The organism is Pedobacter sp. B4-66 (genome assembly GCF_018492665.1).
Classification (GTDB): Bacteria; Bacteroidota; Bacteroidia; order Sphingobacteriales; family Sphingobacteriaceae; genus Pedobacter.
The window spans coordinates 749,728-807,398 of sequence record NZ_JAFVME010000003.1 but is presented as its reverse complement, the minus strand read 5'-3'; the positions used below and the strand labels follow the sequence as shown (position 1 = coordinate 807,398).

General features: G+C 37.8%; 54 protein-coding genes (1 of these 54 running past the window's edge). 29 read left to right on the top strand and 25 right to left on the bottom strand.

What is annotated here, in order from left to right:
• Positions 1–372: 372 nt before the first annotated feature.
• From J1905_RS08055 to J1905_RS08045, 3 genes are all read right to left on the bottom strand, one after another.
• Positions 373–825: an RES family NAD+ phosphorylase gene (locus J1905_RS08055; protein WP_214226759.1), complete on the bottom strand. Its 453-nt coding sequence runs from the start codon at positions 823–825 to the stop codon at positions 373–375.
• 2 nt (positions 826–827) lie between these two features.
• Positions 828–1,292 (bottom strand): Xre family toxin-antitoxin system antitoxin, encoded by a 465-nt coding sequence (locus J1905_RS08050; RefSeq protein ID WP_173089427.1) that lies wholly within the window; start codon positions 1,290–1,292, stop codon positions 828–830.
• 185 nt (positions 1,293–1,477) lie between these two features.
• Positions 1,478–1,744 (bottom strand): response regulator, encoded by a 267-nt coding sequence (locus J1905_RS08045; protein ID WP_214226758.1) that lies wholly within the window; start codon positions 1,742–1,744, stop codon positions 1,478–1,480.
• A gap of 160 nt (positions 1,745–1,904) precedes the next feature.
• On the opposite strand from J1905_RS08045, the gene J1905_RS08040 reads away from it, so the two are divergent.
• From J1905_RS08040 to J1905_RS08030, 3 genes are all read left to right on the top strand, one after another.
• Complete coding sequence (locus J1905_RS08040) at positions 1,905–2,081, top strand: BF3379 family histone-like protein (RefSeq protein WP_048905246.1); 177 nt, start codon at positions 1,905–1,907, stop codon at positions 2,079–2,081.
• A gap of 61 nt (positions 2,082–2,142) precedes the next feature.
• Complete coding sequence (mgrA, locus tag J1905_RS08035; protein WP_214226757.1) at positions 2,143–3,138, top strand: L-glyceraldehyde 3-phosphate reductase; 996 nt, start codon at positions 2,143–2,145, stop codon at positions 3,136–3,138.
• Positions 3,139–3,148: 10 nt separating this feature from the next.
• A complete protein-coding gene (locus J1905_RS08030) occupies positions 3,149–3,802 on the top strand; it encodes a YceH family protein (protein WP_214226756.1) in 654 nt (217 codons plus the stop codon).
• 14 nt (positions 3,803–3,816) lie between these two features.
• Here J1905_RS08030 and J1905_RS08025 read toward each other — a convergent pair whose 3' ends face one another.
• Together J1905_RS08025 and J1905_RS08020 are read right to left on the bottom strand one after the other, a co-directional pair.
• On the bottom strand, positions 3,817–3,993 hold the full coding sequence (locus J1905_RS08025; protein ID WP_214226755.1) for a hypothetical protein: 177 nt from the start codon (positions 3,991–3,993) through the stop codon (positions 3,817–3,819).
• An 87-nt stretch (positions 3,994–4,080) separates the two neighbouring features.
• Positions 4,081–6,444, bottom strand: coding sequence for a GAF domain-containing protein (locus J1905_RS08020; protein ID WP_214226754.1), 2,364 nt, complete (start codon positions 6,442–6,444; stop codon positions 4,081–4,083).
• A gap of 180 nt (positions 6,445–6,624) precedes the next feature.
• On the opposite strand from J1905_RS08020, the gene J1905_RS08015 reads away from it, so the two are divergent.
• On the top strand, positions 6,625–7,080 hold the full coding sequence (locus tag J1905_RS08015) for a low affinity iron permease family protein (RefSeq protein ID WP_214226753.1): 456 nt from the start codon (positions 6,625–6,627) through the stop codon (positions 7,078–7,080).
• A gap of 34 nt (positions 7,081–7,114) precedes the next feature.
• Here J1905_RS08015 and J1905_RS08010 read toward each other — a convergent pair whose 3' ends face one another.
• Genes J1905_RS08010 through J1905_RS08000 form a run of 3 tightly spaced genes read right to left on the bottom strand, consistent with a single transcriptional unit; the run spans position 7,115 to position 9,041 of the window.
• Positions 7,115–8,101 carry an aldo/keto reductase gene (locus J1905_RS08010; RefSeq protein ID WP_214226752.1) on the bottom strand — a complete coding sequence of 329 codons (987 nt, stop codon included), beginning with the start codon at positions 8,099–8,101 and terminating at the stop codon, positions 7,115–7,117.
• A gap of 45 nt (positions 8,102–8,146) precedes the next feature.
• Positions 8,147–8,437: a putative quinol monooxygenase gene (locus J1905_RS08005; protein ID WP_214226751.1), complete on the bottom strand. Its 291-nt coding sequence runs from the start codon at positions 8,435–8,437 to the stop codon at positions 8,147–8,149.
• Positions 8,388–9,041, bottom strand: coding sequence for an NAD(P)H-dependent oxidoreductase (locus J1905_RS08000; RefSeq protein ID WP_214226750.1), 654 nt, complete (start codon positions 9,039–9,041; stop codon positions 8,388–8,390). Before J1905_RS08000 ends, J1905_RS08005 begins: the two co-directional genes overlap by 50 nt.
• 111 nt (positions 9,042–9,152) lie before the next feature.
• Here J1905_RS08000 and J1905_RS07995 point away from each other — a divergent pair, with 111 nt between their 5' ends.
• Both J1905_RS07995 and J1905_RS07990 read left to right on the top strand, forming a co-directional pair.
• Positions 9,153–10,082 carry a LysR family transcriptional regulator gene (locus J1905_RS07995; RefSeq protein WP_214226749.1) on the top strand — a complete coding sequence of 310 codons (930 nt, stop codon included), beginning with the start codon at positions 9,153–9,155 and terminating at the stop codon, positions 10,080–10,082.
• Positions 10,083–10,223: 141 nt separating this feature from the next.
• Positions 10,224–10,781, top strand: a complete 558-nt coding sequence (locus J1905_RS07990; RefSeq protein WP_214226748.1) for a phosphatase PAP2 family protein — start codon at positions 10,224–10,226, stop codon at positions 10,779–10,781.
• Here the strand turns inward: J1905_RS07990 and J1905_RS07985 are convergent.
• Both J1905_RS07985 and J1905_RS07980 read right to left on the bottom strand, forming a co-directional pair.
• Positions 10,778–11,347, bottom strand: a complete 570-nt coding sequence (locus J1905_RS07985; RefSeq protein WP_214226747.1) for a DUF417 family protein — start codon at positions 11,345–11,347, stop codon at positions 10,778–10,780. The two genes, J1905_RS07990 and J1905_RS07985, sit on opposite strands and share 4 nt — an antisense overlap.
• Before the next feature lie 60 nt (positions 11,348–11,407).
• A complete protein-coding gene (locus J1905_RS07980) occupies positions 11,408–12,262 on the bottom strand; it encodes a helix-turn-helix domain-containing protein (protein ID WP_214226746.1) in 855 nt (284 codons plus the stop codon).
• Between the two features lie 158 nt (positions 12,263–12,420).
• Between J1905_RS07980 and J1905_RS07975 the strand changes: the two genes are divergently transcribed.
• The 3 genes from J1905_RS07975 (at position 12,421) to folE (ending at position 14,093) form a co-directional block, all read left to right on the top strand.
• Complete coding sequence (locus J1905_RS07975) at positions 12,421–12,960, top strand: DUF4142 domain-containing protein (protein WP_214226745.1); 540 nt, start codon at positions 12,421–12,423, stop codon at positions 12,958–12,960.
• 6 nt (positions 12,961–12,966) lie between these two features.
• A complete protein-coding gene (locus J1905_RS07970; RefSeq protein WP_214226744.1) occupies positions 12,967–13,287 on the top strand; it encodes a plastocyanin/azurin family copper-binding protein in 321 nt (106 codons plus the stop codon).
• A gap of 110 nt (positions 13,288–13,397) precedes the next feature.
• A complete protein-coding gene (folE, locus tag J1905_RS07965) occupies positions 13,398–14,093 on the top strand; it encodes a GTP cyclohydrolase I FolE (RefSeq protein ID WP_214226743.1) in 696 nt (231 codons plus the stop codon).
• Here the strand turns inward: folE and J1905_RS07960 are convergent.
• Positions 14,076–15,887: an ATP-binding protein gene (locus tag J1905_RS07960; RefSeq protein ID WP_214226742.1), complete on the bottom strand. Its 1,812-nt coding sequence runs from the start codon at positions 15,885–15,887 to the stop codon at positions 14,076–14,078. The genes folE and J1905_RS07960 overlap by 18 nt on opposite strands.
• A gap of 258 nt (positions 15,888–16,145) precedes the next feature.
• Here J1905_RS07960 and J1905_RS07955 point away from each other — a divergent pair, with 258 nt between their 5' ends.
• Genes J1905_RS07955 through J1905_RS07935 form a run of 5 tightly spaced genes read left to right on the top strand, consistent with a single transcriptional unit; the run spans position 16,146 to position 20,636 of the window.
• A complete protein-coding gene (locus J1905_RS07955) occupies positions 16,146–17,015 on the top strand; it encodes a ThuA domain-containing protein (protein ID WP_214226741.1) in 870 nt (289 codons plus the stop codon).
• Between the two features lie 55 nt (positions 17,016–17,070).
• Positions 17,071–17,967 carry a sugar phosphate isomerase/epimerase family protein gene (locus J1905_RS07950; protein ID WP_214226740.1) on the top strand — a complete coding sequence of 299 codons (897 nt, stop codon included), beginning with the start codon at positions 17,071–17,073 and terminating at the stop codon, positions 17,965–17,967.
• 18 nt (positions 17,968–17,985) lie between these two features.
• Positions 17,986–19,152, top strand: coding sequence for a mandelate racemase/muconate lactonizing enzyme family protein (locus J1905_RS07945; RefSeq protein ID WP_214226739.1), 1,167 nt, complete (start codon positions 17,986–17,988; stop codon positions 19,150–19,152).
• Positions 19,153–19,187: 35 nt separating this feature from the next.
• Complete coding sequence (locus J1905_RS07940; RefSeq protein ID WP_108204094.1) at positions 19,188–19,673, top strand: VOC family protein; 486 nt, start codon at positions 19,188–19,190, stop codon at positions 19,671–19,673.
• A 3-nt stretch (positions 19,674–19,676) separates the two neighbouring features.
• Entirely contained in the window at positions 19,677–20,636 is a 960-nt protein-coding gene (locus tag J1905_RS07935) for a 2-hydroxyacid dehydrogenase (protein WP_214226738.1), read from the top strand.
• Between the two features lie 160 nt (positions 20,637–20,796).
• On the opposite strand, the gene J1905_RS07930 is transcribed toward J1905_RS07935, so the two are convergent.
• Positions 20,797–23,970, bottom strand: coding sequence for a PVC-type heme-binding CxxCH protein (locus tag J1905_RS07930; RefSeq protein ID WP_214226737.1), 3,174 nt, complete (start codon positions 23,968–23,970; stop codon positions 20,797–20,799).
• A 399-nt stretch (positions 23,971–24,369) separates the two neighbouring features.
• On the opposite strand from J1905_RS07930, the gene J1905_RS07925 reads away from it, so the two are divergent.
• On the top strand, positions 24,370–25,029 hold the full coding sequence (locus J1905_RS07925; RefSeq protein ID WP_214226736.1) for an NAD(P)-dependent oxidoreductase: 660 nt from the start codon (positions 24,370–24,372) through the stop codon (positions 25,027–25,029).
• A 77-nt stretch (positions 25,030–25,106) separates the two neighbouring features.
• On the opposite strand, the gene J1905_RS07920 is transcribed toward J1905_RS07925, so the two are convergent.
• A complete protein-coding gene (locus tag J1905_RS07920; RefSeq protein WP_214226735.1) occupies positions 25,107–26,042 on the bottom strand; it encodes an NAD-dependent epimerase/dehydratase family protein in 936 nt (311 codons plus the stop codon).
• A 90-nt stretch (positions 26,043–26,132) separates the two neighbouring features.
• Positions 26,133–26,747 (bottom strand): Crp/Fnr family transcriptional regulator, encoded by a 615-nt coding sequence (locus tag J1905_RS07915; protein WP_214226734.1) that lies wholly within the window; start codon positions 26,745–26,747, stop codon positions 26,133–26,135.
• 321 nt (positions 26,748–27,068) lie between these two features.
• On the opposite strand from J1905_RS07915, the gene J1905_RS07910 reads away from it, so the two are divergent.
• Entirely contained in the window at positions 27,069–27,590 is a 522-nt protein-coding gene (locus J1905_RS07910; protein ID WP_214226733.1) for a hypothetical protein, read from the top strand.
• On the opposite strand, the gene J1905_RS07905 is transcribed toward J1905_RS07910, so the two are convergent.
• Positions 27,587–28,075 carry a DinB family protein gene (locus J1905_RS07905; protein ID WP_214226732.1) on the bottom strand — a complete coding sequence of 163 codons (489 nt, stop codon included), beginning with the start codon at positions 28,073–28,075 and terminating at the stop codon, positions 27,587–27,589. The two genes, J1905_RS07910 and J1905_RS07905, sit on opposite strands and share 4 nt — an antisense overlap.
• A 237-nt stretch (positions 28,076–28,312) precedes the next feature.
• Between J1905_RS07905 and J1905_RS07900 the strand changes: the two genes are divergently transcribed.
• The gene (locus tag J1905_RS07900; RefSeq protein WP_214226731.1) at positions 28,313–28,687 is read left to right on the top strand and encodes a nuclear transport factor 2 family protein; all 375 of its coding nucleotides are present in this window, start codon (positions 28,313–28,315) and stop codon (positions 28,685–28,687) included.
• Positions 28,688–28,733: 46 nt separating this feature from the next.
• Here J1905_RS07900 and J1905_RS07895 read toward each other — a convergent pair whose 3' ends face one another.
• The 3 genes from J1905_RS07895 to J1905_RS07885 form a co-directional block, all read right to left on the bottom strand.
• A complete protein-coding gene (locus J1905_RS07895; RefSeq protein ID WP_214226730.1) occupies positions 28,734–29,792 on the bottom strand; it encodes an NAD(P)-dependent alcohol dehydrogenase in 1,059 nt (352 codons plus the stop codon).
• A 55-nt stretch (positions 29,793–29,847) separates the two neighbouring features.
• Complete coding sequence (locus J1905_RS07890) at positions 29,848–30,279, bottom strand: (R)-mandelonitrile lyase (RefSeq protein ID WP_214226729.1); 432 nt, start codon at positions 30,277–30,279, stop codon at positions 29,848–29,850.
• A gap of 331 nt (positions 30,280–30,610) precedes the next feature.
• Positions 30,611–31,753 (bottom strand): S1/P1 nuclease, encoded by a 1,143-nt coding sequence (locus J1905_RS07885; RefSeq protein WP_214226728.1) that lies wholly within the window; start codon positions 31,751–31,753, stop codon positions 30,611–30,613.
• 108 nt (positions 31,754–31,861) lie between these two features.
• Between J1905_RS07885 and J1905_RS07880 the strand changes: the two genes are divergently transcribed.
• Positions 31,862–33,058 carry a PQQ-dependent sugar dehydrogenase gene (locus tag J1905_RS07880; RefSeq protein ID WP_214226727.1) on the top strand — a complete coding sequence of 399 codons (1,197 nt, stop codon included), beginning with the start codon at positions 31,862–31,864 and terminating at the stop codon, positions 33,056–33,058.
• On the opposite strand, the gene J1905_RS07875 is transcribed toward J1905_RS07880, so the two are convergent.
• From J1905_RS07875 to J1905_RS07865, 3 genes are read right to left on the bottom strand one after another with little or no spacing between them, the layout of a single operon-like run.
• On the bottom strand, positions 33,042–34,163 hold the full coding sequence (locus tag J1905_RS07875; RefSeq protein WP_214226726.1) for a DEAD/DEAH box helicase: 1,122 nt from the start codon (positions 34,161–34,163) through the stop codon (positions 33,042–33,044). The genes J1905_RS07880 and J1905_RS07875 overlap by 17 nt on opposite strands.
• Positions 34,164–34,214: 51 nt before the next feature.
• Positions 34,215–35,114, bottom strand: coding sequence for a class A beta-lactamase, subclass A2 (gene bla / locus J1905_RS07870; RefSeq protein WP_214226725.1), 900 nt, complete (start codon positions 35,112–35,114; stop codon positions 34,215–34,217).
• On the bottom strand, positions 35,115–35,552 hold the full coding sequence (locus J1905_RS07865) for an immunity 22 family protein (protein ID WP_214226724.1): 438 nt from the start codon (positions 35,550–35,552) through the stop codon (positions 35,115–35,117). It lies immediately after the preceding gene.
• A 393-nt stretch (positions 35,553–35,945) separates the two neighbouring features.
• Here J1905_RS07865 and J1905_RS07860 point away from each other — a divergent pair, with 393 nt between their 5' ends.
• From J1905_RS07860 to J1905_RS07830, 7 genes are all read left to right on the top strand, one after another.
• Positions 35,946–37,220 (top strand): acetyl-CoA hydrolase/transferase family protein, encoded by a 1,275-nt coding sequence (locus tag J1905_RS07860; RefSeq protein ID WP_214226723.1) that lies wholly within the window; start codon positions 35,946–35,948, stop codon positions 37,218–37,220.
• Positions 37,221–37,331: 111 nt separating this feature from the next.
• Complete coding sequence (locus tag J1905_RS07855) at positions 37,332–38,381, top strand: FecR family protein (protein ID WP_214226722.1); 1,050 nt, start codon at positions 37,332–37,334, stop codon at positions 38,379–38,381.
• Positions 38,382–38,411: 30 nt separating this feature from the next.
• Complete coding sequence (locus J1905_RS07850) at positions 38,412–41,879, top strand: SusC/RagA family TonB-linked outer membrane protein (protein WP_214226721.1); 3,468 nt, start codon at positions 38,412–38,414, stop codon at positions 41,877–41,879.
• Positions 41,880–41,902: 23 nt separating this feature from the next.
• Complete coding sequence (locus J1905_RS07845) at positions 41,903–43,492, top strand: SusD/RagB family nutrient-binding outer membrane lipoprotein (RefSeq protein ID WP_214226720.1); 1,590 nt, start codon at positions 41,903–41,905, stop codon at positions 43,490–43,492.
• Positions 43,493–43,511: 19 nt separating this feature from the next.
• Positions 43,512–44,501, top strand: coding sequence for a glycosyl hydrolase family 18 protein (locus J1905_RS07840; RefSeq protein ID WP_214226719.1), 990 nt, complete (start codon positions 43,512–43,514; stop codon positions 44,499–44,501).
• Positions 44,502–44,542: 41 nt separating this feature from the next.
• Entirely contained in the window at positions 44,543–45,880 is a 1,338-nt protein-coding gene (locus tag J1905_RS07835; RefSeq protein ID WP_214226718.1) for a glycosyl hydrolase family 18 protein, read from the top strand.
• Positions 45,877–47,070, top strand: coding sequence for a DUF5009 domain-containing protein (locus J1905_RS07830; RefSeq protein ID WP_214226717.1), 1,194 nt, complete (start codon positions 45,877–45,879; stop codon positions 47,068–47,070). The genes J1905_RS07835 and J1905_RS07830 overlap by 4 nt, the downstream gene beginning before the upstream one ends.
• On the opposite strand, the gene J1905_RS07825 is transcribed toward J1905_RS07830, so the two are convergent.
• From J1905_RS07825 to J1905_RS07815, 3 genes are all read right to left on the bottom strand, one after another.
• Positions 47,067–47,663, bottom strand: coding sequence for an RNA polymerase sigma factor (locus J1905_RS07825; RefSeq protein ID WP_214226716.1), 597 nt, complete (start codon positions 47,661–47,663; stop codon positions 47,067–47,069). The genes J1905_RS07830 and J1905_RS07825 overlap by 4 nt on opposite strands.
• A gap of 99 nt (positions 47,664–47,762) precedes the next feature.
• Complete coding sequence (gene punC / locus J1905_RS07820; protein WP_214226715.1) at positions 47,763–48,959, bottom strand: purine nucleoside transporter PunC; 1,197 nt, start codon at positions 48,957–48,959, stop codon at positions 47,763–47,765.
• A gap of 79 nt (positions 48,960–49,038) precedes the next feature.
• Positions 49,039–51,504, bottom strand: coding sequence for a glutaminase family protein (locus tag J1905_RS07815; protein ID WP_214226714.1), 2,466 nt, complete (start codon positions 51,502–51,504; stop codon positions 49,039–49,041).
• 273 nt (positions 51,505–51,777) lie between these two features.
• On the opposite strand from J1905_RS07815, the gene katG reads away from it, so the two are divergent.
• Complete coding sequence (gene katG, locus J1905_RS07810) at positions 51,778–54,054, top strand: catalase/peroxidase HPI (protein WP_214226713.1); 2,277 nt, start codon at positions 51,778–51,780, stop codon at positions 54,052–54,054.
• Positions 54,055–54,151: 97 nt separating this feature from the next.
• On the opposite strand, the gene J1905_RS07805 is transcribed toward katG, so the two are convergent.
• A complete protein-coding gene (locus J1905_RS07805; protein WP_214226712.1) occupies positions 54,152–54,895 on the bottom strand; it encodes an ankyrin repeat domain-containing protein in 744 nt (247 codons plus the stop codon).
• A gap of 163 nt (positions 54,896–55,058) precedes the next feature.
• Here J1905_RS07805 and J1905_RS07800 point away from each other — a divergent pair, with 163 nt between their 5' ends.
• The 3 genes from J1905_RS07800 to J1905_RS07790 all read left to right on the top strand — a co-directional run.
• The gene (locus tag J1905_RS07800) at positions 55,059–55,628 is read left to right on the top strand and encodes an RNA polymerase sigma factor (RefSeq protein WP_214226711.1); all 570 of its coding nucleotides are present in this window, start codon (positions 55,059–55,061) and stop codon (positions 55,626–55,628) included.
• A gap of 71 nt (positions 55,629–55,699) precedes the next feature.
• Positions 55,700–56,686 carry a FecR family protein gene (locus tag J1905_RS07795; protein ID WP_214226710.1) on the top strand — a complete coding sequence of 329 codons (987 nt, stop codon included), beginning with the start codon at positions 55,700–55,702 and terminating at the stop codon, positions 56,684–56,686.
• Positions 56,687–56,860: 174 nt separating this feature from the next.
• Positions 56,861–57,671, top strand: the 5' portion of a protein-coding gene (locus J1905_RS07790) for an outer membrane beta-barrel family protein (protein ID WP_214226709.1). It continues 1,964 nt past the right edge of the window; 811 of the gene's 2,775 nt are visible here — the first part of the coding sequence; its start codon is at positions 56,861–56,863; its stop codon lies beyond the right edge, outside the window.

Below are 57,671 nucleotides of genomic sequence, written 5' to 3'. Positions count from 1 at the left end.
AAAAGAAAATCGAAATGATACGGGGCTTAGTTAATAAAGTCCTTACTAGTGGTTTGAAAACTAAAACCGAATGGATAGTTTTCTCTAAAAAACCTTTTAAAAAGCGCATACGCATGTAGCTGATGCCTGTTATAGGCTTCAATTATAGCTTTTTGTATGTTCTTTTGGTATTTCATTAAATGCTAATGTCGACACCTTTTTCCTTATTTCAAAAGAAAATCAGCTTTTACATTGAAAAATGATCCGATTTTTACTTTTAGGCAGAGTTTTGCTATGGGGGATTTGCTAGGGGCTTGGTAGGGCCAAAACCTTGGTAAGACACTATAAGTACCGTGTTAACGGTTACATAATTTACTGTTTATGTAAAGTGAATTAAGAGTTTTTAATTCTTCTGTCGAACACAAAGGGCTCGGACTTTATTAATCGGATTGATTTAAAATCCGGATGAAGAGGGTTAATTAGGTAATTGTATTCAGCGATAATGATAGAAGAAGGAACTTTTAAAATCGCAGATTTGCCATCGCTGATCCAGTCTTCACCAATTTTTTGAGTTAAGGGGATGTTGTGGTATTCAATCCAGTCGGAGGGAAGTTTTTTAATGTCTACAGGGATGATTCTAATGTCGTCAGGAATTTCGATGGTCATTACCTGAAACGATTGGTTTAGTCCTATTTGATTTCTATGTACCACGTTTTCAAGGCAAGCTAACGAACGGGAGCCTGCACTATAAATCACTTCTACGTCATTAGGGTTCCAACGTGCAGCCCTGCCCGAAGCAAATAGTTTGGTGGTGTATTTAGCTAAAGCAATACGAAATACCTGCATAGTTAAGCTAAATCACCGTGTTCAATTCTGATTAGCTCTTCTTCAATTAGGGTAATACCGGTAATAGTATCCATAAGATCAAAAGGGGTTTGGTTACCAAGCCCGTAAGAAGGGGTGTTTAACCACTGATGAAAAAGCTTTGCAGAACCAAAGATTTCAATGCCTTTATCAAAAAGAGAAAAAGACTTTAACAGCTTTTCACTTAAGGCGGCATCTAGCTTTGATGAGTTTGAAACGTAGTTTTGTATCGTTTTTACGTTTGTTTTAAAAGTATCCTGAAATTCTTCTTTGGTGAAACCTGAAAGGTTTAAAAAATCAATGGCTGCTTTTGCTGATAACCCATTTTTAGAGTTGGTAAGGACACTTATTGGATTGCCATACAATGATTGATAGGAAGCAATAACAGCACTCTCTGAAACTACTGATACTTTTGATTTTGTTTTATATGGTTTTGGTGTATTTGCCATGATGCTTTTCTCTAATACAAAACAAATATAGGAATTTTTTCTTTAATTACTGGAATTTTTTCTCGTCGTTTTTTGTAGCCGTAATGATGGCTGTCTTTTAATGTTTTTTCTACAGAATTAAGCATGTCATCCAGATCAAAGGGTTTGCTTATAAAACCGTCAGTGCTGGCTTCTGCCAGAATGGCTCATTCGGTGGTATGAGCCGACATGATAACAATGGGAATGTGACTGGTTTTTTGATCTTTTTTTAAGGCTCTGCAAGTATCTATACCGTTGCCATTGGGGAACATTACATCTAAAAGTGTCAATTCTGGGTGCTGAATGCCTATTTTTTCATAAAACTCTTTCCCAGTTGCAGAAGTTATCACCTCATAGTCGGCTTCTAATAGTACGTATTCAATAATAAATCGGATATCTGAGTCATCCTCAATAACATGTATAATTTTACCCATAGCATAATCATTTGTATAGCTCGCTAAAAAAATAACCCCGGAACCAAGAAAAGGTTTTCGAAAAAAAGAGTTCGGGTACAAAAAGTGCAATAGAAGTGAAGTTATGCGCGTTTATTTCTAAAATAATATATATTTGGCTTATAAATTAAAAAATCAAAACATGGAAAAATTTTCAAAAGTTAAAGAATTGTTAGCTTCTGTTGAGGCTGATGCTGAGAAATTTTACAATTCTGGCAACAACGCAGCTGGAACAAGAGTACGTAAAGCTATGCAAGATTTAAAAGTTCTTGCTCAAGAAATTCGTGCTGAAGTTACCGAGAAAAAAAACGCTAAATAATTAGTAATTTATTTGAATATCAGTAGCGGCAAAAACCGCTACTGAATATTTTATCTATTATATGCCGTACACACCCAATCCAAGCCGTTATACTCAAATGCAATACCGCCGTTGCGGTAAAAGCGGGTTAAAACTTCCAGCAATTTCATTAGGCCTATGGCATAATTTTGGCCATGTTGATCAATTAGAAAATTGCAGTAACATATTAAAACTTGCTTTTGATAGTGGGATTACCCACTTTGATCTTGCCAACAACTACGGCCCGCCTCCAGGTTCTGCCGAAGAAAACTTTGGTATGTTGCTAAAACGAGATTTTGCAGGTTACAGAGATGAGATGATCATTTCAAGTAAGGCTGGTTACACGATGTGGGATGGACCTTATGGCGATTGGGGTTCTAAAAAGTACCTGGTATCAAGTCTGGACCAGAGTTTAAAAAGAATGGAACTGGATTATGTTGATATTTTTTATCACCACCGTCCTGATCCGGAAACTCCACTTGAAGAAACCATGGCTGCATTAGATCTGATCGTTCGTCAGGGTAAGGCTTTATATGTAGGTATATCTAATTACCAGGCAGAAGAGGCTGCACGCGCCATTCAAATTTTAAAAGAACTGGGTACCCCATGCCTTATTCATCAGCCAAAATACTCAATGTATGAGCGTTGGATAGAGGGTGGATTATTAGATCTTTTAGGTAATGAAGGTGTTGGTTGTATTCCATTTTCTCCATTAGCACAGGGAATGCTTACAGATAAATATCTGAAAGGTATTCCGGAAGATTCAAGAGCAGCAAAGTCTCATGGATTTTTACAACGTGATCAAATTACCGATGCAAAACTAGCTCAGCTTAATAAACTGAATGAAATAGCTGCAGGAAGAGGACAGAAATTGGCTCACATGGCGCTATCGTGGATTTTACGCGATGAAAGAATTACTTCTGTATTGGTTGGTGCAAGCAAACCGGAGCAGCTTGCTGATTCCTTAAAATGCCTTGAAAACACCAATTTTAGTGAGGATGAATTAAATTCGATCAACCTTATATTATCTAATTCTTAAATACAGCTTAATGGATTCAGCTCAAATCTTGCCTGTTTTAAATGCCGAAGAACTTCGTGTTTTAGGAGTGTTAATGGAGAAATCAAAAACTACTCCTGAGTATTATCCGATGACTATCAATGCGATTACAGCTGCCTGTAATCAGAAAACTTCGCGTAAACCGGTAGTGCAATACGATGACCAAACAGTAATTTTAGCGCTGGATACTTTAAAAAGGAAGAGTTTAATCTCGACCGCAACAGGTGGTTCTAGTAGAAGTATTAAGTATAAACATAATTTTGCTATCGTTTTTCCGGTAACTCCTCAAGAGGTTGCTATCATATGTTTACTAATGCTAAGAGGAGCACAAACACCTGGGGAATTAAATACCAATTCGGGCAGATTGTATGAGTTTGAATCGTTAGAAGAGGTGCAATCTGTACTTGAACGTCTATCAGATCCAGAAATGCCTTATGTTTCGCAATTACCTAAACGCGCAGGACAAAAGGAAGTGCGTTATGTTCATTTACTAAGTGGTATGCCTGATTTAACACAGGAAGATGCATCAGATGATGGTTATAGCAGGCCTGCAAGTGATTTAGAACAGCGACTGGCAAAAGTTGAGGAGGAGCTTGCTTTAATGAAGGCTGACTTTGATAAGCTCATGAAAGAATTGATGGGGTAAAATCTCCCTCAATACTATTTCTTGATAAGAACCTTAGTTGAATCTGTTTTGATGCTGTCTTTAACGATAACAGCAACACTATCTGCTTTTGTTTCAGTAACCTGAGACTGTGGAGCCCTAAGCTGGATCTTGGTGTCATCACAAGCACTTAGCAGCAACAACAGACCAAAAAGGGGTAGAAGAGTTTTCATAAGTTTTGACTAAATAGTTGATTTAGTCAAAAGTATATACTAATATTCATAAGTAAATACTTTTGTAAGTATTTTACATATCTATGGCTAAATGTTATTTGTGTTATCGGCATGTATAACGCCAACCCTCAATGCTTTTAATCCACTTAACCCTTGTAGATCTTCTAAATCAAGTTCTTCAGTATCTTGATGTAAAACTCCGGTTTCTTGTAAGTAAGTAACAAAAGGCAGGTAGTCCTCAATATCTCGCTTGTTAAAATAGATTAAGGCGATTTTATCAGGCTGTGTTAATCTCTCATTGGTGCCTCTGATATGAACTTTATCTATCCGCTTTTTAATCATCTGATACCTGATGTTGTAGGCACCTTCTACATCAAATTTGCGTTCATCGGCTCTAAAACTAATGTCAATTGTATGGTTATGGATAAACAATAGCTGGGTAGTATATAGCTTTGTGGGCATAGCAGGTAGTAAAGCATGGGTCATTCGTACTACATTAGCCATTGATGAAAGCTGCCAAAGCCTTAGGTTTTTGAGGTGAAAATGATTAAAAATTTTATCGGGTGATATAGATTGTCCAATATAAATATCGTACTCAACACCATCGGTTCTAAATTTTTCAAAATAACAAGGATAAGATTCCTGTAATTTCTCTTTTTCCGCTTCGAAATAGTTATTAATAGCAGTATTTATCATCTGCATAGAAACTTCTAGTGCATATCTGTTTTTATGAACATCGCCATCAACAGCTTTGGTGATTAACAAATACTCGTCAATTAGCTTTTTAATTTTAGGGTCCTGCTGAGATAAATGGAACAAATAATCGCTTGATTCTTCCCTTAAAAAACTGTTAATATTGTTCTCTTCCTGAGTATTCAACGTCTCTAGTAACAATACTTGTTGCCATTTTCGAGAATTGAAAAGCATCTCCTCCATTAAAGACGAATAGTGTTGGTTTTTAAGAATATCCAATGTCTCAGAAAGTAAACTTAAATGGTGACTCAAGTCCGCTTTGCTAGCTGTATTTCGTTCAATTGTAGAGTTTCTGATGTCGATAGCCCCATAAAAAGGATACACATCTTTAAAGCTAATATCTTCGTTTCTAACAGGTAAATGCTTCTTTTTATCATGTAAATGGTGCCATGCCACCTCGTTAAATTTCCATTGAACCGAAGGCTGTATGGATGTGAATTTCTCTTTTATAATATTCTCCAGCTCCAGGTTAAACTCATCAATGTAGATCTGCAGTAATTGTGCTATTGGGGCAATAGCAGGCTCCAATAAGGCAAGGGTTTTCTCATCAAATGTTTCTCCTTCCCAGGTATGTACAGCCAAAACGCCCACAATTACATGGTCGTAAAAAACAGGAGTGAGGGCCAGAGATTTAACCCCCAGTTTTACAAAATTATGAAGCCAGTGAAATACCACCGGATCCTCTTCTAAAATATCAGGAGAAAAGAATGAGTTTGGATTGGCAGTATAGCCCTCAGCATATTGTTGGAATGTTTCTGGGTCTAAATTGTCTTCGCCCCATACCGAAAATAAGATTCCAGTACCGCCCTTTACATTACCATAGACAGGTTTGTTGTTTACCCTGACAAACGGAAATAGGTCGAACTCAATTTTGTTGTTTTGTACTATAGTTTTTAAAGATTGGATTACACTTTGATAAGTCTCGTCCTGATCACCGGGAGTGCGCGTAAGTCGTATGTTTTTTATGTTTTCTACAGCCTGTATAGCAGTTACGTCAGAAACTGTTATTACAGAGATACCTCTGAATCGAAAAAGATCAAGCGGCAATACTTTTTCGAGGATCTCATAGCTGGAACTTTCTCCAATATATTGCTGAAGCTCTCTAAAATTGAGAGGAGGTAATTCACCTTTGGGAGTAACCTCTATAAAATCGGTATTAATAGCTACATGGAAATAGCCTGAAAGGCCAGTATCAGTTTTAATACCCGCATGGTATTGATGTGTTTTTACAGGTACATGGAAGTTGTACAGTTCCTTTAAAATAAATGAATAAACAAGCTGTAAGCGTTCTTTATGGTATTCTGCAGGTGTTTTTGAGACCACATAGTCATCATTATCATTTTTCTTGTTTTCTAATAGCTGGTACATCAGTTTTGTACCATAAAAAGTGATGGGTTGTAATGGAAAGCAAAGTCCCCAGGCTAATTTATCTTCAGTTGTAAGCGCAGGGGTAAGGCAGGCATACATGCTTTCGAGTAAGCTTTCGTATTTATGAATGCTGTCAAGCGGTATATCGGCTTCTTCAATATCAAACTTTTTGAATTCTTTAAGCGCGGTTTTATACAGTAAGTTTTTTACTGTTTTCTCACTTTTCACCCTTTCTTTCAGGTATCTGATGAAAGGTTTAAAGGAGATTGCTGAATCAACCTCAAGCTTATGTGCTTTATTTCCGGAAACGTCTAGTATGATTTTTTTCATTTCGGATATTGTTCTTCCTAAGGATGAAGATACTGACTTTAGATGCTGATATAGTCAATATGTAACATCTGGATTTAAATTTATTTAAAAATACTTGCATTCACCAAAAGAGATTGATGAAAACGGCTTTATTTCATTAGATTTAATCAAGGTTTTAAACATCAAAAATCATCATTCATTATGAAAAATACATCAGGAAACTTCTTTGAAAGAGCATCTACAAAAATTACAAACTGGACTGGCAGCCCCATAGCCTTTTGTGTGGCATTTTTAATAGTGATTGTGTGGGTATTATCGGGTCCCATTTTTAATTATTCTGATACCTGGCAACTGGTTATCAATACGGGTACAACAATAATTACATTCCTGATGGTTTTCCTGATTCAGAAATCTCAGAATAAAGATTCTAAAGCCATTCAGCTTAAGCTAAACGAATTGATAGCTGCAAGCCGACATGCCAGTAACAGGATGGTTGATATTGAGGACTTAACAGAATCAGAACTGGATGTTCTTCATAAGTATTATCAAAAACTTTCAGATATAGCTGAAGAAGATAATGATATCCATAAATCCCACTCCATTGATGCAGCAGTAATTTTGCACAGGGTGAAAAAAGAAAAAAGAGCACTGGATTAGTTTCAGTGCTCTTTTTGATGGTTATTAAAGTGAATTAATTAATTTTCTTTAGCTCAGTATTAATTAAAGCAAGTTCATCCTCATTAAGAGAAATGTTGATCGCTTTGGCATTATCAATAGCTTGTGTTGCGTTTCTTGCACCTGCAAGTATTATAGTGATACCTGGTTGCAATGTTGTCCATTTTAACACCAATTGAGATAATGAAGCGCCTTTGCTTATTGCCAAAGGCTCTATAGCATTCAGAAATGATTTTACTTTTTCAGGGTCAAACTGACCAAAGTAACCGTTTCTATGATCATCAGATTTTAGGGTAGCTTCTTTAAAGTATTTACCGGTAAGCAAACCTCTTTCTAAAGGGCTATAGGCAATAATACCGATGTTGTTTGCTATAGCATAAGAGACTATGTCATTTTCAATTGCTTTGTTAAGCATGCTGTAAGGAAGCTGATTTGAAGCTATAGATGTCGTTTTTTCTGCTTCTTTTAGCTGATCAAGACTATAATTACTTACTCCGGCAGCTCTGATTTTTCCTTGTTGGATCAAGTTTTCGAGCGCTTCCATAGTTTCGCTTATTGGCGTAGTAGCGTCTGGCCAGTGTAATTGCAACAGGTCTAAGTAATCTGTTCCCAATCGTTTTAAGCTTTCTTCAACCTCTTTTATAATGTTTGCTTTTGCAGCGTATTTATAAATAGGAACGGTTTTTCCGTTGTCATTAGCGTCAAAAAAGAACTCGCCTTTTCCGTTATTGCTACCGTCCCAAACTAAACCAAATTTACTTAATAGCTGGATTTTACTTCTGTCTTTACCTTTAATTGCTTGGCCAATAAGTTCTTCACTTAAACCAAAACCGTAAAAGGGAGCAGTATCTAAGCTGGTAACTCCATGATCTAAAGATGCATGAACGGCATCGATTGAATCCTGTTTCTCATTTCCTCCCCACATATTTCCACCGATTGCAAAAGCACCGTAAGTAATAGCTGATAAGTTTAAATCTGTTTTTCCTAATTTTCTGTATTCCATTGTTTTTTATTCTTTTGTTGCGCTATCTGAGATAGCTATTTAATGTCAGGCAACTTTTTCTGTGGTATGTATAGTAACATTACCATCAATAATATCGGCAGACTCCTTAATAAAATTTAATATATGAGGCGTTTGGTTATGTAGCTCCAAGCTTTCTTTGCTTGCCCATTCTTCATGAAAGATGAACAAAGCAGGATCTTCTGCTGATTGATGAAGATCGTATTGAATGCAGGCCACTTCTTTTCTGGACTCTACAACCAAATTCAATAAAAGGGCTTTAAACTGATCAACGTGTTGTGCTTTCGCTCTGGAGATTGCTGTTAAGTAAATGCTCATGTTCTTTGTTTATAAAAATGTTGTTTAAGTGTTTAGTGTATCTTTCAAGATCAGCTGCAATATTAGCATTCTTTTCTACATCGTGAAAGTGTAAACCTGGCAGTGGTTTCATTCCGGTAAAGGCATTCATGCGGTGAAAACCGAATAATGCGCCATCATCAACACTGGTTTCATTAAAGAACTCACCAGGTAATGTAAATGCTTCTTTTGGTGCGTTCCACGATGATGTAACCATGTATTTTTTGCCATGTAGCATACCGCCAGTGCCGTAATTGATGGCTGGGTTTTGTGATGAACGCCCGTCGCTATGATAAATTCCACTTTGATGACCTTCCGTGAACACTACATCAATATATTTTTTTAATCCGTGAGGTACCTGAAACCACCAGATAGGGGTATGGTAAATAACGATATCAGCCCACACGTAGTTCTCAACTTCTTGTTTTGGATCGTAATCTTCATTTACATCTGTAGATCTGATTTCAAATCCTTCTTTGTCATTAAAAAACTGACGGGTGGTATCAAAAACTGTTTTATTAAAACGACCTCCAGAGTGTCCAAAGACCTGTCCGCCGTTAATTACAAATATTTTTGTTGTTTCCATTTTAATAGAATTGATTTTACTTCTTAATTGTGATGACAAAATTACGGCAAGATCTATTACTATTAAAATAATATAAATCATACATTTGTATTATAATTATGATAGATTGTTATGGTTAATTTAGAGTGGTTCAGAACCTTTAAGGCTATTTATGAAACCGGAACGCTAACAGGTGCGGCCGAGTCGTTGTATGTTTCGCAACCGGGAGTGAGTTTACATTTAAGTTCTTTGGAGTCGTACGTTGGTTACAAATTATTTGATCGTACCTCACGTAAAATGGTGTCAACAGAGCGCGGAAAGATACTTTACAACTATATACAGGAATCACTTTGTAAGTTAGAAGAAGCAGAGCGACATTTTCATAAAAGTGCTGAAAAGGAAAAGCCGACAATAAGTATAGGTATGTGTTTCGAAACTTTTCAGTTTACATTGGAATCGTATTTACCAAGTTTAGAGTTTAATGTGATCATTAAATTTGGCGACTATCCTCAAATGCTAAGTGATTTGGATAATGGTATTTTGGATTTGATTATTACCCCCCATAAAGGCGATTATAAAGGCTTGGCTTATACCCCGTTTTTTAAAGAAAGAATAGTAGTGATTGGTGGCTCAAGAACATCAACTGAAGAGCTTGATCCTTTACTGAAAAGCAAAGACCTAAATGGCATACAGGATTGGTTAAAACGCCAAACCTGGTATGGTACAACTGGCGATATGGAGCATTTGCGTAGGTTTTGGCATATCAACTTTGGTAAAAGACCCGACTTTAAACCCAATTATATTGTACCTAACATGAGTTCAATTATCCGCTGTTTAAGTGGTGGAAATGGGGTAGCTGTTATTCCTGATTTTTTATCAAAAAAAGAACTTGATTCTGGTAATGTAAAGCACATTTGGGAGGGATACAATGTAATAGAAAATACGCTTTATTTTGGCACCAGAAAGAAAACGATGTATCTGGAAGAGGTGAAACAAATTCAGGAAATCTTTTTAAAAGAAATGGTGAGCGACCAAGATCAGGAAGCAATAATTTTAAATTAAGTGATATGCTTATGATAGTATATTCAGAAACTAACTGTTATTTTGAATTATAATTTGTGCAAGTTTATTAAGTAATATAAGGAGGAACAACCATTGAAAAAACAATACTTTAAATACTTACTGGTAATTCAAATTGGTTTAATGTCTTTGTTACCACTTCGTGGCTTTGCTCAGAATGGATTACAAAGATTAGATGATCAGATACTTATAGGGCTTTCTGAAACACGGACGCCAGAGAAAACTGGCTTTTTCATGTTTCTGTCTAATAACAATGACGTAGTTAATGTTGGTGTTCCGGTGGGTTTATTTGCAGCCGGTGTAATTGGTAAAGACAAGGAAATGAGGCAAAATGCTTTCTACATATTTAGTAGTTCAGCGGTAAATGCCCTTGTTACAATGCTGGTCAAAAAAGCTGTTAAACGCCCGCGACCATTTCTTGCAAATGTTAAGATTAATGCAGTTTATCAGCCATCACATTATTCGTTTCCTTCAGGACATACTTCTACATCGTTTACAACAGCTACGGCTTTGTCGCAAGCTTATCCGAAATGGTATGTAGTAGCTCCGGCATATTTGTGGGCTAGCTCGGTTAGTTTCTCGCGATTATATTTAGGCGTTCATTATCCTACAGATGTAGCTGCCGGTGCCTTATTGGGCACAGGAACAGCGTTATCGTTTAGGTTTATGAGGCCAAATTAGTTATTGTTCTTTCTTTGAAGATAGAGCTTTGCAGACTCACTCATTGTAATGATCGCTCCACCAAGTATCACAATGTCTTTAATAACCAGTCGTCCACGGCCAGAGAGGTAAGGGAATCCCCATTGTTCATCTGTTAAGTGTGGTACCCAGCTTTCGGGTGTAGTAATTAAGAATGACAGGGTGCCTAATGACATCAGGAATATCAAACCACTACCAACCATGCTTGCTAAAGGAACTACTTTATGTAATGCAACTAACAAGCCAAGTGTAATCAGAAATATTCCTAAACCAGCAGAAAATCCGTAAGTGTTGTTGTCAATATGCCATTGATGATTAGCTGGAATCAATTCGCCTTCTTTATTCATGTGGGTTTTGTAATCATCAGGATGATTATAGAAGAAAGACATAAATGGGCTATTGGCTACAAATGGAACAACGCCATCGGCCTCGTAAGCGAAAAATTTTAAGCCTCCAATCCAAAGGAAAACAACAACAATTCCAAAACGGATTGCATTTTTTCCTAATTGATCTAGATTGGCTATGGTATTTATGATAGAATTTTTCATGCTATTGATTTTTAAGCAAATCTATAGCTATGTTGGTTAGGGGAACATGGACAAAAGAGGCTAATCCTTGGACATATCCGCTACAATTGAGATACCTGTTTTGTCTCTAAAGCCTTGCGGAGATACTTTAGTGAATTTTTTAAATACCCGGCTAAAATAGAATTCATCTTGAAACCGCAAGTTATAGGCAATTTCTTTAATGCTTTGACGGGTTAAATGGAGCTGTTTCTTTGCCTCAAGTATCAACCTTTCCTGAATTAACTGAGAAGGAGATTTTCTGAAGTATCGGGTGCAACGTCTGGTAAAGTTATCCCTCGACATGGAAAGTAATTCTGCGTAATCTGCAGGTTTACGTAAACTGAGGTAATGTTCTTCTAGTAGTTGACTAAATCGTTCCATAAGTTCATCTCTTTCGTTATGCTTATTTGAAATCGCATTCATTTTGATGCTGCTCGATTTGGCTAAAAAGAGTTGGAGGTAAGCGCGTGGAACGATATCAGAAAGGGTTTTGTGGTTCAATTCTTCTTTCAAATCACTTATCACCGATTCAAATATTTTTGCCTCCTTTTCTGTTAAAGCTACAATTGGGTCTATGTAAATGTTATTGAATAACAGTCCATTGCAGCGCACTTCTGTGCGGTGTAATTCAATGCAATAAAAATCGCCATGAAACTGTAGTTGAGTGCATTTTACAGACTCAGCTTTTTCAAGATAGATAACTTGGAGAGGTGTAGAAAATAACAAAGCAGGAGCAGTAAAAGGAAAAACACCAAAGTCAGCATGGTATAATCCTTTTCCTTCTTTAATGAACAATACCGTGTACATGATCGACTGAGCAGGTATGCTGAGTTCCTTTTGTGTGGCTTCTTTTACACTTAATAGCTGTTCTCCTGATGGCGAAATAAGCTCTTGCATCTATTGTTTTGTTGAAGAGTTTTGTATGATTTGCTAAGTTATGTTAAATAATCAAAACGATCGAATAGTCAGGGAGACTGAAAGAATAAAATAATGTAACCCTTTTTAATCAGGCTGTCTCTAATAGTTATTAAGTGAAAATAATAAATCTTAGAAACATGAAAATGATTAAAATGTTAGCATCATCCAGTATGATCACACTGGCATTATCAGTGGTGTTTACAGCAACATCACTTGCTCAGAGCCCTAAATTAAATGATGCCGAAGTGGCGTCTGTTGCGGTTACAGCCAACCAAATTGATATCAATTATGCAGCTGTGGCCAAAATTAAATCTAAGAATCCAGATATTCTTAAGTTTGCTGAAACCATGACTAATGATCACAAAGCCGTCATCGCGCAAGCAGTAGCATTGGTTACCAAGTTAAAAGTAACTCCTAAAGACAATGCTGTAAGCAAAAAGCTAATGGCTGATGCAGAAAAAACAAAAAAATCATTACTTTCTAAATCAGGAAAAGCATTTGATAGGGCCTATATCGACAATGAGGTAGCTTATCATAAAGCAGTAATTTCTACGGTAGAAGGCCTATTGATTCCTACAGCTAAAAATGCAGAATTAAAAGCCTTGTTAGAAAAGGTTGTTCCTGCATTAAAAACGCACTTGAGCCATGCAGAAATGGTACAAATGAATTTTAAATAAATTAAGATGAACAAGTACGGTATCTGTTTTGTACTTATAGCTTTTCTATCGGCAAGCTGTTCCTTAACATCAGAGAAACCAAAAGTTTACACTGTTGAGATTAAAGACATGAAGTTTATGCCTGATGATATAACCGTTAAGCAAGGCGATACCGTAGTATGGATAAACCGTGATATGATGGCTCATGATGTAACTGAAGAGGGTGAAAAGCGCTGGACTTCCTCATTAATACCACCAGGAAGCTCATGGAAAAAAGAAATAACCAGTACAGCAAATTACTATTGTAGTATTCATGTAGTAATGAAAGGCAAGATTAGAGTACAATAGTACCAACTTATTTCTTTAGGGTGGAAATAAAAAAGAGGCAATGTCAGTAATTTTAGATAACCTCTTTTTTATATTTGCCAATTCTTATTATCAATTAGTCATAATACCTTATGAAACAGAATGGAACCGCGTTGAACACAACGGACAATAACCTTTCTTTAACCGAGCTTGAAGATTTACTAGGCGAGCAACATATTGGTACCTCTTATGATACTCCCTTAAGAGCCGATGCTTTTGAATTAGGAGATCAGGAAAAAATTAAGATTATTGCTGGGCATTTTAGAGAAATAATGCAAACACTTGGGCTTGATCTTACAGATGATAGTCTTAGTGGAACACCTGGTCGCGTTGCAAAAATGTTCGTGAAGGAGGTGTTTAGTGGCCTTAATCCGGCAAATAAACCACAGATTACTTTGTTTGATAATAAATATCAATATAATCAGATGCTGGTCGAAAAAAATATAACGCTTTATTCTAATTGTGAGCATCACTTTGTACCTATTATTGGTAAAGCACATATTGCCTATGTTTCTTCAGGAAAGGTTATTGGTTTGTCAAAGCTAAACCGAATAGTTCAATATTATGCGCAAAGACCACAGGTGCAAGAACGTTTAACAATTCAAATTGCTAATGAGTTAAAGAATGTTTTGGAAACAGACGATGTAGCGGTGGTGATTGATGCGGTTCATTTATGTGTTTCATCAAGAGGAATAAAAGACATAAACAGTAGTACTGTAACGGCTGAGTATTCAGGTGCATTTTTAGAAAAGGCAACTAAGGATGAATTTTTACAATATCTTCGATAACTTTTCGACTTCAATAGTTAGTTTTTTTAGCTTACTGTAAAGATGTTCCGGATTAAACGGTTTTGGTAAGTAATCATTCATTCCGGCTTCTGTAACTTTTTCCATTACATTGTCGCTCACTGTTGCAGTAAGTGCTATTATCGGTACTTTGGCTTTAATTCTATTATCCATTTTGCGTATTGCCAATGCTGTTTGATATCCATCCATTACTGGCATGTAAAGATCCATTAGGATAATGTCGAAATCTTCTAATTCCATTTTTTGAAGTGCAACGGCTCCATTTTCTGCAATCATTGGTTGGATATTCCAACGTTCTAAAGTTTTTTTAATAACAAGAACATTTACTGGATTATCTTCCGCAACGAGGACTCTGAGCTCGGCTAACTCAAAACTTGGGGTTATTGATTTAATTGAGGTTTGTGTGTTGGTGATTTGGTATTGAAAATCAATATCAAAAAAGAATTTAGTGCCAACCTGAGGAGTACTAATCATGTTAATTTTACTATTAAACATGGTTAAAACCTTTTTAACAATAGGAAGACCAAGACCAGTGCCACCATAATTTCTGTTTATACTGGTAGAGGCTTGCATAAAAGGCTCAAAAATGTATTGTTGCTTTTGAGGATCAATGCCAATACCACTATCTTCAACGATAAAACGGATGATTATTTGACTTTCAGTTAAGTTTACCGTCTCTATATTTAAGCTTATAAAGCCGTTCTCAGTAAATTTTATTGCATTATTTAATAGATTCAATAATACTTGAGTTAATCTTGTTGGATCACTAGTTACAATTTTACCAGCTAGATCTTCTGTAATAGAAAGATTTAAATCAAGCATTTTTTCGCGAGCCTTCAATTTAAGACTTGAATAGTTATTTTTTATAAGTTCAGTTAAGTTGAAAGGGATGTTTTCCAGTTCGGCTTTATCCGAATCGAACTTATTAAAATCGAGAACATCATTGATAAGCAACAATAAGTTTTCGGCAGAAAATTTAAGAACAGCTAAGTTCTCTTCCTGGTCTTCTCGTGGATTTTGGAGTAATAGTGCATTTGATATCCCAATTACCCCATTTAGAGGAGTACGTAATTCATGAGACATTGTTGAGAGAAAATTCATCCTGGCATCAGAAGTATTTTTAAGGTCGGATAATGTGGTGGTAAGTTTTTCATTAAGCCCCTTAAGCTCATTTTTTGCAACGCTTAGCTTAATGAAAATATGATTAAATGCCTTGAAAAAATAATAGTGCAGGTAAATGATCCACAAAAAATTATAAGCTGTAACAAAAAGATGAGTAGCATTTGAAACCTCATATGGACCCGATCCGAAATAGAAATGAGTTTTGTTGTTAACAGCTATATATATAAGTACAGGAACTATATTGATTGTTGAGTAAAACCAGCCCCATTTTAAACCATGCATATAGAAACTGAGTGCGCTTGCAAACCAAATGAATTGTAATGTCTCTACATTTACACTGCGGGCGTAAAATGATATATTACTGAATACGGCCAAAGTGAGGGCACAGATAACAATGTGTGAAGCAAATTTCCATGCTTGGTTATAATAAATAATAGCAATAAGAAATGCGCAAGTAATGAAAACAGAACTTACCCTGATTAAATGCTGCGTCTCTCCACCGATATAATAGGCAATGATTAATATTGTTGTATACGGTAAATATAAAATCAAGATATAAGTTAGCATTTTAACACGAGCCTGATTTATAGAATCAGTTTCGCGCTGCACTAATTTGCTAACGAATAAATTAATAGATTGAAGTAATTGGAGCATAATTATCTTAAAACGTGCAAATTAAAAATTATTATGCATAAAGTGAACAGTGTTTAATGACTGGATAGTAAGATGTAAGCATAGAATGCATGTTTGGGGGTTTTTGATGCATTTCGACACGAACTTGTGACAGACGAATAGTGTTTTTTAACTTGGTTTTTGTTTTAATAATCATATTTTTGATTAACCGTTAAATTAATTGCTTTCCGGGCTGACGCTTATCTAATTAGTCCATCTAACCAAAAAAATAAAACCACAATGAAAAATCTAAAGGGCTTAATATGTTTAATTGCAACAAGCATATTGCTATTCAATTCTTTCTATTCTACTGCACAAAGTAAGAAGCAGAAGTCAAAAAAAACACTTGTAGTATTTGTTACAGGCGACCATGAATACAGTAGTGAAGCTACCATGCCGCTTATTGCCGCCGAATTAGAAAAAAACTACGGAATGCGTACAATCGTTCTAAAATCTTCACCTGATTATACATCTGAAGAAAACATTCCAGGATTGGAAGCTTTAAAAGAAGCAGATTTAGCTGTATTCTATTTGCGCTGGAGACGTTTACCTGAAGATCAGGTAAAATACATTGATGATTATTTAAAGTCTGGCAAGCCGGTAATGGGCTTCAGAACAACTACACATGCCTTTAATTATCCGGCAGGACATCCACTAGAAAAGTGGAATGCTTTTGGTGAATTAGCATTTGGAGCGCCTCCAGGATGGGGAAAAGGGGGGCACACTCATTATGGTCATAATTCTACCACTGATGTTTCTGTTATCCCTGCTAATGCTAAACACCCAATTTTAACTGGTGTACCTAATAATTTCCACGCAGACTCATGGTTGTACCACGTATTGCCTCACTATCCGGTAAAGGGATCTACATGGTTGTTAATGGGCAAATCTGTTAATCCTGATAAGGCGGCAATTGATAATCCTGTTGCATGGACATGGAAAACAGCTGCTGGCGGAAGGTCATTTATGACTACACTTGGTCATCCGAAGGATTTTAACGAAGAGGGCCTTCAAAGGCTTGTCATCAACGCTGTTCATTGGACTTTAAATAAACCTGTTCCAAAAAAATGGGCAGGTAAAATAGAAATGAACGTGCCTTACAGAGACTAAAAGTACAATTCTGAAACACACTTTTTAAACCAAATATTACCTTATTTAATTCTTTATGGAACTTTCAATACATAATTGGATGCGATCCGAAACGATAGAGACCACCATTCGCAGAGCATCCAGTCTTGGCTACACTAAACTTGAAATTGCAGGGAGTCCTGAACATTACGACACCAATCTGGTGCGAAAATTGTTAAAAGAACATGGCTTATCCTGCTGGGGATCTGTTACTTTGATGCTTGAAGACCGTAATTTACTTGCTAAAGATGAAGCCCAAAGGGCAAAATCTGTACAGTACGTAAAAGATGTAGTCCGCATGGTAAAAGAACTTGATGGCCATATGGTTTCCGTGGTGCCTGGTACTGTCGGAAAAATAGTGCCTGATGGAAGGCCAGAAGAAGAATGGCAATGGGCCGTTGATTCTTTAAAAGAGATTTACGAATACACAGAACAATCAGGAATATTAATTGGAATAGAGCCTATTAACAGGTTCGAAACCTATTTTATAAATAGAGGAGAACAAGCTTTGGCTTTGGCTCAGGCTGTTGGACCTAACTGTGGTGTTTGTCTGGATACTTTCCATATGAACATTGAGGAAATCGATATGTTCGAAACCATCAGGAAAACAAAAGGAAAACTGATAGGATTTCATGTTGCTGATAACAACAGAATGGCACCGGGAATGGGTAATCTGAACTGGCGAAAAATAATAGATACACTTCAAGAAATAGGATATAATGAAGTGCTTTCTGTTGAGTTCTGCTCTCCATTAGACCGCACACCTGCTAATCCTTATCCAAATTCTATTGATGAAAACCCAATAGATTTATCTCCAGAGCAAAAGAAATTTTTGGAAGATCATGGCAGTACTTCAGTTTCAGAAGAATTTTATACTATGCTGACCAGGAAATCTTTTGATACCTTATCTCAACTTATTAGTAACACAAATTAAACCACAAAATAAACCTAAATGAAAATAACAAATGTAGAAGCGTTTTGGTTGCGCTGTCCCATTCCGAAGGAAAAGCAACACTTTTCTGACTATGGTCTGCTAACCAATTTTGACATGACTCTTGTTGTGATTACAACAGAAGACGGCCTTCAGGGCTTTGGAGAGGCTAAAGCTGCCGTAGGGTCTTCTGGAGTCTGTGCATCAATTGTAAGTTGCATAGAAAATGAGTTGAAGCCTATTTTAATGGGCAAAGACGCAAAAAATATAAATCGACTTTGGGAAGAAATGTATAATGGCACACGTGATCATTATGCACTTAGCAGAGGCAGAAGATTTCCAATTCTTGGAAGGAGAGGGCTTACTGTATCCGCAATGAGTGGTATAGACACTGCTTTGTGGGATTTAAAAGGTAAGGCTTTGGGTGTTCCGGTAATGGATCTGTTAGGTGGTTCTTGTCGCGATCAGATGCCTGCTTATGCAAGCGGTGGCTGGGCAGATGCCGAAAACATTGGGACACAATTAAATGGTTACGTAGCCAAAGGATTTAATGCAGTAAAAATGCGTGTTGGTATTATGGATCAAACGGTTCAAAACAGTATCAATCGTGTAAAAGCTGCAAGAGAAGCCCTAGGGCCAAATATTAAATTGATGGCTGATGCACACGGAACTTTTAGTGTGCCTGAAGCTAAACAATTTTGCAGAGGGGTAGAAGATTGTAATTTATACTGGTTTGAAGAACCCATTAGTCCTGATAACAGACATGGAACTGCAGAAGTAAGAGCTTCTACAGCTATTCCAATTGCTGCGGGAGAAAGTGAATACACTAGTTTTGATATCCGCGACTTACTTGAGGTAAGAGCTCTTGATGTAATCCAGCCTGATGCAGCCATCATTGGTGGTATTTCAGAAACGATGCGCGTAGGTCATTTGGCGAGTGTTCATCAGCTTGAATTGGCTCCTCATTGCTGGGGTTCTGCCTTTTCTTTTATGGCTGGCCTAAATGTAGCTTTTGCATCTGCAGCTGCAACAATAATTGAGTTCTCTCTAGGTGGAAATCCAATGATGTATGACTTAGTAAAAGAGCAAATAGAGGTTAAGGATGGAGTAATTGGTGCTCCAACAGCACCTGGATTAGGATTAACTCCTAATTGGGATTTCGTAAAGGAATTCAAACAGACAATTTAAAATAGGTAATTAAATAGTATTAAAAATATTTAGATATGGCACGTGCAGTAAAAATTAATCACGTTACACTAATTGTAAACAACCTGGAAAAAGCAGGCGAATTCTATCAAAATGAACTAGGCTTAGAACCACTTGCAGCATTTAGGTTTGACTACCCGGTGATGTTTTTTAAATTTAATGATGAGCAACAATTGCATCTTTCTGAATGGGAAGATACTACTTCCTTCCGTGGACACATCTGTGTCCAGGTTGATGACTTTAACAGCATTTTCTTCCGTATGAAAGAACTTAATGTTATTGATGTAAAACCTTGGGGTAAGGTAAGACAGTTACCTGACGGTGCTATGCAAATGTTTGTGCGTGACCCAGCCGGTAATCTTGTAGAGATTTCTTCCACTCCGGGAAGTGACGTTGATCCATTGATATTTGAAGATGAGTTTTATGAAGAAGGCTTGTACGTTTCGAATAGGAATGATTTTAGAGGGTATAGATCAGATGATGCCACTTTATATCATAAATAGCCAATGAAGAAAAACGTTTTATTACTTGAAACGATTGCCGATGATGCATTAACGATTCTTGAGGAGCATGTAAATGTATTGACGGGATATGATGAAGCTTCTTTAATTGAGGTGCTTAAAAACCCTGAGATACATGCAGTTATTACCCGTGGGAAAGGACAAATAAGTAAAGCATTAATGGAAGCCTGTCCGGCCTTGCTCATAGCTGCAAGGTGTGGCGTTGGTTTAGATAATGTGGATGTTCAGGAAGCTACCAATAGAAATATTATGGTAATAAATGCTCCCGGCTCAAATGCAGCTACCATTGCAGAACATAGTTTGTCATTGATGTTAATGCTGATGCGCAATATGTATGAATCTGTTTCTCAAGTTAAACAGGATAATTGGAACTGGCGTAATCAATATGCTGGTGATGAGTTGAATGGAAAAACGCTTGGGATTTTAGGAATGGGAAATATTGGTAAACGTGTAGCTAAACTTGGCGAGGCTTTTGGAATGAATGTTCTGTATTGGAGTAGGTCTCCTCAGGATCTTCCATATACCTATTTATCAATGAATGAGGTATTACAACAGTCAGATGTAGTTAGTCTCCATTTACCATTTACAAAGGAAACAGGAACAATAATAGGAGAGGAACAGCTTGCTTTAATGAAGCCTAATTCTTTATTGATTAACACTGCCAGAGGTGCTCTTATTGATCATGAAGCTCTTTTAAAGGCGCTTAATGATCAAAAGATTTCTGGGTTTGCAGCGGATGTTTTACCTGAAGAACCTCCGGTTCCAGGTTTTCCAATCTTGCACCACTCAAGAGCATTGGTTACGCCGCATTCTGGTAGCCTTACGGCTTCAACATACAGACAGATGTGTATGCTTACTGTAAAAAATGTAGTGGCAGTACTTAAAGGTGAAACCCCTGATGCCAAAAGCATATTTAATTATAGCGCACTTAAAGAGCGCGTTTAAAAGGGCTAAATTAAGCTCATTTAAAAAGGAATGCTGGCTTTTGCCAGCATTCCTTTTTTTTATTCGTCATTCTGAATTTATTTCAGAATCCGCCACAGCTATTTCTAGACCTTGTTTGTGTGAGGTTCTGAAATAAATTCAGAATGACGATTGATCAACACTACTTCTCTAAAGGATGTTGTTTTAACAATTCAGCCGGAGAATAAAATCCTGTTTTACTTTTCGTTGCATTTCTCACTTGTTTAACCTTGGCAGGAGATACCGCAGATGCCTGATTGCCAAATGAATTTCTTACATAAGTTAATACAGCAGCTACTTCATCATCTTTTAGCATACCTCCAAAAGGAGTCATTGGTACCTGGCCTGCGTATTTTTTTCCTTTAACTTCAATTGGTCCTTGTAAACCTTTTAATACCAGTTTAATTAAACGATCCTGACTTCCGGTAACCCATGCTGATCCTGTAATTGGAGGGAAACCAGATGATGGTAAACCTTTGCCGTCTGCCTGATGGCAGGTAATACAAAAGCCTTCTTTTGCAAATATGGCTTTCCCTTTTACGTAAAGATCTTTTTCTTTGCCAATAAGTGCAGTGGTCAGTTTTTCTTGTTTTTTCTCTCCGGCGGATCTTCCGTTTAAGTGTGCGATAGCAGTTTCATGAGCAGCTCTCATCCATTCATCAACAGGTTTTTTACCCGCTTCCATCTCAATAGGTAATGCTATTTCCTTAGGTAACCATGATGCGGCGGCAATCACTTCAAGGCGAACCCTGCCATGCTCGTCACTGGCAGCCTGCATTAGTAAATTTGCCTGATCTGCTACTTGGTGCCCAGTATATCTTAATACCCTTACTGCAGCTGCTCTTGCATGAAAATCCTTTGCTTTTAACAACTGTTTAAGTAATTGAACATCTACTTTATTAAGCCCCCAGGTTACCCAAAGCGCTTCTAAAACGTTGTGTTCATATCTAGGGTCGTTTTTATCCAATTTAGCTACCCATGATTTGACCTGAGGAAGAACATCTTCAGCTTTACGTCCACGTAACTCAGATCTGGTACGGGAGCGTGCTCTATCTTCAGGTAATTTAAGGTTATCCAATAATTCAGGAATACTTGCATCCGCAATTTTTGGTGCTTTTATCAAAGGACGAGAAGGGTAAGTGATTCTGTAGATGCGACCGTGTACATGATCCCTTAGTGGATCACGGGCGTTGTGCTGCATGTGGCCAATTAAAACATTGTGCCAATCAGCTATATACAATGAACCGTCAGGTGCAAACTCTAAATCTACTGGTCTAAAGTTTTTATCTTCAGCTATCATTAAGTCTTGTCTGTGTCTGCTCTTGAAACCGGTACCATCATCGACCAATGTGTGCTCTTTAGTACCTAAGAAACCAATGGTGTTATTGATTAGAAAATCGCCTTGTAGCTCTTCAGGGAAGTGGCGACTAGATACAAACTCTAAACCAGAGGTTGGGCGCACACGGTGTTCTGGCTGAAGTAAATCTCTCGATCGCTCTGTAAATACACCATATCTTGGTTTTACAGAAACTGGAAGCATCCAGCAAACATCAGGACCTGAGGTTTCAGCATAGAAATTTTGTCCCCATTGATCAAAGGCTATACCCCAAGGATTTGGAACATAAGGTTGTGCTGTGCGCTCTAGGTGGCGACGCTGAGGGCTATAGCGGTAAAAACCGCCATTAGTAGCTCTAACAGGGCCATAAGAGGTTTCTACGTTGGTGTGTAAAAATACGCCTTCGCCCATATATATTGCCCCAGAAGGATCAGTAGTGAAGGCATGAATATTATGGTGGGTATCATGATCGTCGAAACCACTCAAAAGAATTTCTCTTTTGTCTGCTTTACCGTCGCCATCTGTGTCTTTTAACAGCATAAAGTTTGTTCCTTGCGACAGGTAAACTCCTTCAGCAGTAATTTCAAATCCTAGTGGGAGGTGTAAGCCATCTGCAAAAGTGGTTTGCTTATCGGCCTTACCATCGTTATCTGTATCCTCTAAAATAATCAGCTTATCATTAGGTTTCGCATCACCGGGTCTATAATGAGGGTAGCTAGGCATTGTTGCCACCCATAAACGCCCCTTGTTGTCAAAAGTGATTTGGCAAGGGTTAGCCAAATCGGGGAACTCTGTTTCTGACGCAAAAAGGTCTATTTTAAATCCTGGTGCAACTTTAAGCTTACTTAGCGCTTCCTGACCATATAAATATTTCAAACTTCCATTGTTTCCTGGAGTATAATTGGTTTTGACTACAGGGGGAGGAGTAGTGTTTTTATCTGCAGCAACAAGATCCATTTTTTCACCATTTATAGCCTTCCAAATAGCTGTATCTCTTATTGCTGTCATTTCGCGGAGCCTTTTAATCTCTGCAGGATAGTTGTCTGGTCCGAATGGATCATATCTGCGCCCGTAAGCATGCACCCCATTTGGGATTTTAAAGTCATTATGCCAAGTCCAGTTTTTCTCATGAACAGCAGCATTAACAAGAGCTTTGTTTTTTTCTGATTTTATAGAAACTTTACCAAAAATCTGATCGGCTAATAAAGGTGCAAACCGTGCATATCCGTCATCACTTAGCTGTGAACCATCTATTGTAATAAACTTTTCGGCAGAATCGAACCAATTCTTGGTAGGTGAGTATGCATCAACAAAATGTACATTATTCTTTGCTGTAATTTCTTTCATAGCATCTGCATAAAGAGACAGGTTAATGTTTTCCTGTTTTCCATTAGGCAAATCAAATTGCTTAGATAAGTCTTCGAAAGCGATTGGTGAGACTATAGCAAGTTGCGGTGCAGAAATACCATTGTACTGTTGTTTTAGTGTATGTTTTATAAAAGCATCAAGTTCAGCCTTATAGTTTTCCAGACCTTTTGGCCCCTCAAAAGATTCGTTATATCCAAAGAAAGCGATAACTACATCGGCTTTGAGTCTGGTAAGCCATTGATCTTCGGTTTCAAAATGTCCTTGACTATCTGAGTTATTAGCCAATTCAATCTGGAATTTTTCGGCTCCAGGGAAGGCCCATGGAGAATTTCTGCTGGCATGTGGTCTGAATCCAGGAGTATTTCCTCCGTCGCACATATTTCTTATGTAAAGGTTGAAGTCAGGATACCGTAAGTGCATCTCTGTTTCGAAATGTCCATAGTTTAGCATCCTTGAACCCAGGTTGTTTCCTATAAGGACAATGTGTGCTCCCTTTTTTAATTGGAGGGGGGTTGAGTTCGGAGGGGTAAATTGCAGGGTTAAGAGCGCAATTACCACACCCGCCAAAATTGTAAGAGTAACATTAGTTCTCCTTTTTGCGAATCTGATCATTTAAAAATATATTATACCTAACAAATATTAAATATAACTTTTTCTGTTATATAATTTAACAGATACTTAATGAAATCAGAAATTTAACAACTCAAATAGCCATTGTATGAGTTTGCAAACAAAAAATTGAAATTTCCATCCTTCTTCTTAAGGAACATATTTTTCTTATTTTATGGTTTATAATAGATGACTGTGCCCTGTTTTATGGTATTTACCATTAATGGGGTAACCATGGTAAATGGCTTACTCGCTTAAAGAGAGCCCTTTGTAACTTCTTCGTGATGGTGATTTTTATTTGTTCACTAGATGTTTGTTAATTACTTTCAGATCATAAGTTGTACCTGATTTATTCTTAATTTTAAACCAATCCCCTTTTACTTCATATTAAAAATAGTAAAAATGAAGACACTTCCTCAGATTGCAATATTAGATGATTATCAAAATGTAGCTTTTTCATTTGGCGACTGGTCTGCTATCCATAAAAATGCCGATGTTACCGTGTTTAATCACCATATGGCTTCACAAGAAGAGGTTGTGCGTTCCCTACAGCCATTTCAGGTTGTTTGTGTAATGCGAGAAAGAACACCATTGTCAAGAGAGATTTTATCTAGTTTACCCAACCTTAAACTAATTGTTTCTACAGGCAGGCGTAATGCCTCGATAGATACGATAGCAGCTGAAGAATTGGGAATTGCCATATCAATTACCGGTTATCATTCTAGCGGGGCTCCTGAGTTAACTTGGGCCTTGCTTCTTGCAGTGACAAGACATATTGTCGCAGAATCTACTTCTTTACGCAAAGGTAATTGGCAAAGGGGGGTAGGAGTAGACCTTAAAGGGAAAACTATTGGGATTGTCGGCTTGGGAAACATTGGCAGTACAATAACACGTTACGCTAAGGCGTTTGAAATGGAAGTACTTGCATGGAGTGAAAACCTTACTGTAGAGAAAGCAAATGAACATGGTGCAAGGTTGGTAAGTAAGGAGGAATTATTTAAAATGGCAGACTTTGTGACCTTACATTTAGTGTTGAGTCAACGTTCCATATTGGCTATGTAACAGAAGATACATACCAAATATTTTATGAGGATACCATTAGTAGAATCGAAGAATGGCTATTTCCTGATAATTCATAGCTATTTCGAACGGTATAAGGTTTCTGACATGTATTTAATGCCTTCACTATAACTAGTTGGTTTTATTTTAAATTCATGCTCAAATTTTGAAGAGTTGAAATTGTAGTCATGATCATATTGATAATACATTTCTACGGTTCCGGCAACAACTTTTTTAAATAGCCCCACCAATTGAAGCATAAATTTATTGATGGTAGTGTAATTAGGTTTAACTCCATAAATGTTGGCTGCAAGAGTTATAAACTCTTTTCCAGTAATAGGTGCAGCGGTAGGTAAATGCCAGATTTGATTCCCTGAGTTAGGATCTTGACCTAAAAGATACATTGCTTTACCGGTATCAGGTATGTAAGTGAAATTGTGTAACGCTTTTGGATCACCAATCCATTGTGCAGATGTCTTTTTTGCATATTTATCAAGTACCATCATATCCAAAAAACTATTCATTGAGTCAGTTCCGTAAAAGTCGGCTGCCCTGGCAATAGTGGCTTGTATATTTCCTGCTTTAACTTCATCCATCAGTTGTGTGGCTATATTTGCTCTTACTTCTCCTTTTGCACTAACCGGGTTATATGGTGTCGTTTCAACCATAGGGCCTTTAACCAGGCCATACATATACACGTTATCGAAAAATATTAGTTTTGCCTGTGTTTCTTTGGCTGCATTGATCAGATTTTGCATGATTATAGGCCATTGTTGTTGCCATATTGCTTTATCATAGATCAATCCGGCACACATATAAACCACTGCAGAACCCTTTACTGCTGTAAGTACCTCTGGGTAGTTTAATAAGTCGGCCTTTTGCCAGGTAACATTAGTGCCTGTAATTTTTGCAGGTCTGCGACTTACCAACCTTATGGCTTCGTTGGGATTGTGGCTCAGTAGTTCTTGTGCAAGTGCGTTTGCTGTTGGTCCGCCGGCTCCTAATATAGTATGCATGTCTTTTCTGTTTGTATGATACAAATGTAATAGGCGTTTGTAAACCAAAACGTTAACAAAAGATAAGGAATTGTTTAAGTCTGGTACCTGTTAAGCGTATACTAAAGTTCTTTTTCTGATCCGTGAAAGTGATACAGGCGTAATACCCAGAAAATTGGCAATATAGTGCTGAGGTATTCGCTGCATAATTTCTGGTTCTGTTTGTAGCATTATTAGGTAACGTTCTTCAGGTGTTTTAGTAATGAATGAGGTAATCCTTTCTTCATAACAGCAGATATAATACTCGGCAACCAACCTACCAAAACGTTCCATCTTGTAGGCAAGTAATGGGCTGTTTAGCATCATATCCATGCTTTTACGTGAAATAAGGATCAGTGCGGTTTGCTCAAGCGCCTGTATGTAACCAGTGCATGGTTGTTGGGTAAGGTAACTTTTGTACGAGCTGACAAATTCATTCTCGAAGCTAAAATAACCGGTTATCTCAGTGCCATCTTTAATGTGGTAGTAACGTACGGATCCATTTATGATAAAACCGATGTCGTCACAAACTTTGTCTTTAACGGAGAAGTGATCTCTCTTTTTAATCGTTTTATAGTTTAAGTGACTGATGAATTCAGTCCATTCGATTTCATCAAAAGTGATAAATTGAGCTAATCCCTTACGAAAGATACCTAGTGCTTCATTTGAAATGACATAACTGCCCATAAAAAGTAATTAAAGGATGTTGATGATTGTATTAGTAAAAATAAGGTTTTTTTGATTCTCTATTTCATATGTTTTCTTTTGCCTTTTCCGAACAGTACATGTTCAAAAATGAACATGTACTGTTTCTCAGAGTCCTTTTAAGGCGGAATATTCATTGGCATATCTCTTGATCTTATTTGAAAAACAAACGATATGAAAAAATCCAGCTTCCCAATAATGACTTTACTTTTAATTTTTATGATTAATATAAAAGTGTCCGCTCAGAAAAGTAAAATTGTAGATATAACAAAGATTACGAATACAGTAAATCGAACTATCAGTATGAAAAGTGTATCTCAAAAACCCGTTTTGCATGTAAACCCTAGTCCCGGTTCAGGATTGATCAAGATAAAACATCGCGATTTTCAAACAGGCGAGATTGAATTTGAAGTGAAAGGAGAAGATGTTTTTCAGAAAAGCTTTGTAGGATTTGCCTTTCATATAGAAAACGATACTACTTATGAGGCAATCTATTTTAGACCATTTAATTTTAGGGCTGTAGATGAATTACGTAAAAAGCACGCAGTCCAATACATTTCCCTCCCGGGTAATGATTGGCCAGCATTGAGAGAATCTTTTCCGTTAAAATACGAACAGCCAATTGGGCAGAATACTAACCCCGTGGACTGGTTTAAGGTTCGAATTAAGGTAGGCCCAAAAATGATTGCTGTTTATGTAAATGATAGCGCTAAACCTTGTTTGGAAGTCGCTTCTTTGGGTAATCTAAATACAGGGAAAATAGCATTCTGGGTAGGGAACAATTCAGGAGGAGATTTTAGGAATCTAAAAATTTCCCAAGATTAATCGTTTTTTAGGTTTTCATTTGTTTGTAACAGTATTTTCCTAATCAGGGCAATTTGCCCCAGGTGGTAGTGAGTATGTTCAATAATTCCTTGAATGTTTCTGTAGTAAGTTCCGTACTTCTCATCTGTGAAATTTTCCCAAAGTATATGCTCAGGCAATTGTTCAATCAACAAGGTGAAAGTTTCAGCATCTGTAAAGGTCTTATCCAATAAGTTTTCCCAATCTGTTTGGGATAGGATTGGAGGAAGATCAAAGCTATATTTGTCACTAGCCTGAAGTGGCTCTCCTTGAAATACCCCAAGAACTGCACTTATATAGTAATTTATATGATAAACGAGAGTGGCTATAGTATTAAAAGAATGTACTTGTGTGGTGGCTTGACGCCAGTTTATTTCTGCCAAATTATCTTTAAGGTTTGATGTAGTCCAGTTTCCTCCAAAATGAACATCTCTTAAATGCTTTGCTAATTGTGTTGTTAAATTCATTTTTTGTTTATTAATGAGCCGTTAGTTAATTATTCAACGTAAATATAAAATCTGCTTCATCAGTATTACCAACATAAAATTTAAGTGTTGTTTTTGGAGCATTTGCTTCCATTCTTGTTGGTTTACTCATTTGCATAGTTTTAAATAAAGTTACATTTAAACTGCATTTGTCCAGATTTTTTGTAAATACAATACAAGAAAAACCGGTAACTTTAATAGAATCAAATTCAAAAGGATATGAATACGCAAGAAGTGGCAAACAGATTAATACAGCTTTGCCGGGAAGGTAAAAACCTCCAGGCTATCGATGAACTTTATGGGGAAGATATTATTAGTAGTGAACCTAAGGGTACTCCAATGGAATTAACTGAAGGTAAGGACGCTGTTAGAAATAAAACTGTTGAATGGGAAAATATGGTTGAAGAATTGCATAGTGCAAGTATTTCTGAAGCGCTTGTAGCAGAAGACTTTTTTACTGTTGTTATGGATATGGATGTAACCTATAAAGGAATGGGAAGAATGGCTATGAAAGAAATTGCTGTTTATGAAGTTAAAGATGGCAAAATAGTGGCCGAAGAGTTCTTTTATAAGATTCCGGTGATGGCTAGCTAAAGTAGTTACTGAGGGTAGGCTACGCTTACCCTCAGTAACTTAAATTTTAATTTTTCAGTGAATTCATATCGATTACAAAACGATAGCGAACATCACTTTTTAGCATACGTTCGTAAGCTTCGTTGATGTCCTGCATTTTGATTAATTCGATCTCTGAAACGATGTTATGCTCACCACAAAAATCAAGCATTTCCTGAGTTTCGGCAATACCGCCAATTAAGGAACCTGCCACAGATTTTCTGCCCATAATCATTGGCACAGTATGCAGCATAGGGTCTAATGGTCCTAAATAACCCACCAACACAATTGTACCATTAATACTGAGTGTAGGAATATAGTGGTTTGTATCGTGTACATAAGGAACAGTATCAATAATCAGATCAAACTTTCCTGATACTTTTAACATTTGCTCTTCATCAGTAGAAATGACAACTGCATGGGCACCTAATTCAAATGCATCTTTTTCTTTTTCAGGTGATCTCGAAAAAAGTGTAACGTTAGCACCTAAAGCTTTTGCTAATTTTATAGCCATATGACCAAGGCCACCCAACCCCACAACAGCCACGTTACTTCCTTTTCCAACTTTCCAATGTCTTAGTGGAGACCAGGTGGTAATTCCTGCACAAAGCAATGGAGCTGTTGCAGCCGGATCTAGGTTTTGCGGTACTTTTAATACAAAATGCTCATCAACAACTACCTTTTCAGAGTAACCGCCATAAGTCCGTGTTCCTAAATGCTTATCCTTACTGTTGTAGGTGCCAGTAAAGCCTGGAATACAGTATTGCTCAAGATCCTGTTTACAACTTGAACATTCTCTACATGAATCGACAAGGCAACCCACTGCCGCAAGGTCACCCACCTTAAATTTGCTTACTTCACTACCTACTTTGGTAACCCTGCCAACTATTTCGTGACCAGGAACAGCAGGATAGATGGTGCCGCCCCAATCGTTTCGTGCCGTGTGCAAATCAGAGTGGCATACACCGCAAAATAAAATATCAATCTCCACATCTTTAGGAGTTGCTTCTCTGCGCTCTATGTTTAACTGTTTTAATGGCGCTTCAGCTGACTGCGTGCCATATGCTTTTACTTCAAATTTTTCCATTTTTTTAGTTTTTGTACTTTAGCTAGTTACTAATGCAGGTTTAATATTATCTCATTTATAAGTTGTTAGGTTGATCATCATTAACTTTATTATATTCTTCGTCGGTTACAGGTTGCAGCCATGTTACAGGGCCATCCTTTGTGATGTTACTAATGGCTATATGTGTAAGGCTGTTGTCGCGGGTAGCGCCATGCCAGTGTTCTAAATCTGAAGGGATTTTTACAACATCACCTTTAGCTAATAAACGTGCAGGTTTTCCTTTTTCCTGATAATATCCCTTTCCGTCTGTTACCAATAAAATTTGTCCTGCCGGATGAGTATGCCAATTATTTCTACAACCTGGCTCAAACACCACGTCTCCGATGGAGTAGCATTCCGTTTCATCTTTCGGAACTAAAATATTTACCCAAGCGGTTCCAATGAAATAGTCTGCTGAGGCTTTTTCTCCTTTTGGGAATATAGCTGTTTCATTTTCTGTTGATTTCATTTTTTTGATTTTATATCCTGTCAATTATCTCTATAGATCGTTATAATCCTGTTCTCTTCTCCAGTTCTTCACGATATCGGTCACAAACCCCATCGCAGAAATTTCAAGGGAGTTGTTCCCAATTCTAAGTTTTCTATATTTCATCGTTGTAATGCTTTAATTGATTAACAATTGGTTTACTAGATTTGTGTAGTAATAATGAGTATTTTATTTACTCATCATTTTTGCTAATACAAAAGTCGTATCTAAGTTTCAATAGGTTGGTATACCAATTACTGATTTATAGAATTTGGAAGTTTAAAATAAGGAAAGGAAAAGGTTAATTAACTGGCTAAAATTTAATTAGATCTGGCTCATTTACTACCATCTCCGGTTTACCTTTAAACATAGTTACTCTACCCTGTATGGTAATGGTTTTTCCGTTAATCTTATCAGCTAGTTTTTTCGCATTTCCTTTTAAGGCCAGCGTAAGCAGTTGATTTGGATGTGCTGCTCCTACATTAACCAGTACCATACTTTTAATGTCTTTAAGACTAAATACCTTGCCGGTTACTATTACATTCTTTCCAACGGAGTTTTTTAGATCTGCTAGTTTTACCGTCGTTGCTTTGGGTAAAGGACTGCTTGCAATTTTAGTAGCAGGTATTACGACGGCAGCAGGGGTTATGGATTTTTCATTAAGATTAGGTTGTTGATCTTTGAATAGTCTGTTTAGTTCGCCAGCCAGGCGCACACCTGCCTGAGCAATGCGTAGGTGGATAATAGCAATTGACTTTTTATAACTGGCTTCATCAATGTTCTCGCCTGGTTTTATCTCATCGTAAATTTGAGTGCTCACCTGGTAGCTTTCCCATAGCCATTGCATGGGACTGTCGGCCTGCCATTTTTTAACTTGTTCCGGATTTGCCCAATCATACTTTTTTGCCATTTCGATATAATTGAATCCTTCATGGTCAATCAATTTTCCATCCCAAAGGGCATGTAGGTTGGTTCCGTTACCGTTAAATCTTACCTGTACATCATTGCCGCCTTTGTCTTCTGCACGACTAACATGCATAGGCTGATGCGCATCACCAACAAGGTGAATCAGGAATTTTAATGCCTGTTTTTTTTGTGCCAGACTAAGCGTTTTGTCTTTCAGGTTTGCTTCTGCTTTTAAAATGGCAGTATAGATATTGTCTTTATCTTGTTTAATTACATAATCTGTGAACTGCTCTTTGGTTAATCCAAGTGGCAGGTTTATGTAGTGCCAGGAAGAAGTCTTTTTGTATTGTGGATCATTACTAATCTCGTCGGCCCAAGTGCTAGCATCACTCATGGTTTCGCCTTTCAGATAGCTGTTTATTAGGGTTTTAGTATTTGTTGTAAGATGCTTTTCTGCAATAGAAGCAATAGCTTTATGACCTTTCTGTCCCCATGATACAAGGGCAATAGTCAATACAATTAAGGATGCGGTTAGTGTGTAATGTCTCATGACTCAAAGTTAATCAGGAGCAAAAGAATTCGGAATTTTAGTTGCCAACATTCTGTTTTAATAAAGTAGTAAGCGATGTAAATGAATCACTTTTACTATATTAACATAATGAAACAAAAAAAACTCTTACTCGTAATTGTATTTGCACTATTAGGCACTATTACAAGAGTAAAAGCTCAAGCCAGTTTATCACCGGTAAAGGTTGATCTTCAACTCATATCTGATCAATTATCATATCCCACAGCTTTTGCGGTACCAGATGATAAGTTTGGCAACTTATTTATCTGCGAACAAAAGGGGCGAATCAGGATCATCAAGAGTGGTAAACTCTTGCCAAAGCCATTTTTAGATTTTTCAGATGAGGTGTTGATGATGGGAAGCAGCGATGAGATGGGCTTGTTAGGGCTGGCCTTCCATCCCCAATATGCAAAGAACGGTAAGTTCTATGTATACTTTAGTAAACGCATATCTAAAACGGCTGGTATAGATCATCAAAGTGTTATCCGTGAATATCAGGTTTCTAAGGGGAATTCTGACATGGCTGATAAAACCAAATCGAGAGATGTGCTGATTATTGATGAACCTGAATCAAACCATAATGGAGGAGACTTAAAGTTTGGCCCCGATGGTTTTCTGTATATTGGAGTAGGAGATGGTGGGGCGTATAACGATTTGCATGGTACTTACGGCAATGGACAGAATTTAAATACATTACTTGGCAAAATACTGAGGATAGATGTAAATATGGTTCCTTATGCTATTCCAAAAGACAATCCATTTGTAGGTATGGAAAATACAAAACCTGAAATTTATGCTTACGGTTTTAGGAACCCTTGGAGGATCAGTTTCGACAAGATTGGCGGACGGTTGTTTGCCGGAGATGTAGGCCAGAAGAACTGGGAAGAAATTGATATTGTTACTAAGGGTGGGAATTTTGGATGGCGTGTAAGAGAAGGTACACATGTTAAATCTCCAAGTGACCCTGATCCAAAGAACTGGATCAATCCAATAGCAGATTATGGGCGCAATGAGGGCATCAGCGTTACTGGTGGCTTTCTTTATCGTGGGAAACAACTCCCGGAGCTATTTGGTAAATATATATTTGGAGATTTAATGGGAACCGTATGGACATTGACAGACCTTAATAAGGAACTCTGGAAAATGCAGAAACTTTCTATATCCCGGGAACCTGGATATTGGCAAATTTATAGCTTCGGCGAGGATCATAACGGCGAAGTTTATCTGCTTGTTAACCTGATTGAAGAAGAAAAGGGTGCGATTTATAAGATTATTCCGGGTAGCTAGTTTTTACTTTCTTGCCCATCTTTTTCTGGATTACCTCAAAGTGATGGAGCTCATTTGGGCTAACCAGCGAAATTGCATCACCAGGGGCCTCTGCACGGCCGGTTCTACCAATTCTGTGAACATAATCTTTTGGTGATCGTGGCAATTCATAGTTAATCACAAAAGGCAGGAAATTAATGTCAATCCCTCTGGCCATTAAATCTGTGGCCACCAATACCCTAAGTTTGCCCGATTTAAAAAGATACAAAGACTCGGTTCTGGAACCCTGACTTTTCTTACTGTGAATCGCTTTTGCATCAATGTTATTTTTGCGAAGCTTGTTAACCACAGCATCAGCTTGGTGAGTAGAGGACGTAAATACCAATACTTGTTTCATCTCATGATGGTTAATCAGATAGCGCAAAAAAGGACCTTTCTTTTCATCAGAAACGATATAAGCCACCTGGTTGATTGTGTCTAGTGTATCTTCCTCAGCTTCAATTTTGATCACTACTGGATCATGTAGCAAAATTTGGTGGATGTTCTCAATATCAGGACTTAGTGTAGCAGAAAATAATAAGTTCTGACGCTTTTCTGGTAACAGGGCAATAATTTTGTTTACCTCTTCTTTAAAACCTAAATTAAGCATCTTATCAGCCTCGTCTAATACCAATGTTTCAATACTAGATAAATGTACGGCATTAGAAGCTACTAATTCTAATAGTCTTCCTGGTGTAGCAACAAGAACATTTACGCCCTGCATAGCCATCATTTGCGGGTTAATAGAAACACCACCGTATACAGCTAATGTTTTAATCTGCTGAGGAAGTGCTTTACTAAAGGATTGGAAAACATCTTTTACCTGTTCGGCAAGCTCACGTGTAGGTACTAAAACCAATACATTCGCGTGGCGATTTTTTACTCCTGCTGTTTCTTGTAAATTTGTTAAAAGTGGCAAAACATAGCCCGCAGTTTTTCCAGAACCTGTTTTGGCTATACCCAATATATCCTTTTTATTTAAGATGGCTGGTATAGCTGCTTGTTGAACAGGAGTAGGTACTGCGAAGTTCTGATTTGTTAATGCTTTTAATAAAGCAGGAGATAAGCCTAAGGCGGTAAAAGACATATTACTTGATATTTTGTGCAAAATTACGCAAAAATCATTGTTAGCCCCGGCTTATTTGGAATTGTTGATGAAGTAGTCCCATACAAGCTTTGAAATATCTGAAATAATCTTTTCATTTGTGGCTTCATTTTCTCGTGTGTTACAAACGAAAACAGCTATTGCATAATGTTTTCCATTTGGTAATTTTACAATACCGACGTCATTAATTGCCGAAGTAACACCTTGCTTATTTGTACCAGAGGTACCAGTTTTGTGACCAACAATTGTTCCCTTTGGTAATTGCCCTTTAAGTCTGTTGGTACCTGTAGAGGTTTCTACCATGGTTTTCCATAAGAAGTTAAAGCTGGTTTTCGATAGTACTTTTTTTGTGTAAAACGTTGTTAGAAGTTCCGTAACAGCTTTTGGCGTACTCCAGTTCAAAAACTGCACATCCCATTCCTTATGCATTTCTTCTTCATTGGCTTGGATAGCCACATCCTTAACTCCGAGACTATGTATATAATCATTGATAGGTTTTGGGCCTCCAATCAGTCTCATCAGGATGTCGCAGCCGTTATTGTCACTTTGCGCAACAGTGTATTTGATGATTTCGGAAAGGGGTAAGTCTACATTTCCATTAGGGTGAGCATCGCGGATGGGGCTCCAGGTATTGGGTAATAGTTCACTTTTTTTGATGTGGATTTTTTGTGACAGGCTTAATTTTCCTTTATCTACCTGGTTCAAAACGGCCATTGCAATATGAAATTTAAAAACACTCTGCATTGGGTAGTGCTTGTTGCCATTCACAGTAATAGTGTCTTTACTTTCAATTCCATAAACAGAAACACCTACATCGGCTTTTCTGTGGGCAATCACTTGTTTTATTTGTGTCCTTAGGTGTTTTTTCTGAGCGATACTGTGAAAAGAAACAACTACAAGTACGAAGCAGAGAAATAGAAGTTTTTTAATCATTTAGTTAGGGTTGTTAAAGCTACCTATGTAAACCATATCGTTATAGTTTTCGAGCGGATTCTCTATGTTAAGTTCATCATCAGCGTAACAAAGGATACAATTTACTGTAGATATGCCTTTACTGATACAGGCTTGGTAGATGTCTACTTCTGTTTGATCATCCCAAACGGGTAGTTCTTCTATAGCAGCCTGGATGCTGATTCTTTTCCTACCATGGTAAATGGTAATCCAATCTGCATCGTAGTCATACTGTTTGTCAATATCTTTGCTGAACTGTGATCGAAGGTTAAAGTCTGGCGCATCTCTTGGGTAAGCGTCATCGGTATTGAAGTTATGGCTGTCTTTCAGGAATTTGCTCTGATCAAAATATTTGTAGAACTGTTCTTCGGTTTTATTTTGTGACATTCCTGCCCAAATGTGGATGCGTTGCTCTGCCATTTTGTTTTTCTTGTTGCTATTAGGTAGCTATGTTGGTGGTGACTGTTTCAAGGTACGTATTTTTTGCTGGATGATTCTTTATAGAAGCTCTTAAATTGAAAATTTGACAGTTACAAGGTTAAGTTATTCCCTGATTTCTGAAATAAATTCAGGATGACCATCTTGCCTTTTTGGACATCCTCTTTTTTGAATATTATAATATATCCGTTACAGTGGTGATGAAGATCAGGTTTTCAACTAAGATTCATCATTATTTCAAGAATGATTGATATTTACTTTTAGTCAATAATTTTCAACTTACTTCACTGGATGAAATGGATTCTAGCAGGTTAATGATTAATTAGTTAACTTAAAGCATTTAATCAGTGTATCAGGATAAATTAATGGTATAATATGAAGTTACAGAGTATTGAAGCTGCCGAGGCAGTCAAATTGATCACATCGGGAAATAGAGTTTTTATTCATGGTGGTGCGGCAACCCCGGTTTGTCTGGTTAAAGCGATGCTAAATAGACATACTGAACTTGAGAATGTTGAGCTGGCAAGTATTACGACTTTAGGAGATGTTAATTTTGATTTGCCAGAGTATCGCAAATCATTCTTTTTCAATTCTTTATTTGTTTCTGCAGCAACCCGATCAGTAGCTAATAGTAATAGGGGAGATTATGTCCCTATCTTTTTGAGCCAAATTCCACAGTTATTTTACGGAAATATTTTACCAATAGATGTAGCACTTATTCAAGTATCTCCTCCCGACAAGCATGGTTACTGTTCTTTGGGAACTTCTGTTGATATTGCAAAAGCCGCAGTTGACACTGCTAAGATTGTGATTGCGCAGGTAAATAACCGAATGCCCAGAACGCATGGAGAAAGCTTTATTCATGTAGATAAATTAGCTGCTTTGGTGCATCATGACGCTGAATTGCCAGAAGTGGATTATTCTTTTGATGCCAATGATGTTGTCGGTAAGATTGGATATAATGTGGCATCTCTTGTTGAAGATGGGGCAACATTACAACTAGGGATAGGAAGTATTCCTGATCAGGTACTCAAAAATCTTGGTGGGCATAAAAACCTTGGCCTGCATACTGAAATGTTTTCTGATGGGATCATTGAGCTTATAAATAAAGGGGTGATTAATAACAGTCAAAAAAAATTGAATCGTGATAGATCTGTCACCTCATTTATAACAGGAACACGAAAGCTTTATGATTTTGTTGATGATAACCCCACTATTCGTGTCATGAATATTGGTTATGTAAATGACACGAGTATCATTAGACAGAATGTGAAAGCAACAGCAATAAATAGTGCTATTGAATTAGATCTGACTGGCCAGGTTTGTGCAGATTCTATCGGAACTTATCAATATTCTGGTATAGGAGGTCAAATGGACTTTATGCGTGGCGCATCTCTATCCGAAGGAGGAAAACCGATTATCGCACTTCCTTCTCAAACACATAAAGGTATCAGCAGAATCGTTCCGTTTCTCAAGGAGGGGGCTGGTGTTGTTACTACCCGAGGCCATGTTCACTGGGTTGTAACTGAATATGGAATTGTAAATTTGTTTGGTAAGAGCCTCAAACAAAGAGCTAAAGCATTAACTGAACTTGCACATCCTGACCATAGGGAAATGCTGGAAAAAGCCTACTTTAAACGGTTCGAGTAGAATAAAATAATCTACTTATAGTCAGTGTTTTATAATTTTTTATTAAATTCATTTGGTAAAAAATGGAATCTCCATACACTTATGTCTGTAAATCAATTATAGACGATAAAAATGGATTATTCATTATATACTATTGAGGACTTTCTGACTGACGAAAGTTTTGTTAAATTTTGTTTGCGCGACAACCAGGAAGATATAGTGTTCTGGGAAAATCTCCTTAATCAGAATCCTGAACTTTCTGAGAAAATACATCAAGCTGAATCTCTTTTCTTTTTACTTTCTGTAAAAATTGATCCACAGGAAAAGGAGAGGGAACTTTCTAAACTTAAATCATCTATTGAGCATTTACAGATATCAGAATCTGAACACACACCTGTAAAAACCATTCGTTTGAAAAGTGGGACATTTTGGTTCTCATCCGCAGCTGCAATTTTAATCTGTATAGGTGTTTATGCATTAATGAATAAGAAGGATTATAGCACCACTGTTCCTATTTACAATGAATACAGTAAAAATTCGGCAATTAAAACGGGGTATAATGAACGGAAATCGATAACGCTTTCCGACGGAAGTATTGTGTTGTTGAATAGTTTATCAATACTTAAAATAGATGACAATTATAATGAGCACAATCGTGTTTTATGGATAGATGGAGAAGCTCATTTTAGCGTTGCTAAAAATAAGAATAAACCTTTTATTGTTATTTCGGGTAAAACTGCAACTACTGCTTTAGGTACATCTTTTAAAATCAACAATTACAAAATGCATACTTCTACGTCTATAATGCTAACAACTGGTAAAGTTAGCGTTGGGACTGTTAATGATCAAGAAATTACAAATAAAGTTGAATTGATTCCTGGTGAACAGGTCGAAGTGCTGGAGGCACAGAACAAGTTTACAAAGTCAAACTTCGACCTACAGAAAGTAGAGAACTGGGCTGATCGTAAGCTTGTTTTTTCAATGGCATCTCTAAAAGACATAAAGTCGGTTTTAAAGGAAATCTACGGGGTTGAGATCATAACAGAAAAGCAACCTAAAAAGCCAATTGCCTTTACCGGTCAATTTAAAAATGAGAACCTTACCGATGTGCTCGACGCTATCGGATTTGCTAACCACTTCACTTACACCATAAAAAATGATACTGTGACAATTGCATTCTAAAAATAAACAACCTAAACCAAACCAAACAATATGAAAAAAAACTTACAATCTTATTATTTCTTTTATGGGCTTTTATTTAAAATAAGCTTATGCGTTGTTCTAATCCTGTCAACTTCTGCATACGCACAGTCCAAGGAAAAATTGTACTCATTTAAATGGGAAAATGCCACCATCCTGGATGCGTTTAAACAAATAGAAAGTCAGGGGGAAGTACACTTTTCTTACAATCCACTAGATTTAAATGTAAACACAAGATTTGATCTGAATATTGAAAAGCAGAAAATTAGTAATGTTCTGGACGCTATTTCAAAAAAGGTGAATATCAAATATCAGATCAACGGACAGACGATCATGATCCAATCTTACAAACCTGTCATTGTAAAAGTGGAATTTACAGTAAGCGGAACAGTAACTGATGAAAAGAAAATCCCAATTCCTGGAGTTTCTGTAATTAATGTTACAGCTAATAAAACAGTTTCAACTAATGAAAATGGGAAGTTCTCTATTGCAGCCAACAAAGGCGATATCATTAGGTTTAGAATGATGGGTTTTCAGCAAACAGCTATTGTTGCCGCTGAATCACAGAAAAATATAACTGTAGTTTTGAAAGAAGAATCGCTTGAACTGAAAGAAACTGTAGTTACTGCCTTAGGTATTAAAAGGGAAGAAAGGTCATTAGGTTATGCAGTTTCCGAGGTAGACGGCGAAGGATTAAAAAAAGCTAGAGAAACGAACGTAATCAATTCTTTAGCAGGAAAAGTAGCGGGTCTTATAGTTAACAGTACAGCCGGCGGTCCAGCCGGATCATCCAGAGTCATCATTAGGGGTAATACTACAGTTACGGGGAATAATCAACCTTTGTACGTAGTAGATGGTGTTCCAATTGATAATTCAAATTATGGAGGCACCGGCTCTGAAATGTACGCTCAGGGATATGATTTTGGAGATGCCATATCAGCAATAAACCCAGACGATATTGATAAAATTAGTGTGTTAAAAGGTCCTTCTGCATCAGCTTTGTATGGTGCAAGGGCTGCCAACGGGGTTATTATTATTACAACTAAGAGAGGGAAAGGTAATTCTGATCTTGGTATCGAGGTAAACAGTACTGCGTCTTTTGAGAATCAGTTGACTTCCTTTGATGGTTATCAGTATTTGTACGGACAGGGCCGTAACCAAACAATAAACACTTCTTCTTTGCAGGCCAAAACATCGATGTTTAATAATTTTGGTGCCAGACTGGATCCTGACCTTATGGTCATCTCTTATGATGATGTTTACAGACCTTATCAAAAGATTGGAGACAACATTGGCGGTTTTTTTAGAACAGGTACCACATTTACCAATAATGTTTCTTTCAGTAATGCCAACGAAAAATCATCTATCAGATTTTCTGCGACAGACTTGAGAAATAACGACATCATCCCTGAAAGTGGCATTAGAAGAAATTCTTTTACTTTTAATGGAACATCAAAAATCGGCTCTAAGCTCTCACTGGAAGCCAGAGCCTTTTATATGGACGAAAATGTAAATAATCGTCCTGCTTTAGCTGATGATCCGGGAAATATTGGTAATGCTTTCATCGGACTTGCAAATAATGTGGATCAGGCATGGTTTGCCAAAACCTACAAAAACCCTGACGGGTCTTATATCGAATGGGGAGGTGGTCAATATCGTTTAAATCCATATTGGGTAATTAACGAAATGAAGAATACCACAAAAAAGAATCGTCTTTTGGGGGCTTTGCAATTGAACTATGATATCACTAACTGGCTGAGTATTCAAGGCCGTGGATCAACAGACCTTACTTACATTAATTTTGAAAAGTTCAGTCCCAGAACAACACCTGGGGTGGTGACGGGAGCATTAGATCAAATCAATAGAAAGCATGTAACTACAGAAGCAGATGTATTAATTACTGGTCAAAAACAGGTTACACCGTCTCTTTATCTGGCAGCACGTTTAGGTGGCAGCATTTCAAGAGTACATAACAATGCTGACTTTATGCAGTTCACAAACCTTACGGTGCCCGATGCAATTACTCCTACAAGCTTTACCGATAAGAGCATTATACCTGTCCCGTATAAAAAGAATTTAAACTCTGTTTATGCCTTGCTTAGTGTGGGCTACAAAGGTTATTTGTATCTAGATGCAACAGTTAGGAACGATGCTTACTCTACTTTAAATAAAGATTATGTTTATCCCTCACTGTCTTCAAGTTTCGTCTTCTCTGATGCTTTTAAATTAAGCAATAAGATTTTAACGATGGGTAAATTAAGAGCGGCAATTTCTGAGGTAGCCAGTGATACTGACCCTTATTTATTGGATTTGTACTATTCTGTAAATCCCCTGTCTTTTAATGGAATGTCTTATGGCGGATTGAATACCTCCAGAATGCCAAATGCCAATCTATTACCAACCCGTACGCGTTCATGGGAAATAGGTACGGAATTAAAATTCTTCGAAAACAGAATTGGGCTCGATGTTACCTATTATAACCAAAGGTCAAGAGATCAGATCAATAATGTTCCCAGCCCTTTCTCTTCAGGTTTTTCTACGCGGATGATCAATGCCGGAGTGGTTTCAAACAAAGGGATTGAGGTATTGCTTACCGCAAGCCCGGTTGCCAGGAAAGATTTTAAATGGGATGTGAGCTTTAATTTTGCTCGTAACATTAATAAAGTTGAATCATTGGCCGATGGTGTACCTTTTTTAACTTTATCAGAGGCCAGATGGATGGGGGTTGCAGTAATCGCAAAACCTGGCGAAAACTATGGTTCAATTCTATCTTTCGACTATCAGAAAGATCCTAATGGAAATGTTATACTGGATCCGACAACACTTTTGCCTTTACAAAGCGACGAAAGACAAGTGGTTGGTAAAGGGATTTACGATTGGACAGGTGGTGTTAGTAATACCGTTTATTTCAAAAACTTTAGTTTAAGTGCGCTTATTGATGTTAAGTTCGGGTCAGACCTGTTTTCAATGACCAATCTATTTGCCGCCAGCCGTGGTAGTCTGAATACAACCCTAGCCGGACGTGAAGAATGGATTGCATCAGAAGAAGAAAGACAGGCTCAGGGTTACACACTTGACCAATGGAAGGCAATAGGAAAGGTGAGGGGCTTGGTTCCAGAAGGTGTTGTGAAGGATGAAAACGGCAATTTTATTAAAAACACAAAGGCTGTTGATCCGTCTGTTTACTGGCCACAGATTGTATCAAGTGGAGGCGTAGCCAGACCGTATATCTACTCCGGAACTTATGTTAAAATGCGTGAGATCACCTTGGGATACACTATCCCAGAAAAAATCTCTGCAAAATTTGGGGTTAGAAATATACAGGTGGCTGTAGTAAGCCGAAATCCATTTATTCTTTTCAGTGATGTGCCAAATGTAGATCCTGATTCTAATTACAACAATGGAAATGGGCAGGGTTTGGAGTATGGCTCTTTGCCAACCAGACGTAGTTGGGGCTTTAATTTAAACTTTAAGTTTTAAGAGATTCATCAAGGGAGATAAACATGAAAACGAATATAAAAAAATATGCAGCTATACTTACTATAATGGTATTGATGCTGAGTGCCTGTAAAAAATTTGGGGATGTAAACATTGATCCTACCAGGTCAAGTAATCTTGATCCCTCATTACAGCTCACAAACGTTCAACTACGCTTCTCGGGAGATCTGGAAGTAAATGAGAAATTGGGTCTTGTATTTACAATGCCTCTTGTACAGCAAATCGGAGGAATCTGGCTAAATAGAAATGGCCAGTTCTACGTGTACGACCGAAATTACCTTTCCTCTTTGTGGAATAATACTTACAACAATGATGTGGTAAATATTGTAGATGCGGTTAACCGCACTAAAAACGACCCTACTAAAACAAATCTGAATGCCATCTGCCGTATTATGAAGGTATATGAGTTTGCAAGAATGACAGATGTATATGGGGATATCCCATATTTTGAAGCAGGAAAGGCATTTACGGACGGAATAATACAACCGAAGTTTGATAAGCAGGAAGATATTTATAACGACTTTTTTAAAGAATTAGCTGAGGCCTCTGCCCAACTTGATGTTGCTAAAGATGCGGTAAAGGGTGATCTTTTCTACAACGGAGCAATTGCTTCATGGAAAAAATTCGCCAATTCATTGAGATTGAGATATGCCATGCGTTTGGTAAAGATTAATCCTGATAAAGCAAAGGTGGAAGCGCAGGCCGCATATACCGCAGGAGTATTTAGCAGTAATGCAGAGCTGTGTAAATTAGTTCATCAGGATGTTCAAAACAGCTATGTAGATATAAGAGGAAATGGTGTGTCAGCTGCTTTTTGCCAGTCTGAGGTTATTCCTCGTGTTCAAGATCCTTTTATTGAACAACTGAGAAACACCAATGATCCTCGTCTTTCGCATATGGTAAGATATTATATTGATATTGTGAACAGACCTTTTGATCGTATAGATATAACAGATCAGGTCAAAGCGCAAATTGGCTATAACGGAGTACCTCCGAACGAATATATTTGGGATGGTTGGATGAATCCGATTACCATCGATATACCGGGTGTTGGACCAACTGAAGCTGTAAATAATGATCAAAAAGCACAATTGGCAAATTTTCTTATTAGGAATAATGCGCCGTTTCTTCACCAGACTTATGCTGAAGTTGAATTGCTTCTTGCTGAAGCAACAGTTAGGTGGGGGGCAAACTTTGGAGGAACAGCAGCGGAGCATTATGCAAAAGGTATTGAAGCTGCAATTTCACAGTTGAGCCTTTTTCCGGGCGGGCCTTCCATCAGCTCAACAGACATCAGCAATTTTATAAAAGGTAATAACCTGATTCCGGGAAGGGAAATTGAGATGATCAATAAACAGCTTTGGATAGCATTGCTTTTAAACGGACCCGAGGCTTACGCGAATTGGAGAAGAAGTGGATTCCCGGTTTTAGCCTCATCTACCAATTACGACTCATCAGTTCAAACTACCCCTAGAAGGTTCGAATATCCGATTTTTGAACTGGAGCAAAATGCCGTGAATGCCGCTGCTGCCGTAGCTGCAATTGGCCCTGGCGGTAATACCTGGACAAACAGGGTTTGGTGGGATAAACCATAATGTTAAACCTAATTTTAATATGATGAGAAAGTCAATATTATTTATACAAATCATTTGTTTGTTTGCAGTGATGGTTTCCTGCGCCAAATCCAAAGCAATAGATCCAAGTATTCCAGATAAAAAGGATAAAGCGTTTTATGTTGTGGGATATATATTTGGGAGTGGCGATTTAGATGCAGCTTCACAGAAGTTGGATTTCAGCAAAATCACGCATTTAAACATCGCATTTTTAAATCCTGATGCCAATGGATTGTTTAGTCCATCAGTGGGATTAGCGGCAGCTATAAAAAGAGCACATGACAACAAGGTAAAGGTATTGTTCTCCTTTGGAGGAGGAAATGCCCCGCAACATCTAAAAGAACTTATAAAACCAAATAAACGTGCTGAATTGGTTAAGGAACTGGTTACACTGACCAATACCTATAATTTTGATGGAGTAGATGTTGATCTGGAGGGAGATTTTATAGACCTGAATTATGAAGGATTGATTGTTGAATTGTCAGCAGCTCTAATACCACATAAAAAACTACTGACAGCTGCAGTTGCAACCTGGAACGGGAATGCAATCTCAGATAAGGCGCTGGCTTTATTCGACCTGATTAATATCATGTCTTATGACCAGACGGGCCCATGGAACAAAGAAAAGCCAGGCCCGCATTCAACCTACGAAGCGGCAGAAGCAGATTTTGCTTATTGGAACACATCAAGGGCTATACCTGCAAATAAGCTCACGCTGGGCCTACCTTTTTATGGATATGGTTTCGGTCCTTCAATTCAGGAAAGTTATTCATATGGTGATATTGTAATGGGTTTTCCTGGTTCAGAGCTCGTTGATTTTGTGGTGGTGCCCAATCAGGGAACGATTTATTACAACGGATTACCAACCATAAAAAAGAAGGTCGGCTTTGCTTTAAATAAAAGGGCAGGGGGCGTCATGATTTGGCAATTGTTCGGCGATGGGACAGGGGATAAATCACTTTTATCGGCCATAAATGCCCAAATCCAATAAGTACAATAAAAGAAGTTATTTAAGATAATAAAGATATTCAGATGAAAAAAATAATATACCTTATATTCCCCTTGCTCGTATTTATGCTCGGGTGTAAAAAAAATAATAGTGAGGTTGGCGGAGATTTTCACCCCAGGATTTTTGACCAGGGCTTAGTATTTCAGTCACCGTCCAGAATTATACAGGAGGGGCAATCGGCTATCTATAACCGTTTGCTGTTTTCTCCGGCTCCCGGTGCTAAAACCAAATTAAGCTGGAAGGTCGATGGCAAGGAGGTTTCAACAGATACTGCCTTTACGTTTACGCCCACTGCAGGAGGTGAATTTGAAATTAAACTGGAAGCAACATTTAATGGACAAACGGCAACACGGTTATCTAAGGTCCTGGTTAGTCCATCCACTTATACGCCAAAAGTTAGCCCATTTGTCAACATGCCTTACCTTTCTGAAAATGGTGTTTCTGCTAATGTTACCTGGACTAACGTTTCGCACGTAGCTTTTAGTGGGGCAAGGGTACTCCCTGACGGTGGAATTGATTTCTCAAAGGGCAATCAGAACCAAAATATAGATGAACTCGTTGCGCGAGGCCACATGAACGGTGTTCCTGTGCTATTGGGCGTCGCAGGTCGACTGTCGGGAGTAGATGGATGGTCGCTATACAACAGTACTGATTTTGGATTGGTAATAAGTGATGCAGCCAAAAGAGCTCTTTTGGTAAAAACTCTTGCCGAATATGTAGTAAACAGAAAGCTAGACGGAATAGATGTTATGATGACAGACTTAAGTAACGACGTTTATGATGTCTCAGCTAAAAGTGCCCAATCAGTTGGACCTTTCGTGTCAGAATTAAAGGCGGCCCTACCTGCCGGAAGCATTGTTACCGCCACGGTAACTACAAACTATATGCACTGGGAATACACAGATCTTTCAAAGGCCGACTGGATAAATGTTCATGCATTTGAGGACGGTGCTCATGTGGGGCCCGGAGCTCCTTTAGGGCAGCAATCCTCACTTAGTTTTATGAATGATGGCGCAACCATCTGGCGAAATAAAGGTATTCCTGCCAACAAAATAGTTTTAGGAATTCCAGCCTTTGGTGTGAGGTATCTTGAATTAGATGGAAATGGTAATAACCTGAGCTGGGGATCTTATGACTATATGCCATTTAAGGACATATTAGTAAAGGATCCAACGGCTGTACAAAAAGAATTCACAGCTGCTGAAGCTAAAGGCGTATATTTCAATGGTATCCCTCTGGTTACGCAAAAAGCCAATTACATAAAAGAAAAAGGTTTTAAAGGAGCATACCTTTGGGCTGGCGACTATGATGCAGCGGGCGAAAATTCTTTAATGAATGCATTAAGCCAGATACTCAAATGACAATTAATCCAATTGTAACATTGCGCAGACTGATTTCTATTGATGCCTTCAGAGCAATTGTGATGATATTAATGATTTTTGTAAACGACCTGTGGACCTTAATTGATATTCCGGGTTGGCTTGATCATGTTTCGGCAGATGCCGATGGCATGGGGCTTGCCGATGTTGTATTTCCCGCTTTTTTATTTATTGTTGGCTTATCAGTGCCCTATGCTATAGAGAGCAGAAGAAAAAAGGGAGATGCCAATGCTACTATATTTTTTCATATTGTAGCCAGAACAATAGCATTGTTGATAATGGGATTGTTTCTTGTCAATTCAGAAGGTTATGCAGACGATGCAATTTTGCCGAAGGATGTCTGGATGGTTTTATTGATAGTTGCCTTTTTTCTGATATGGATGGCCTATGAAAAACCGGAACTATTAAGCGTAAAACTGTTAAAGGCTGCAGGATTTTTGATGCTGGCCATGTTGGCCGCCCTCTATAAAACAGAATCTGGCAATGGAATAACTGCTATGGGTATTCATTGGTGGGGTATACTGGGATTAATTGGCTGGGCTTATTTCATTGCTTCTTGTGTTTATCTTTTCTCGGCAGGAAAACCTATACTTCAGGTTCTTGCCCTTGTTTTTTTTATGTTCTTTAGCTGCGCTTCCAATTTAGGCTGGCTAGGATCAATAGAAAGTATAAAAAAATACATTTGGATTGCGGGTGACGGATCTATGCCTGCATTCAGTATGGCCGGAATCGTTACCTCAATTTCATACCGAAATCTTAGTTCTGCTAGTAAAAAATTCTGGATACAAATGATCCTGTTTGCAGGTATCCTTATTGCCTTTGGTTTACTTACGCGCCCGATTTGGGGGATTTCTAAGATCAGAGCAACTCCATCATGGACGGCCATCTGCTCGGGCATAGGAGTTCTTGGGTTTTTAGTAACGATATATATTAGTGATATTCGAAAAGCAGTAAACTGGTATAGCTATGTTAAATCAGCAGGTACCAGTACACTTACCTGTTATTTAATACCGTATATACATTATGCATTAATAGGACTACTCGGACTATCGCAGTTACCAGATGTGTTGCGTACTGGAGTGCCAGGTTTATTTAAATCACTGATTTATGCCTTGCTTATTGTATTGGTTACAGGTTTACTCGAAAAAAGAAATATCAAGTTAAAGATCTAGAGTTCGTTCAGAATCATAAGAATAAAAATGGAAAGAAGAGAATCACGCAAAACGTTGATTGCATTATGAAGGGTGTTGTAAACCGTTCTTTCTGTAAGCTCCGTTTTGTGTGAAATTTCTTTGAAAGATAAACATTCAAAATAACGTAGCTGCACAATCTCCTTTTGCCTTGGCGTAAGCTTGTTCAGTGCATGCTCCAGTCGTTTTCTTAGGTGCTCGTCTTCCTGGCTGGCAATTAGTATTGCTTCATAAGAATGAACGGAAACAAATTGTTCATTAAGGTCTTCCAGATGCACAACATTCCCGGGATCCTTGCGGATTTCCTTTTGATAGGTTTTATACATGATCCTTTTATAGACGGTAAAAACATATTGTTGAATGTTTTGTACATGGCTTAGTTTATCTCTTATTTGCCAAAGCTCTATAAACAGGTTTTGAATACTCTCTTTAACCAGCTCGGGATTTCTGTATAGTGACATTCCAAAACGATACAAGTCATCGTAGAACAAGTTGAAACAAGTATAAAGACCTTGTTTTTCGCCTTCGACTAAGAGCTTCCAGTTTTTTGTAATACCCTGATAATTATATTCCATGTATCTAGTTATCGAAGAAAAGCGTTGTAAGAAAACTAAAATAGGAAAAAAAATAGGATATGTTTACTTCAAGTTGATCTAAAATTATATCATATAGGACTAGCTTTTTAAACTCAATCTGTATCCTACATAAACAAATGGAATTGTGCAGGTCATTACAATTGTAGTGGTTAACAATGCATCTTTTGAAAAGAACGAAACAACTGCACTTGCCAAAAAGCAAATTCCTAACTGAACCGTATTTTGCATGGCTGCAGCTTTTCCTAAGTTATTTGGGAATGATTTTAATGCCTCTGCTACAACTATAGGGTAACACGCACCATTTGATAAAGCCATTAAACAAAATGGTATTAATAATATGGTTAATGTTGGGGTAATTAATATTGTAACCAGGTAGAGGGATATTGCACTTAAGGAGTATATTACAAGTAATGCCGGAAGTAATTTCTTTCCTTCTATTTTATTTGATAAGCTTCTGTATCCATAACCTCCTACCAAAAATGCAATGGTTTGAGGAAAAAAGCTAAAGCCTATTTGACTTTCATTGTATCCAAGTTCTTTTAAAAAGAAAGGAGAGCCGGTAAGCCAGGCAAAAAAAGCCGCCGAGCAAAGGGCATAAATTAATATATTTCCGAAGTATCTTTTCGACTTTAAAAGTGATAAATAGGTTTTTTCTGATGCTGAACCAGCCGACTTAGTCTTTTGGTTACTACCTATTTTAGTTTCTTTTATTGTTAAGGTATATAAGATGAGCAGTACTGCAATTATAGCCAGTGCGATAAATATTGATCTCCAACCAAAATAATTTAGTAAGAAAGCACCCATTAATGGAGCTAGTGCTGGAGAGAGTGCCACTAAAGGCATAATAGAAGCAAATATTTTATTGGTTTCTTCCTTTGGATAGCTTTCAATAACTAATGCTTGCCAACTTACTGCGGCTGCACAAACACCTATTGCCTGCACTAATCTTAGAAATAATAAGATGTTTACGCTTTCGGTAAAATAAATGCCTAAGGAAGCAATTGTAAAGATGCTTAATCCCATTAAAACGGTTTTTGGTTTACCAACTTTGTCGGAAATTGGCCCCCATAATAATTGTGCAATTCCAAATCCTGCCAAAAATAAACTCAGTGTAGCACTTACGTTGCTTTTGGTGGTATTCAGATCTAAACGCATTTTATCAAATGCCGGCAAGTACATATCTGTAGATAAAAATCCAATAATACTTAGTCCTGCTAAGTAGATAAGAAATAGAAAGCTGTTTTTGTTATTTTTTGGTGCAATTTCACTATTCATGATTGCACAAAGATAAAACAAAAAAAAGAGGGCAGTCTGTTTGGACTGCCCTCTCATATTCATTTCAGCAAATGCTGATTTATTTTCCTTTTAGCTTGTCTGCAAAAAGTCTCATGTAGAATCCCCCAACTACGCTTCTCGCTTTAAAGTTGTCACGGATACCGGTATTGGAATCATAAAAATCGTTCAAAGGAACACGTGATTCTGTTTCGATTGCATGTCTGTAAACTGGGCTTACAAGTGCTTCAAAATCTTCTTGTGTAGGAGCAAAAGTTGCTGTCCATAAGATCCAGTCATTTTTAGTGTAAGCCTTTCTGCTGTCTAGAGGTAAGCCAAATTTATTCTGTTTTTTCATATAATACTTAATCTCCGTATCATAAACTTTTTGTGGGAATAAGTTCAAATCTAAAACTTTATCCCAAACCAGGTTATATTTCTGGCTCCAGGTGTTCTTGTCGTCAAAAGTTAACGCGTAATGATCACCAGCGTCAGCCATTTCTATCCATTTAGGTACCATGCTTTCAGCTATGGCTCTGTATTTATTAGCAGTTTCAGTATAACCTAATGTTTCTGCCATTTGAGCATAAGAAGCAATTCCTACGATTGCCTTAACTGATAAGTTTGCATTTCTAGCCAGGTGACCAGCAAAATCATCCGTACACAACTGTGTTTTAGGATCTAATCCTTCCCTGGTTAGATAATCTGCCCAGATAGTTAATGTTTTCCAGTGTTTTTTTGCATAGTTTCCATTACCCTGAGCCTTAGTAATTGCTGCGGTAAGGATAATCATATTACCCGATTCTTCTACAGGCATTGGCTCACCATAAGTTTGGCCATTAGCCAATGGATATGTTCCCAAATCATGTGCAGCCCATGGGTGAGGATATTTGCCGCTTTCGCTGAAATAGAAAATACCGTTTAACATACCTTGCAACAAAGTCGGATTGTAAATCAAGTAAAGCGGTGCCGAAGGATAAGTTACATCCACAGTATTGATGAAACCACCACTGTTATTTTCTTTAGACAACCATAGGATTTCACCATCAGGACTTTTTACTAAAGTATGCGCTGCAATACTCTGACGGTAACCTAGAATACACAAGTGTGCATATTCCTTACCACCTGATTTAAGTGCGTCAGCATATACCTCTTTGTTAAAAGTCTCGCATTTCTGCATTACCTCTTTGTATTGATTAGCTGCATCGGTCAACTGACCCTCCATAGTTTCCTTGCCAGAAGTGTTCCACCAAGGTCTTAGGTTATTTTTGAAATATTGGATAGCCAAAACTTCGTCATAACCTAGTTCAACGAAACGTTCTACAGGTTTTTGACCAACAGTTCCAAAAGGAACAATAGTATTTAATGCAAGCGACTTTCCACGAGATGCCGTAGACACTGAAGAACCATTTCTGAAAGCATCAGCTGCAGTATTAGCACTTGTGATGAACTGTACAGCGTTGCTGGTTTTAGGGGCAGCTACATAGAAATAACCCCAGTCGATACGCATATCATCTGCGCCTTTTTGCAGAATCGGTTGTTCTACCGTACCTGCTTTCAGGATAGATAATTTAGCTGTTGAGTATTTTTTTGCAGTTACTTCTTGCGATGGCTTATATACAGCAATATTTGAAGAAGCACTTAAGAAAACTTTTACTGCGTGATTCTTTTTGTCATTGGCTTGCACATTGTATGTGATATAAGAAACCGGGCGAGCCAGTAGGCCTAAATCATTCATAAGTAAAGGCGAAGTAAAGGTCAGTTTTAAATCTACCTTACCACAAGTAAAACTGTAGATTGTCTGCGTAGCAGTTACTTCTACATTTTTCTGTTTCGCCAATTGGATCTTCGCTGCATTGTCCTTTAGTTTGTCAGCCAAACCAAAGTCCAGATACCTGCCGCCAGCCGAATTAGCCAAATGGATAGCGATCACATTCTGGCCAGCCTTCAAATCACTTTTGTTGATCGGGAAATACTGAAAAGTATTGGTCCAACCTTGTTTTTGATATACTTTTTTTCCGTTCAGAAACACTTCGATGTTGTCATCATGGTTCATCTTTAACAACAATTCATTGATGCTAGCGGGGTTGGCAATATTGAAAACCCTTCTAACCCAGATGTCGTCAGATTTCCAAAGTGTTTTTACCTGCTTGGCGTCATCACCTATAGGAGCAGATCCCGACTTCCAGTCACTAGCAGCATAAGAAGCTGACATCCAGTCGCCCTGAGGAGCTGTTTCTGTATACTTAACGGTATAAGGTGTCTCATCTGAAGTTTCAAGTATTGTTTTGTAGCTTGCCTCTTCCTGACCAAGGAAGCGGTAGATGTTACCATCTACATTGATCAAACCCAGCAGTGAGTGATCTGCGCCTGTCCAGTGTGTAGTAGTAGATGCATTAAGCTCATCTGTGTTAGACCAGATGCTAAAATTAGGATTGTGTGTGATTAGTGGATAGGATGGTGCCTTCCTGTCCTGAGCTTGGGTTTGGCCAATTGCGAAAAAGCAAGTCAGCAGACCCAAAAACTTTAATCTGTTAGATTTGTTCATCTCTGTGTGTGTAGAATTAATTTTGGTTATTTGAAGTGTAAAATTAGGTGATTGAGATGTATCAGGATTGTATTTCTGTCTCAACATTTAGCATATGCGTCTCAATCTTGCTGAAATATCCCCATATTTTGGGATTACATTTAAAATGGCTCCAATAGATTTTAACTATCTAATTATAGAATTAAATGATTGTGATTATTTGTTCTAATATCATAAATTTATAAATAGTCAGAACGACCTATTAAATAAGTTCAACACCATAAATTAATAAAAATGGAAAACGAATCAAATGATATCAGTAAATGCCCATTTCATAATGGAACTATGAAACACAATGTTGGTGGAGGCGGTACCAGAAATCGCGACTGGTGGCCCAACCAATTAAAGTTAAGTATCCTACGTCAGCATTCTTCATTGTCTAATCCTTTGGGTGAGGATTTCGATTATGCAAAAGCTTTTAATAGCCTTGACCTGGTGGCCGTGAAAAAAGACCTTCACGCGCTTATGACTGATTCGCAAGATTGGTGGCCGGCTGATTTTGGACATTATGGTCCATTGTTTATTCGTATGGCATGGCATAGTGCAGGTACCTATCGTGTAGGTGATGGTCGTGGTGGTGCTGGTGCAGGACAGCAGCGTTTTGCCCCACTTAATAGCTGGCCTGATAATGTAAGTTTAGATAAGGCCCGCAGATTGCTTTGGCCAATTAAACAAAAGTATGGCCAAAAAATTTCATGGGCAGATTTGATGATCTTGACCGGAAATGTGGCGCTTGAATCAATGGACTTTAAAACATTTGGGTTTGCTGGTGGAAGGGCAGATGTATGGGAACCGGATGAGGATGTGTATTGGGGCTCTGAGAGTACCTGGCTTGGTGGCGACCTGAGGTATGCCCACGGATCCGAAGGTGTTGAAAAAGAACATGGAGTAGTGTCGTCAGACGACAATGCTGATGGTAATATACATTCTCGTAATTTAGAGAAACCACTTGCTGCGGTGCAGATGGGACTTATTTATGTGAATCCTGAGGGACCTGATGGAAACCCTGATCCTGTTGCTGCTGCTAAAGACATCCGTGATACTTTTGGTCGCATGGCAATGGACGATGAAGAAACAGTTGCGTTAATTGCAGGTGGCCATAGTTTTGGTAAAACGCATGGCGCTGCTCCTGCAACGCATGTAGGTAAAGAACCTGAAGCTGCTGATCTGGAAATGCAAGGCCTAGGATGGAAGAATAGTTATGGTTCTGGTATAGGTGCTGATGCCATTACAAGTGGTCTGGAAGTAATCTGGACAAAAACACCAACCAAATGGAGCAATAATTTCTTCGAAAACCTGTTTGGTTTTGAATGGCAACTTACTAAAAGTCCTGCTGGTGCAAATCAATGGGTAGCTAAAGATGCAGGAGATATCATACCGGATGCATTTGATAGCTCAAAAAAACATGCGCCTACGATGCTTACCACAGATATTTCATTAAAAGTTGATCCGGTTTACGAAAAAATATCCAGGCGATTTCTGGAAAATCCTGATGAGTTTGCTGATGCTTTTTCGCGTGCTTGGTTTAAATTAACACACCGCGATCTTGGACCTCGTGCTCGTTACCTGGGTCCAGATGTACCAGCAGAAGAACTACTTTGGCAAGATCCTATTCCTGCGGCAGACTATAAACAAATAGACGAAAATGACATTGCAGCTTTAAAATCAAAAGTATTGGAGTCAGGATTGAGCGTATCGGAACTGGTTTCTACAGCATGGGCTTCAGCTTCTACCTTCCGTGGTTCTGATAAGCGTGGTGGCGCTAATGGTGCGCGTATTCGTTTGGCTCCTCAAAAATACTGGCAGGTAAATAATCCTTCACAGTTACAAAAGGTGCTAGATAAGTTAGAAACTATTCAGAAGGATTTTAATGGTGCGCAAGCGAGCGGTAAAAAAGTTTCTTTAGCAGATTTGATCGTACTGGCCGGTGGTGCAGGTATTGAAAAAGCAGCAAAAGATGCAGGACACACAATTGCAGTTCCTTTTGCAGCTGGTCGTACAGATGCTTCGCAAGAAAAAACAGATGTGGAGTCTGTAGGCTTTTTGGAGCCAATTGCTGACGGTTTCCGTAATTACCGTAAATCCAAATTCCCTGTATCTACCGAAGAGCTGTTAATAGATAAAGCTAATTTACTTACACTTACAGCCCCTGAGTTAACAGTCTTGGTAGGAGGTATGCGTGCATTGAATACAAATTTTGATGGTTCTAAACATGGTGTTTTCACCTCACGCGCTGGCCAGCTTACCAATGACTTCTTTGTTAATCTACTTGACATGAGGACTGCATGGAAAGCGGTATCTCAAGACAGAGAACTATATGAAGGTAGTGATCGTGCCAGCGGTGCTGTAAAATGGACCGCTACCCGTGCAGATCTTGTATTTGGTTCAAACTCGGAACTGAGAGCTATCGCAGAAGTGTATGGAAGTGCGGATGCTCATGGCAAATTTGTGAAAGACTTTGTTGCAGCTTGGAGTAAAGTAATGAATTTAGACAGATTTGATCTATTGTAATTAAATCATAGATGACTTTCATGAGCACCTTTAACAATAGCCATGCTATTGTTAAAGGTGCTTTTTTCTAAAGTTTAAGTATCCCAGCAAATATAATTTATTCTCTAAGGTACTTATTGGGTACATTTTTGGGCAAATATACTATGTTGTACCTTTGTTTCATCAATTGTGATACAACGTTCGCAATTACAATTGGGTTGCGATGCATCTGAGGTAATAACCCCATTAATGCATAACTAATAGGGTTAATAGCAGGGATAAATGTTTCCCATTCATAGCCATCGCCCCACACCAGACCAGGAAGCGTGATATGTAAGTCCGCGGATTGACTCAGAAGATAATCGCGCATATCAGCCGACTGATCACCATTTTGATTGACTGTGTGAAAAATAGGGGTTTGCCCTCCAAATCCCTCTGCAGTGATTCCTGCCTGTACATTTACGTCCGCGCCATAACTGACTAGTGTTTTTGCACAGGAAACATGGTTGAATTCTGCACAAATATGTAATAACGTAACCTCGTAGAAAGGAGTATAAGCACAGCGTAAGGTGTATCGCTTTGTAACTGCATCGGGACTACTTTTTAATTGGTGTTCTAAATATATATGATCATCCAGTAGAACCGCTAAAAGCAAAGGATCATCAAATTCCAGACCATGGTCAACAAAGGCCTTAACGCAACTTTTAAATCTAGGGCTTCGAGTGTACTCACTGGTTAGTTCATAAATTAGTGGCTCACCTTTGAAACTATCGTTGGGGCTGAGCCCTTTTTCAAAGGAGGCATTAATACCTTCTACGAAATGTAGTTCAATATGCTCAACAAGTTCTTGTAATGTGTCCATAATTTAAGTTTACTTGAAGTTCGTGATGTTTTTTGAAAATAGATATATTCTGAGTGTATAAAAGTTCGAAGAGATTTTGGTTGATCAATTGAAAACATAGTGTTAAAGTGCAGTATGATAGAAATTCTGTAGCTTCGCCAACAATAATTTACTTTTAAAATAAATGTCGGTATACAATTCATTAAGCGATCTCCAATTGATCGATCTTTTAAAAAAAGATGATGAAGCCGCTTTTACTGAGATATATTCCCGTTACGCAGAGAACCTAACCGGATTTGCCAGTTCCAAACTATATAATCTGGAAGACCCACGCGATATTATTCATGACCTCTTTGTGAAATTATGGGAACAAAGGAAACTACTTAAAGTAGATCGAAACCTGGAGGCTTATTTATTTACCTTAGTTCGCTATCGAATCATTGATAAGATCAGAAAAAACATTACGCACGAAGACTACATCGGGATGGCATTGGCTCTGCATAAAAGTTTAGGGTCAGAAATTGAACAACAAATAGCCGTAAAAGAATTAAAACAGAGTATTGAGGAATCTCTCGAAAAACTATCCCCAAGAGTAAGGGAGATTTACCATCTAAGCCGTGAAGAAAACTTAAGCATTCCGGAAATAGCAGAGAAATTACAGCTTTCTGAGCAAACAGTAAAAAATCAGCTGACATCAGCATTAAAGCATTTACGTCAGTCATTAACATATTTGCTCTTGCTCTATTTCTTATAGTATTAAAAAATATTTCATTTTCTTATAGTACCAATCGGTAGTTCATACGACAATTGTGAAAATCCGATAAAATGAATCGTTACAATATCGAAGCTTTATTAGACCGTTACCTAAAGAAAGAGACTTCCATTGAAGAAAACCAGCTGATTGAAAAATGGCTGGCAGAAAATGGAAATGCTGATTCCGACTGGCAACAGCTAGATCGTTCAAGTAAAGATCAGTGGCTGTCCGATGTGTTTATGGATATTAAAGCTTCTATTCAGCAAAATGAGCCTAAAATTGTGCCAATCAAATCTCAAAAATATTTATGGTACAAAATTGCCGGGGTAGCAGCAGCACTAATTCTGGTTTTTAGCCTTTACTTAACCTGGCCGCTATTAGAAAAACAGATGTTGCCAACTGATTTAACTTCAATATCCATTCCTGATCATGAGAAAAAGCAAATAACACTAGCAGATGGCACCAAAGTTTGGTTAAATGAAGGCTCCGAATTAAAATATGCCAAAGTTTTTAATGGAAAAACAAGAGAAGTTTATCTTTCTGGTGAGGCTTATTTCGATGTAAAACACGATGCCAGTAGACCCTTTCTAATCCATACAGGTAAGGTCCTTACTACGGTGCTGGGAACGGCCTTTAATATCAAAGAAGATCCAAGCAAACATACGCTGGAGGTTACAGTAACCAGAGGTAAAGTGAGCGTGGCCGATGACGGTAAACTTCTAAGCATTCTTACAAGTAATCAGCAGGTAAGTGTCGATTTACTGACCGGAAAACCTACTGAAAAAATAGTGGATGCCAAAACTGTTATTGCCTGGCAAGATAACGATATGCTTTTTGATGACATCACATTTGCAGATGCAGCAATACAGCTCGAACAGCATTTCAATGTGAAGATTGCCTTTAATAATGAAAAGCTAAAAAACTGCAGATTCAGCGGTGCCACATTGAGAGGAGATAAACTGGATAAAATCTTAGATGTGATTACCGACTTTAATAATGCAACATGGAAACTAAAGTCAAACGGACATATCATGATCTATGGCGAAGGCTGCAATTAACACTAATTAAAAACCTATTTAGATGAATAACGACTAAGCTTTATATACAATAGATATGCCTCAAGGAGGCAGAATCAGCTAAAATAACCCGTAAACCGACGGCCATCGGTCTACAGGTATCCCGGAATATCCGGAGTCTTAAATAATTGGAATCACTTAAAACATTTTAAAACTATGAAAAATTCTGCAATAGTGTGGGATATAGGGATGGCATGTGCTCATCTCATTGGTATAACATTATTAAATAAACACTTTATAATCTGGTTGATGCGGGTAAGTATTGTCATATTTCTTTTCTTCTTAATTTCATTACAATTCCTCATGGCTGTACCAGTAAATGGTCAGAGAATGAGCGATTATAAAGTGACACTCAAGTTGGAGGATGAAAGTTTACTAGCCGGTATAAAAAAGATTGAGGCACAAACAAAGTTCAGGTTCTACTATAGAAAATCTGAGATTAGAGAAATTAACGATCTAAATTTAATCCTTAGCACCAGAACAGTAGAAAATACATTGTATGAACTACTAAAGAATACAGATTTCTCTTTTCGGCAGATTGATAATAATATTCTGCTAGAAAGACGGCAGCAGCAAGGATACATGCTAAAGGGGAGGGTAATTACTTCTGATCATAAGGCTGTTGAATTTGCTACAATACAAATTGTCAAAGCGAGCAATCAAAATATTATAGCCTCTGCACTTGCCGACACTGCCGGTAGATTTAACCTTACCGTTTATGACCAGGGTGATTACCTGCTTAAAGTATCATCCTTTGAAACGGATAGTTTAGTGCAAAAAGTTACTGTAACAGATGCTAAAATCCTTCAGTTACCGGATATTATTCTTAACATATCAGCCATAAAATTAAGTGGTGTTACCATCTCCAGTAAGATACCTTTGATTAAACGATTAGCCGATAAATTGATCCTAAACGTAGAAGGTAGCGTATACGAAAAGGGAGAAGATGCCCTTAGGTTATTTAACG

What these genes read in the sequence shown, in the direction of transcription:
- J1905_RS07980 (WP_214226746.1), bottom strand. Translation starts at nt 12,262, where the DNA reads ATGCAAGAGCTTATTTCGCCATCAGGAGAACAGCTATTAAGTGTAAAA.
- J1905_RS07845 (WP_214226720.1), top strand. Translation starts at nt 41,903, where the DNA reads ATGAAAACGAATATAAAAAAATATGCAGCTATACTTACTATAATGGTA.
- J1905_RS07920 (WP_214226735.1), bottom strand. Translation starts at nt 26,042, where the DNA reads ATGCATACTATATTAGGAGCCGGCGGACCAACAGCAAACGCACTTGCA.
- J1905_RS07990 (WP_214226748.1), top strand. Translation starts at nt 10,224, where the DNA reads ATGTCTTTGTTACCACTTCGTGGCTTTGCTCAGAATGGATTACAAAGA.
- J1905_RS07915 (WP_214226734.1), bottom strand. Translation starts at nt 26,747, where the DNA reads ATGGGCAGTTATGTCATTTCAAATGAAGCACTAGGTATCTTTCGTAAG.
- J1905_RS07825 (WP_214226716.1), bottom strand. Translation starts at nt 47,663, where the DNA reads ATGGAATATAATTATCAGGGTATTACAAAAAACTGGAAGCTCTTAGTC.
- J1905_RS07895 (WP_214226730.1), bottom strand. Translation starts at nt 29,792, where the DNA reads ATGGAAAAATTTGAAGTAAAAGCATATGGCACGCAGTCAGCTGAAGCG.
- J1905_RS07970 (WP_214226744.1), top strand. Translation starts at nt 12,967, where the DNA reads ATGAACAAGTACGGTATCTGTTTTGTACTTATAGCTTTTCTATCGGCA.
- J1905_RS07900 (WP_214226731.1), top strand. Translation starts at nt 28,313, where the DNA reads ATGAATACGCAAGAAGTGGCAAACAGATTAATACAGCTTTGCCGGGAA.
- J1905_RS08040 (WP_048905246.1), top strand. Translation starts at nt 1,905, where the DNA reads ATGGAAAAATTTTCAAAAGTTAAAGAATTGTTAGCTTCTGTTGAGGCT.
- J1905_RS07930 (WP_214226737.1), bottom strand. Translation starts at nt 23,970, where the DNA reads ATGATCAGATTCGCAAAAAGGAGAACTAATGTTACTCTTACAATTTTG.
- J1905_RS07800 (WP_214226711.1), top strand. Translation starts at nt 55,059, where the DNA reads ATGTCGGTATACAATTCATTAAGCGATCTCCAATTGATCGATCTTTTA.
- J1905_RS08045 (WP_214226758.1), bottom strand. Translation starts at nt 1,744, where the DNA reads ATGGGTAAAATTATACATGTTATTGAGGATGACTCAGATATCCGATTT.
- punC (WP_214226715.1), bottom strand. Translation starts at nt 48,959, where the DNA reads ATGAATAGTGAAATTGCACCAAAAAATAACAAAAACAGCTTTCTATTT.
- J1905_RS08010 (WP_214226752.1), bottom strand. Translation starts at nt 8,101, where the DNA reads ATGGAATACAGAAAATTAGGAAAAACAGATTTAAACTTATCAGCTATT.
- J1905_RS07955 (WP_214226741.1), top strand. Translation starts at nt 16,146, where the DNA reads ATGAAAAATCTAAAGGGCTTAATATGTTTAATTGCAACAAGCATATTG.
- J1905_RS07840 (WP_214226719.1), top strand. Translation starts at nt 43,512, where the DNA reads ATGATGAGAAAGTCAATATTATTTATACAAATCATTTGTTTGTTTGCA.
- J1905_RS08020 (WP_214226754.1), bottom strand. Translation starts at nt 6,444, where the DNA reads ATGAAAAAAATCATACTAGACGTTTCCGGAAATAAAGCACATAAGCTT.
- J1905_RS07985 (WP_214226747.1), bottom strand. Translation starts at nt 11,347, where the DNA reads ATGAAAAATTCTATCATAAATACCATAGCCAATCTAGATCAATTAGGA.
- J1905_RS07885 (WP_214226728.1), bottom strand. Translation starts at nt 31,753, where the DNA reads ATGAGACATTACACACTAACCGCATCCTTAATTGTATTGACTATTGCC.
- J1905_RS07940 (WP_108204094.1), top strand. Translation starts at nt 19,188, where the DNA reads ATGGCACGTGCAGTAAAAATTAATCACGTTACACTAATTGTAAACAAC.
- J1905_RS07960 (WP_214226742.1), bottom strand. Translation starts at nt 15,887, where the DNA reads ATGCTCCAATTACTTCAATCTATTAATTTATTCGTTAGCAAATTAGTG.
- J1905_RS08055 (WP_214226759.1), bottom strand. Translation starts at nt 825, where the DNA reads ATGCAGGTATTTCGTATTGCTTTAGCTAAATACACCACCAAACTATTT.
- J1905_RS08050 (WP_173089427.1), bottom strand. Translation starts at nt 1,292, where the DNA reads ATGGCAAATACACCAAAACCATATAAAACAAAATCAAAAGTATCAGTA.
- bla (WP_214226725.1), bottom strand. Translation starts at nt 35,114, where the DNA reads ATGATTAAAAAACTTCTATTTCTCTGCTTCGTACTTGTAGTTGTTTCT.
- katG (WP_214226713.1), top strand. Translation starts at nt 51,778, where the DNA reads ATGGAAAACGAATCAAATGATATCAGTAAATGCCCATTTCATAATGGA.
- J1905_RS08030 (WP_214226756.1), top strand. Translation starts at nt 3,149, where the DNA reads ATGGATTCAGCTCAAATCTTGCCTGTTTTAAATGCCGAAGAACTTCGT.
- J1905_RS07865 (WP_214226724.1), bottom strand. Translation starts at nt 35,552, where the DNA reads ATGGCAGAGCAACGCATCCACATTTGGGCAGGAATGTCACAAAATAAA.
- J1905_RS08025 (WP_214226755.1), bottom strand. Translation starts at nt 3,993, where the DNA reads ATGAAAACTCTTCTACCCCTTTTTGGTCTGTTGTTGCTGCTAAGTGCT.
- J1905_RS07935 (WP_214226738.1), top strand. Translation starts at nt 19,677, where the DNA reads ATGAAGAAAAACGTTTTATTACTTGAAACGATTGCCGATGATGCATTA.
- J1905_RS07925 (WP_214226736.1), top strand. Translation starts at nt 24,370, where the DNA reads ATGAAGACACTTCCTCAGATTGCAATATTAGATGATTATCAAAATGTA.
- J1905_RS07945 (WP_214226739.1), top strand. Translation starts at nt 17,986, where the DNA reads ATGAAAATAACAAATGTAGAAGCGTTTTGGTTGCGCTGTCCCATTCCG.
- J1905_RS07835 (WP_214226718.1), top strand. Translation starts at nt 44,543, where the DNA reads ATGAAAAAAATAATATACCTTATATTCCCCTTGCTCGTATTTATGCTC.
- folE (WP_214226743.1), top strand. Translation starts at nt 13,398, where the DNA reads ATGAAACAGAATGGAACCGCGTTGAACACAACGGACAATAACCTTTCT.
- J1905_RS07860 (WP_214226723.1), top strand. Translation starts at nt 35,946, where the DNA reads ATGAAGTTACAGAGTATTGAAGCTGCCGAGGCAGTCAAATTGATCACA.
- J1905_RS07975 (WP_214226745.1), top strand. Translation starts at nt 12,421, where the DNA reads ATGAAAATGATTAAAATGTTAGCATCATCCAGTATGATCACACTGGCA.
- J1905_RS07855 (WP_214226722.1), top strand. Translation starts at nt 37,332, where the DNA reads ATGGATTATTCATTATATACTATTGAGGACTTTCTGACTGACGAAAGT.
- J1905_RS07880 (WP_214226727.1), top strand. Translation starts at nt 31,862, where the DNA reads ATGAAACAAAAAAAACTCTTACTCGTAATTGTATTTGCACTATTAGGC.
- J1905_RS07805 (WP_214226712.1), bottom strand. Translation starts at nt 54,895, where the DNA reads ATGGACACATTACAAGAACTTGTTGAGCATATTGAACTACATTTCGTA.
- J1905_RS07850 (WP_214226721.1), top strand. Translation starts at nt 38,412, where the DNA reads ATGAAAAAAAACTTACAATCTTATTATTTCTTTTATGGGCTTTTATTT.
- J1905_RS07890 (WP_214226729.1), bottom strand. Translation starts at nt 30,279, where the DNA reads ATGAAATCAACAGAAAATGAAACAGCTATATTCCCAAAAGGAGAAAAA.
- mgrA (WP_214226757.1), top strand. Translation starts at nt 2,143, where the DNA reads ATGCCGTACACACCCAATCCAAGCCGTTATACTCAAATGCAATACCGC.
- J1905_RS07995 (WP_214226749.1), top strand. Translation starts at nt 9,153, where the DNA reads ATGGTTAATTTAGAGTGGTTCAGAACCTTTAAGGCTATTTATGAAACC.
- J1905_RS07795 (WP_214226710.1), top strand. Translation starts at nt 55,700, where the DNA reads ATGAATCGTTACAATATCGAAGCTTTATTAGACCGTTACCTAAAGAAA.
- J1905_RS07830 (WP_214226717.1), top strand. Translation starts at nt 45,877, where the DNA reads ATGACAATTAATCCAATTGTAACATTGCGCAGACTGATTTCTATTGAT.
- J1905_RS07910 (WP_214226733.1), top strand. Translation starts at nt 27,069, where the DNA reads ATGAAAAGTGTATCTCAAAAACCCGTTTTGCATGTAAACCCTAGTCCC.
- J1905_RS07875 (WP_214226726.1), bottom strand. Translation starts at nt 34,163, where the DNA reads ATGTCTTTTACCGCCTTAGGCTTATCTCCTGCTTTATTAAAAGCATTA.
- J1905_RS08000 (WP_214226750.1), bottom strand. Translation starts at nt 9,041, where the DNA reads ATGGAAACAACAAAAATATTTGTAATTAACGGCGGACAGGTCTTTGGA.
- J1905_RS07905 (WP_214226732.1), bottom strand. Translation starts at nt 28,075, where the DNA reads ATGAATTTAACAACACAATTAGCAAAGCATTTAAGAGATGTTCATTTT.
- J1905_RS08005 (WP_214226751.1), bottom strand. Translation starts at nt 8,437, where the DNA reads ATGAGCATTTACTTAACAGCAATCTCCAGAGCGAAAGCACAACACGTT.
- J1905_RS07815 (WP_214226714.1), bottom strand. Translation starts at nt 51,504, where the DNA reads ATGAACAAATCTAACAGATTAAAGTTTTTGGGTCTGCTGACTTGCTTT.
- J1905_RS07950 (WP_214226740.1), top strand. Translation starts at nt 17,071, where the DNA reads ATGGAACTTTCAATACATAATTGGATGCGATCCGAAACGATAGAGACC.
- J1905_RS08015 (WP_214226753.1), top strand. Translation starts at nt 6,625, where the DNA reads ATGAAAAATACATCAGGAAACTTCTTTGAAAGAGCATCTACAAAAATT.